The organism is Neisseria bergeri (genome assembly GCA_003044455.1).
In the GTDB taxonomy this organism is placed as follows: Bacteria; Pseudomonadota; Gammaproteobacteria; order Burkholderiales; family Neisseriaceae; genus Neisseria; species Neisseria bergeri.
Map to the genome: position 1 here is coordinate 448132 of POWY01000001.1, position 54487 is coordinate 502618.

The 54487-nt window shown below is 51.1% G+C and carries 62 protein-coding genes, 9 tRNA genes and 1 pseudogene (2 of these 72 running past the window's edge); 46 read left to right on the forward strand and 26 right to left on the reverse strand.

Going from position 1 to position 54487, the window contains the following annotated elements:
• From DBY86_RS02650 to DBY86_RS02715, 15 genes are all read left to right on the forward strand, one after another.
• Positions 1-1711, forward strand: partial view of a phage tail tape measure protein gene (locus DBY86_RS02650; protein WP_107818797.1) — the 3' portion only. The gene continues 941 nt to the left of window position 1, outside the view; only the last 1711 of its 2652 coding nucleotides appear in the window; the start codon falls outside the window, past its left edge; the stop codon is at positions 1709-1711.
• Positions 1711-2607, forward strand: a complete 897-nt coding sequence (locus DBY86_RS02655) for a phage tail protein (protein ID WP_107818798.1) — start codon at positions 1711-1713, stop codon at positions 2605-2607. Before DBY86_RS02650 ends, DBY86_RS02655 begins: the two co-directional genes overlap by 1 nt.
• Entirely contained in the window at positions 2604-2825 is a 222-nt protein-coding gene (locus tag DBY86_RS02660; RefSeq protein ID WP_107818799.1) for a tail protein X, read from the forward strand. Before DBY86_RS02655 ends, DBY86_RS02660 begins: the two co-directional genes overlap by 4 nt.
• Positions 2813-3907 carry a contractile injection system protein, VgrG/Pvc8 family gene (locus tag DBY86_RS02665; protein WP_107818800.1) on the forward strand — a complete coding sequence of 365 codons (1095 nt, stop codon included), beginning with the start codon at positions 2813-2815 and terminating at the stop codon, positions 3905-3907. Before DBY86_RS02660 ends, DBY86_RS02665 begins: the two co-directional genes overlap by 13 nt.
• A complete protein-coding gene (locus DBY86_RS02670) occupies positions 3870-4505 on the forward strand; it encodes a phage baseplate assembly protein V (RefSeq protein ID WP_107818801.1) in 636 nt (211 codons plus the stop codon). The genes DBY86_RS02665 and DBY86_RS02670 overlap by 38 nt, the downstream gene beginning before the upstream one ends.
• Positions 4506-4577: 72 nt before the next feature.
• On the forward strand, positions 4578-4955 hold the full coding sequence (locus tag DBY86_RS02675) for a GPW/gp25 family protein (RefSeq protein ID WP_003753441.1): 378 nt from the start codon (positions 4578-4580) through the stop codon (positions 4953-4955).
• The gene (locus DBY86_RS02680) at positions 4946-6079 is read left to right on the forward strand and encodes a baseplate J/gp47 family protein (RefSeq protein ID WP_107818802.1); all 1134 of its coding nucleotides are present in this window, start codon (positions 4946-4948) and stop codon (positions 6077-6079) included. The genes DBY86_RS02675 and DBY86_RS02680 overlap by 10 nt, the downstream gene beginning before the upstream one ends.
• A gap of 2 nt (positions 6080-6081) precedes the next feature.
• Positions 6082-6660 carry a phage tail protein gene (locus DBY86_RS02685; protein WP_107818803.1) on the forward strand — a complete coding sequence of 193 codons (579 nt, stop codon included), beginning with the start codon at positions 6082-6084 and terminating at the stop codon, positions 6658-6660.
• On the forward strand, positions 6660-7568 hold the full coding sequence (locus DBY86_RS02690) for a phage tail protein (RefSeq protein WP_107818804.1): 909 nt from the start codon (positions 6660-6662) through the stop codon (positions 7566-7568). Before DBY86_RS02685 ends, DBY86_RS02690 begins: the two co-directional genes overlap by 1 nt.
• A 40-nt stretch (positions 7569-7608) precedes the next feature.
• Positions 7609-8334, forward strand: coding sequence for a tail fiber assembly protein (locus tag DBY86_RS13540; protein ID WP_234403359.1), 726 nt, complete (start codon positions 7609-7611; stop codon positions 8332-8334).
• Positions 8334-8786 (forward strand): hypothetical protein, encoded by a 453-nt coding sequence (locus DBY86_RS02700; RefSeq protein ID WP_042508299.1) that lies wholly within the window; start codon positions 8334-8336, stop codon positions 8784-8786. Before DBY86_RS13540 ends, DBY86_RS02700 begins: the two co-directional genes overlap by 1 nt.
• A complete protein-coding gene (locus DBY86_RS13265) occupies positions 8783-8923 on the forward strand; it encodes a hypothetical protein (RefSeq protein WP_199901030.1) in 141 nt (46 codons plus the stop codon). The genes DBY86_RS02700 and DBY86_RS13265 overlap by 4 nt, the downstream gene beginning before the upstream one ends.
• Positions 8923-9342, forward strand: coding sequence for a hypothetical protein (locus DBY86_RS14060; RefSeq protein WP_465119536.1), 420 nt, complete (start codon positions 8923-8925; stop codon positions 9340-9342). Before DBY86_RS13265 ends, DBY86_RS14060 begins: the two co-directional genes overlap by 1 nt.
• Positions 9296-10069 (forward strand): DNA adenine methylase, encoded by a 774-nt coding sequence (locus DBY86_RS02710; RefSeq protein WP_199901019.1) that lies wholly within the window; start codon positions 9296-9298, stop codon positions 10067-10069. The genes DBY86_RS14060 and DBY86_RS02710 overlap by 47 nt, the downstream gene beginning before the upstream one ends.
• A 256-nt stretch (positions 10070-10325) precedes the next feature.
• Entirely contained in the window at positions 10326-11030 is a 705-nt protein-coding gene (locus tag DBY86_RS02715; protein ID WP_107818805.1) for an SIMPL domain-containing protein, read from the forward strand.
• A 63-nt stretch (positions 11031-11093) separates the two neighbouring features.
• Here the strand turns inward: DBY86_RS02715 and dcd are convergent, their stop codons facing one another.
• From dcd to DBY86_RS02790, 12 genes are all read right to left on the reverse strand, one after another.
• Positions 11094-11660 (reverse strand): dCTP deaminase, encoded by a 567-nt coding sequence (gene dcd, locus DBY86_RS02720; RefSeq protein ID WP_002222688.1) that lies wholly within the window; start codon positions 11658-11660, stop codon positions 11094-11096.
• Positions 11661-11725: 65 nt separating this feature from the next.
• Positions 11726-12142, reverse strand: a complete 417-nt coding sequence (locus tag DBY86_RS02725) for an MORN repeat-containing protein (protein ID WP_021438563.1) — start codon at positions 12140-12142, stop codon at positions 11726-11728.
• Positions 12143-12193: 51 nt separating this feature from the next.
• A complete protein-coding gene (locus DBY86_RS02730; protein ID WP_107818806.1) occupies positions 12194-13093 on the reverse strand; it encodes a recombination-associated protein RdgC in 900 nt (299 codons plus the stop codon).
• Between the two features lie 30 nt (positions 13094-13123).
• Positions 13124-14581: a ribosome biogenesis GTPase Der gene (der, locus tag DBY86_RS02735; protein WP_107818807.1), complete on the reverse strand. Its 1458-nt coding sequence runs from the start codon at positions 14579-14581 to the stop codon at positions 13124-13126.
• A gap of 162 nt (positions 14582-14743) precedes the next feature.
• Positions 14744-15373, reverse strand: a complete 630-nt coding sequence (locus tag DBY86_RS02740; RefSeq protein ID WP_101143969.1) for a YfgM family protein — start codon at positions 15371-15373, stop codon at positions 14744-14746.
• Positions 15374-16669: a histidine--tRNA ligase gene (gene hisS, locus DBY86_RS02745; RefSeq protein WP_101143970.1), complete on the reverse strand. Its 1296-nt coding sequence runs from the start codon at positions 16667-16669 to the stop codon at positions 15374-15376.
• A gap of 126 nt (positions 16670-16795) precedes the next feature.
• The gene (locus DBY86_RS02750) at positions 16796-17452 is read right to left on the reverse strand and encodes a C39 family peptidase (protein WP_101132026.1); all 657 of its coding nucleotides are present in this window, start codon (positions 17450-17452) and stop codon (positions 16796-16798) included.
• Between the two features lie 55 nt (positions 17453-17507).
• Positions 17508-17732 (reverse strand): hypothetical protein, encoded by a 225-nt coding sequence (locus DBY86_RS02755; protein WP_086430036.1) that lies wholly within the window; start codon positions 17730-17732, stop codon positions 17508-17510.
• Positions 17733-18001: 269 nt separating this feature from the next.
• Positions 18002-18289: a hypothetical protein gene (locus DBY86_RS02765; protein WP_086430037.1), complete on the reverse strand. Its 288-nt coding sequence runs from the start codon at positions 18287-18289 to the stop codon at positions 18002-18004.
• Between the two features lie 236 nt (positions 18290-18525).
• The gene (locus DBY86_RS02775) at positions 18526-18798 is read right to left on the reverse strand and encodes a hypothetical protein (protein WP_086430046.1); all 273 of its coding nucleotides are present in this window, start codon (positions 18796-18798) and stop codon (positions 18526-18528) included.
• A 561-nt stretch (positions 18799-19359) separates the two neighbouring features.
• The gene (locus DBY86_RS02785; protein WP_086430039.1) at positions 19360-19833 is read right to left on the reverse strand and encodes a hypothetical protein; all 474 of its coding nucleotides are present in this window, start codon (positions 19831-19833) and stop codon (positions 19360-19362) included.
• Between the two features lie 42 nt (positions 19834-19875).
• Positions 19876-20745, reverse strand: a complete 870-nt coding sequence (locus DBY86_RS02790; RefSeq protein ID WP_101132025.1) for a meta-pathway of phenol degradation family protein — start codon at positions 20743-20745, stop codon at positions 19876-19878.
• A 163-nt stretch (positions 20746-20908) separates the two neighbouring features.
• On the opposite strand from DBY86_RS02790, the gene DBY86_RS02795 reads away from it, so the two are divergent.
• On the forward strand, positions 20909-21832 hold the full coding sequence (locus DBY86_RS02795; protein ID WP_107818808.1) for an RluA family pseudouridine synthase: 924 nt from the start codon (positions 20909-20911) through the stop codon (positions 21830-21832).
• 77 nt (positions 21833-21909) lie between these two features.
• Here the strand turns inward: DBY86_RS02795 and DBY86_RS02800 are convergent, their stop codons facing one another.
• Both DBY86_RS02800 and DBY86_RS02805 read right to left on the reverse strand, forming a co-directional pair.
• A complete protein-coding gene (locus tag DBY86_RS02800; protein ID WP_107818809.1) occupies positions 21910-22551 on the reverse strand; it encodes an alpha/beta hydrolase in 642 nt (213 codons plus the stop codon).
• A gap of 54 nt (positions 22552-22605) precedes the next feature.
• Positions 22606-23397, reverse strand: coding sequence for a polyamine aminopropyltransferase (locus DBY86_RS02805; RefSeq protein ID WP_107818810.1), 792 nt, complete (start codon positions 23395-23397; stop codon positions 22606-22608).
• Positions 23398-23562: 165 nt separating this feature from the next.
• Between DBY86_RS02805 and DBY86_RS02810 the strand changes: the two genes are divergently transcribed.
• From DBY86_RS02810 to DBY86_RS02875, 14 genes are all read left to right on the forward strand, one after another.
• Positions 23563-23638: transfer RNA gene (locus tag DBY86_RS02810), tRNA-Thr, on the forward strand.
• Positions 23639-23672: 34 nt separating this feature from the next.
• Positions 23673-23748 (forward strand) — tRNA-Thr (locus DBY86_RS02815).
• Positions 23749-23889: 141 nt separating this feature from the next.
• Positions 23890-24681, forward strand: a complete 792-nt coding sequence (panB, locus tag DBY86_RS02820; protein WP_107818811.1) for a 3-methyl-2-oxobutanoate hydroxymethyltransferase — start codon at positions 23890-23892, stop codon at positions 24679-24681.
• A 122-nt stretch (positions 24682-24803) separates the two neighbouring features.
• Positions 24804-25640, forward strand: coding sequence for a pantoate--beta-alanine ligase (panC, locus tag DBY86_RS02825; protein ID WP_107818812.1), 837 nt, complete (start codon positions 24804-24806; stop codon positions 25638-25640).
• Between the two features lie 160 nt (positions 25641-25800).
• On the forward strand, positions 25801-27645 hold the full coding sequence (locus DBY86_RS02830) for a tetratricopeptide repeat protein (RefSeq protein WP_107818865.1): 1845 nt from the start codon (positions 25801-25803) through the stop codon (positions 27643-27645).
• Positions 27646-27784: 139 nt separating this feature from the next.
• A complete protein-coding gene (locus DBY86_RS02835) occupies positions 27785-28366 on the forward strand; it encodes an outer membrane lipoprotein LolB (protein WP_107818866.1) in 582 nt (193 codons plus the stop codon).
• Between the two features lie 9 nt (positions 28367-28375).
• The gene (gene ispE, locus DBY86_RS02840) at positions 28376-29221 is read left to right on the forward strand and encodes a 4-(cytidine 5'-diphospho)-2-C-methyl-D-erythritol kinase (RefSeq protein ID WP_107818813.1); all 846 of its coding nucleotides are present in this window, start codon (positions 28376-28378) and stop codon (positions 29219-29221) included.
• Between the two features lie 7 nt (positions 29222-29228).
• Positions 29229-29304, forward strand: a tRNA-Gln gene (locus DBY86_RS02845).
• 12 nt (positions 29305-29316) lie between these two features.
• Positions 29317-29392, forward strand: a tRNA-Gln gene (locus tag DBY86_RS02850).
• Positions 29393-29404: 12 nt separating this feature from the next.
• Positions 29405-29480 (forward strand) — tRNA-Gln (locus tag DBY86_RS02855).
• 12 nt (positions 29481-29492) lie between these two features.
• A tRNA-Gln gene (locus DBY86_RS02860) sits at positions 29493-29568 on the forward strand.
• Positions 29569-29580: 12 nt separating this feature from the next.
• Positions 29581-29656, forward strand: a tRNA-Gln gene (locus DBY86_RS02865).
• 167 nt (positions 29657-29823) lie between these two features.
• Positions 29824-30807, forward strand: a complete 984-nt coding sequence (locus tag DBY86_RS02870) for a ribose-phosphate pyrophosphokinase (protein ID WP_107818814.1) — start codon at positions 29824-29826, stop codon at positions 30805-30807.
• Positions 30808-30873: 66 nt separating this feature from the next.
• On the forward strand, positions 30874-31446 hold the full coding sequence (locus tag DBY86_RS02875) for a 50S ribosomal protein L25/general stress protein Ctc (protein ID WP_002241400.1): 573 nt from the start codon (positions 30874-30876) through the stop codon (positions 31444-31446).
• Between the two features lie 124 nt (positions 31447-31570).
• Here the strand turns inward: DBY86_RS02875 and DBY86_RS02880 are convergent, their stop codons facing one another.
• Positions 31571-32740, reverse strand: a complete 1170-nt coding sequence (locus DBY86_RS02880) for a D-alanyl-D-alanine carboxypeptidase family protein (protein ID WP_107818815.1) — start codon at positions 32738-32740, stop codon at positions 31571-31573.
• A 148-nt stretch (positions 32741-32888) separates the two neighbouring features.
• Between DBY86_RS02880 and ilvA the strand changes: the two genes are divergently transcribed.
• Complete coding sequence (ilvA, locus tag DBY86_RS02890) at positions 32889-34415, forward strand: threonine ammonia-lyase, biosynthetic (protein ID WP_107818816.1); 1527 nt, start codon at positions 32889-32891, stop codon at positions 34413-34415.
• Positions 34416-34470: 55 nt separating this feature from the next.
• Here ilvA and DBY86_RS02895 read toward each other — a convergent pair whose 3' ends face one another.
• The 3 genes from DBY86_RS02895 to cysT all read right to left on the reverse strand — a co-directional run bounded on the left by DBY86_RS02895 (position 34471) and on the right by cysT (position 37370).
• Entirely contained in the window at positions 34471-35544 is a 1074-nt protein-coding gene (locus tag DBY86_RS02895) for a sulfate/molybdate ABC transporter ATP-binding protein (protein ID WP_107818817.1), read from the reverse strand.
• Positions 35541-36401, reverse strand: a complete 861-nt coding sequence (cysW, locus tag DBY86_RS02900; protein ID WP_107818818.1) for a sulfate ABC transporter permease subunit CysW — start codon at positions 36399-36401, stop codon at positions 35541-35543. The genes DBY86_RS02895 and cysW overlap by 4 nt, the downstream gene beginning before the upstream one ends.
• A gap of 132 nt (positions 36402-36533) precedes the next feature.
• Positions 36534-37370, reverse strand: a complete 837-nt coding sequence (gene cysT, locus DBY86_RS02905; protein ID WP_107818819.1) for a sulfate ABC transporter permease subunit CysT — start codon at positions 37368-37370, stop codon at positions 36534-36536.
• 333 nt (positions 37371-37703) lie between these two features.
• Here cysT and DBY86_RS02910 point away from each other — a divergent pair, with 333 nt between their 5' ends.
• Positions 37704-38036 (forward strand): general secretion pathway protein GspG, encoded by a 333-nt coding sequence (locus DBY86_RS02910; protein ID WP_107818820.1) that lies wholly within the window; start codon positions 37704-37706, stop codon positions 38034-38036.
• A gap of 64 nt (positions 38037-38100) precedes the next feature.
• Here DBY86_RS02910 and DBY86_RS02915 read toward each other — a convergent pair whose 3' ends face one another.
• Positions 38101-38682: a superoxide dismutase gene (locus DBY86_RS02915; RefSeq protein ID WP_025457173.1), complete on the reverse strand. Its 582-nt coding sequence runs from the start codon at positions 38680-38682 to the stop codon at positions 38101-38103.
• A 161-nt stretch (positions 38683-38843) separates the two neighbouring features.
• Between DBY86_RS02915 and dnaB the strand changes: the two genes are divergently transcribed.
• From dnaB to DBY86_RS02950, 6 genes are all read left to right on the forward strand, one after another.
• A complete protein-coding gene (gene dnaB / locus DBY86_RS02925; protein ID WP_107818821.1) occupies positions 38844-40250 on the forward strand; it encodes a replicative DNA helicase in 1407 nt (468 codons plus the stop codon).
• 154 nt (positions 40251-40404) lie between these two features.
• Positions 40405-41070, forward strand: a complete 666-nt coding sequence (locus DBY86_RS02930; protein ID WP_107818867.1) for a pilus assembly FimT family protein — start codon at positions 40405-40407, stop codon at positions 41068-41070.
• 28 nt (positions 41071-41098) lie between these two features.
• On the forward strand, positions 41099-41710 hold the full coding sequence (gene pilV / locus DBY86_RS02935) for a type IV pilus modification protein PilV (protein WP_107818822.1): 612 nt from the start codon (positions 41099-41101) through the stop codon (positions 41708-41710).
• Positions 41707-42693, forward strand: coding sequence for a PilW family protein (locus DBY86_RS02940; RefSeq protein WP_107818823.1), 987 nt, complete (start codon positions 41707-41709; stop codon positions 42691-42693). The genes pilV and DBY86_RS02940 overlap by 4 nt, the downstream gene beginning before the upstream one ends.
• Positions 42672-43271 (forward strand): pilus assembly PilX family protein, encoded by a 600-nt coding sequence (locus DBY86_RS02945; protein WP_107818824.1) that lies wholly within the window; start codon positions 42672-42674, stop codon positions 43269-43271. The genes DBY86_RS02940 and DBY86_RS02945 overlap by 22 nt, the downstream gene beginning before the upstream one ends.
• 1 nt (position 43272) lies before the next feature.
• Entirely contained in the window at positions 43273-43746 is a 474-nt protein-coding gene (locus DBY86_RS02950) for a PilX family type IV pilin (RefSeq protein ID WP_199901026.1), read from the forward strand.
• 70 nt (positions 43747-43816) lie between these two features.
• On the opposite strand, the gene DBY86_RS02955 is transcribed toward DBY86_RS02950, so the two are convergent.
• Both DBY86_RS02955 and DBY86_RS02960 read right to left on the reverse strand, forming a co-directional pair.
• A complete protein-coding gene (locus tag DBY86_RS02955; RefSeq protein ID WP_107818826.1) occupies positions 43817-44125 on the reverse strand; it encodes an AzlD family protein in 309 nt (102 codons plus the stop codon).
• Positions 44122-44832: an AzlC family ABC transporter permease gene (locus tag DBY86_RS02960; RefSeq protein WP_159068536.1), complete on the reverse strand. Its 711-nt coding sequence runs from the start codon at positions 44830-44832 to the stop codon at positions 44122-44124. Before DBY86_RS02960 ends, DBY86_RS02955 begins: the two co-directional genes overlap by 4 nt.
• A gap of 144 nt (positions 44833-44976) precedes the next feature.
• Between DBY86_RS02960 and dut the strand changes: the two genes are divergently transcribed.
• From dut to DBY86_RS02985, 6 genes and pseudogenes are all read left to right on the forward strand, one after another.
• Positions 44977-45429 (forward strand): dUTP diphosphatase, encoded by a 453-nt coding sequence (dut, locus tag DBY86_RS02965; protein ID WP_107818827.1) that lies wholly within the window; start codon positions 44977-44979, stop codon positions 45427-45429.
• Between the two features lie 75 nt (positions 45430-45504).
• The gene (gene dapC / locus DBY86_RS02970; protein ID WP_107818828.1) at positions 45505-46692 is read left to right on the forward strand and encodes a succinyldiaminopimelate transaminase; all 1188 of its coding nucleotides are present in this window, start codon (positions 45505-45507) and stop codon (positions 46690-46692) included.
• A 79-nt stretch (positions 46693-46771) separates the two neighbouring features.
• Positions 46772-46906, forward strand: a pseudogene (locus tag DBY86_RS12860) (IS5/IS1182 family transposase); the annotation flags it as partial.
• Between the two features lie 48 nt (positions 46907-46954).
• A complete protein-coding gene (gene yaaA, locus DBY86_RS02975; RefSeq protein WP_107818829.1) occupies positions 46955-47734 on the forward strand; it encodes a peroxide stress protein YaaA in 780 nt (259 codons plus the stop codon).
• Between the two features lie 82 nt (positions 47735-47816).
• A tRNA-Ser gene (locus DBY86_RS02980) sits at positions 47817-47907 on the forward strand.
• A 75-nt stretch (positions 47908-47982) separates the two neighbouring features.
• A tRNA-Ser gene (locus DBY86_RS02985) sits at positions 47983-48072 on the forward strand.
• Positions 48073-48401: 329 nt separating this feature from the next.
• Here DBY86_RS02985 and DBY86_RS02990 read toward each other — a convergent pair.
• Together DBY86_RS02990 and DBY86_RS02995 are read right to left on the reverse strand one after the other, a co-directional pair.
• Complete coding sequence (locus DBY86_RS02990) at positions 48402-48707, reverse strand: hypothetical protein (RefSeq protein WP_107818830.1); 306 nt, start codon at positions 48705-48707, stop codon at positions 48402-48404.
• Between the two features lie 142 nt (positions 48708-48849).
• Positions 48850-51075: an NADP-dependent isocitrate dehydrogenase gene (locus DBY86_RS02995; RefSeq protein WP_107818831.1), complete on the reverse strand. Its 2226-nt coding sequence runs from the start codon at positions 51073-51075 to the stop codon at positions 48850-48852.
• Positions 51076-51405: 330 nt separating this feature from the next.
• Here DBY86_RS02995 and lst point away from each other — a divergent pair, with 330 nt between their 5' ends.
• Entirely contained in the window at positions 51406-52521 is a 1116-nt protein-coding gene (gene lst / locus DBY86_RS03005) for an N-acetyllactosaminide alpha-2,3-sialyltransferase (RefSeq protein ID WP_107818832.1), read from the forward strand.
• On the opposite strand, the gene DBY86_RS13270 is transcribed toward lst, so the two are convergent.
• A complete protein-coding gene (locus tag DBY86_RS13270) occupies positions 52518-52670 on the reverse strand; it encodes a hypothetical protein (protein ID WP_199901020.1) in 153 nt (50 codons plus the stop codon). The genes lst and DBY86_RS13270 overlap by 4 nt on opposite strands.
• 5 nt (positions 52671-52675) lie before the next feature.
• Positions 52676-53134 carry a cytochrome c gene (locus DBY86_RS03010; protein WP_107818833.1) on the reverse strand — a complete coding sequence of 153 codons (459 nt, stop codon included), beginning with the start codon at positions 53132-53134 and terminating at the stop codon, positions 52676-52678.
• A gap of 114 nt (positions 53135-53248) precedes the next feature.
• On the opposite strand from DBY86_RS03010, the gene DBY86_RS03015 reads away from it, so the two are divergent.
• The gene (locus tag DBY86_RS03015; RefSeq protein ID WP_107818834.1) at positions 53249-54070 is read left to right on the forward strand and encodes an SDR family oxidoreductase; all 822 of its coding nucleotides are present in this window, start codon (positions 53249-53251) and stop codon (positions 54068-54070) included.
• Positions 54071-54120: 50 nt separating this feature from the next.
• Here the strand turns inward: DBY86_RS03015 and yciA are convergent, their stop codons facing one another.
• Positions 54121-54487, reverse strand: partial view of an acyl-CoA thioester hydrolase YciA gene (gene yciA, locus DBY86_RS03020; RefSeq protein WP_002230436.1) — the 3' portion only. 80 nt of this gene lie beyond the right edge of the window; 367 of the gene's 447 nt are visible here — the last part of the coding sequence; its start codon lies beyond the right edge, outside the window — the gene reads right to left on this strand; the stop codon is at positions 54121-54123.

Sequence of the window (54487 nt, forward strand, 5' to 3'; positions counted from 1 at the left end):
ATTTGCCGCCGCTATGGACAAAGATGCCAACGGTGCGATGCTCAACCTGTTGGCTCGGGTCAAGCAGTTGCCGAAGGCGGAGCAGTTCCCCATGCTGCTGGAGATGTTCGGCAGGAACTATGCCGACGATGCCATGATGCTCGCCAACAATGTCGGTGAGTACAACCGCCAACTGGCATTGCTGGAAGAACGCGATGCTTCAGGCAATTTGAAATATCTCGGGTCGATGCAGCGCGAGTTTGCCAACCGTTCGGCAACAACGGCGAACCAAATCCAAATTTTCAAAAACGGGATTTCGGAACTCGGCATACGCATGGGCTCGATAGTCCTGCCTGCCTTGAATGATTTTTTGGCTAAGGGCAACAAACTTGCCAACATCGTCTCGGACTGGTCGGAAAAACATCCCGTATTGACGAAAGGGATTGTCGGTACGGCCGCTTCGCTGCTGGCTTTTAAAGTCGGGATGTTTGGTGCGATGGTCGTTGCCAACCGGTCGCGTGCTGCTTATTTGGGAATGAAGGGAGCGGTTTTATCGCTACGGTCTGCCATTGTACTGACCCATACTGTGATGCAAGGCGGAATGGGACTGCATGATGTACCGGGTAGGCTAGGAAAGCTCATGCGGGCTTTGGCGGCAGCAAGAACCGCCATGCTAGGTTTTAACCTGTCTTCGCTGGTAGCAATGTGGCCGCTGGTTTTGGCCGTCGGCGCACTTGCCCTGGTTGGATGGACAATTTACAAGGCTTGGAACCCGATTAAGGCTTTTTTTGCCGGACTGTGGGACGGGCTGTTGAAAGGCTTGGAACCGTTAAAACCTGCTTTTGATGCTCTGGTTTCTGCACTGTCGGATGCTTGGGACGGCATTTATAACGCTATTTCTCCGGTTGTAGATACCGTTTTTTCTGTCTTAGGTGGTTTGTGGGATACGGTTCGACCTTTTGTCCGGCCGCTATTGGATTTCTTTAGGGATTTCTTCAGCACGACACAAGTTGCTGCAGGCGGGGCGCGCAGCTTCGGCGAATCGGCAGGCTTGTGGATAGGTGAAAAAATCACAGCGGTCGCCAGTTGGGTCGGCGGCAAAATCGCCGAAATGAAAACTGCCTTTGACGGCGGACTGCTCGGCATCCTCGGCCTGATTCTCAACTGGTCGCCCATTGGCGCGTTCTATTCGACCTTTGCCGCCGTACTGTCTTGGTTCGGCATTGACTTGCCGTCCAGCTTCACGCAGTTTGGCGCAAACATCATCCAAGGGCTGTGGAACGGGTTGCAGTCCAAATTCGAGTCGGTCAAGGCATGGTTTGCCGAAAAGGCGGCATCGCTCAAACAGGCTTTTGCCGGCGTGATGGGCATCCATTCGCCCAGCCGCGTGTTCCGCCGCTTTGGCGGATGGATGATGGATGGCCTGCAAATCGGTTTGGACGGGAGTGCGGATCGTCCGATTGCCTCTATAGCCAATACGGCAGGCCGTCTGAAAAGCGGTTTTACCGACCATATGGGCGCGCTGGCGGCACGGTTGTCTGCGGGCGGCGAGGCATTTGCGTCTGCACGCAATACTCAGGCGGCGGGCGGGATGACCATCAATTACAACCCGACCATCAACGCGCCGGGCGGTAATCCTCAGCAGATTGAGGCTGCGCTGCAGATGGGCTTGCGTGAATTCGAAGCAATGTTCCGCCGCATGATGGACGACAAAGCACGGAGGGCTTATTGATGTATGCGATGTTGGGTGATGTGCGATTTGAGCTTTTAAACAGCTTCACATCGCTTGAGGCGGAACATTCGGCGAACTTTGCCAAGCATGAGGTCTTAAAAGGCCGTCCGCGCCTGCAGGCCTTACAAAACGAACTGACGACGTTGCGTTTCTCTCTCAAGTTGCATTGGCGGCTGGGTAATCCCGACACGGCTTATAAGGGTCTGCTGTCGGCTTTGGAGGCGCAGCAGGCAGTGTCTTTGGTTTACGGCAGCGGCCGTTTTGTCGGATGGTTTGTGCTTGAGCGGCTGACGGAGCGCACGTTGATTCAGGACGCGCAAGGTCGGACGGCGGCGCGGGAATTGGATGTAGAGCTGACCCAGTTTGTCGGCGACCCGAATAATCCCCTGCCTACACCCGCAGTCAAGTCGGGCAGGCAAAATCCGCTCCTGTCCTTATTACCGGAGAGCGTTCGGGCTCAGGCATCGGATGTAGTGAGGGCGGTCGAAAAAGGTATCAAGGTTTACCGCGCTGCGGAATCGGGCATAGCCGATATGCAGAACCTGATACGCGCGGCCAAAGATTTGAAAAACGACCCGTCAGGGACATTAAACCTGTTGGGGGACGCACTCAATGTCGGCGGCGGCATTTTAGGACGGCTCAATGCTTTGCCGGAAGTAACGGCGGTTTTCGGCGACCTGAAAGGCGCGGCAGAATTTGCGGCACAGGCAGGACGAGCGGCCAACCGGCTGGGCGGTGCCGTCGGCGCATTGCGGGTAGGTTATGAGGGCGGTTCGGTAGGAAGTTGGTTGGATGCGGTGGAAAACGGCGTAGCCGAAGCATCGGATGCGCTGGCAAACGGCTCTGCCGCCGCCCAGGCTTTGACCGGCTATCTTGCGGCAAGAAAGGATAAATGATGAGTGCGGTCATACGCTACACCACCCAAGACGGCGACCGATGGGATTTGATTGCGCACAAGCATTACGGCAATGCGCTGTTGATTGACGGTCTGATTGCCGCCAATCCGCATCTGCCATTGGCGGAAGAGTTCGTGAGCGGGCTGACGGTATTTGTCCCCGTTTTGGAAAGCAAACCGAAAAATAACCAAGAGGAGCTGCCGCCGTGGATGCGTTAAGTGCGTTTTTGAAGCTGAAGGGCTTGGATGGCGGCAATACCCATCCGGTTACCATGCCCGATTTTGTCCTGTCTTACGAAGACAAAGATATAACGGCAGATGTTGCGCCTTATCTGATTTCGTTCAGCTATACCGATTATCTTGAGGGTCAGTCGGACGAATTGCAGGTCAATTTTGAGGATACGGACGACCGCTGGCTGAGTAATTGGTATCCCGAACAGGGCGATGCTTTGTCTTTGAGCCTGGGCGACCAATTTACCGGGCCGGTGTCTTTCGGCAAATTTGAAATTGCTGAAATCGAATACAACCGCCCGCCGTCGACGGTCAGCCTGAAGGCTTTATCGACGGGCATTACCAAGTCGAACCGCACCCTGCGCGGCAAGGCGTACGAAAATACGACTTTGGCCGCCATCGTCCGTCAGGTGGCAGGCCGTCTGAAGCTGGAGGTAACGGGTACGGTCAAAAACATCCCCATCAAACGCGTTACCCAGTATCAGGAGCGCGATGTCGAGTTTTTGGCGCGGCTGGCGAAGGAGTACGGACACAGCTTTAAAATCGTCGGCAAGAAACTGGTATTTACCGACAACGACGAGCTCAAACAGCGTCCTGCCGTTGTCGTATTGCTGCCCGAGGACATCATCCGTGTCCGCCTGCGCGATTTGATTAAGGGCGTGCCGTCCAAAGTAGATGTCAAAGGCTACGACCCGAAAAACAAGAAAACGGTCTCGGCAAGCCGAAAAAGCAAGCCCAAGCGAAGCAAAGCCAAACACGGCAGCACGGGCGATACATTGCGTATCGTGCCGAATAAGGGTGAGAGTACCGCCCAATTAAATGCCAGGGCAGATGCCAAATTGGCAGATGCGCAGGACGACCAATGCGCGGGGACGGTTATACTGGTCGGCAATGCGCTGTTGGCGGCAGGTCAAATGGTACGGCTGAAAGGATTCGGCAAGTTTTCGGGCAAATATCTGGTCAAACAGTCGCGGCATGACTTTTCGCGCAGCGGCGGCTATACGACGGAAATCGAAATCAAGATGACGGAATATGTTTCTGAAGAGGAGCCGGGCAGTGCAAACCCATGATTTTACGGCAACGATGCAATTTGGTACGGTATCGGCAGTCGATGCGGCGGCACACAGTTTGCGGGTAAAAATCCCCGTACTCGACGACATGGAAACCGATTGGCTGCCGATGGCGACACCCGCGGCGGGCGGCAACCGTTTTTACAGCCTGCCCGATGTGGGCGAACTGGTGGTCTGCCTGCTGGACGCGCGCGGCGAAAACGGCTGCGTCATCGGCGCGATTTACAATGCCGCCGACAAGCCGCCGGTATCCGACCAAAACAAATGGGTCAAACGGTTTGCCAACGGCACGGTCATCTCGCACGACCGGCGCAGCGGCGAAGTCGTTGTGGAAACGCCGGGCAAGGTCGAAATCAAAGCGGCGCAGAAAGTGGACATCCAATCGCCGGAAACAGAAATTACGGGCAATGCGACGGTAAACGGGCTGTTGACCTATACCGCGGGTTTGGCAGCAGGCAATGCCGGCGGCGGCGAGGCGGCGAAGATTACGGGTAACGTCATCATTGACGGCGAACTTATCGTCAACGGCATCAATATCGGCAAGCACATCCATGACGGCGATTCCGGAGGGCAAACCGGCGAACCGAAAAATCATTAAACCGCATTAAAAGGCGTTTCAGACGGCCTTCTCTACAATCCCTGTATCTATCAGCGATACAGGGATTTTTTGATGTTCTACGCCGCACCTATCTCGAAACACTGGCAGCTCGCGCCCGAAGGCTCGGGCGTGGTTCAGGGCGAGGACGACATCGACCAATGTATCCGCAATATCCTGTCCACCCGCAAAGGCGCGGACGTTACCCGTCCTGATTTCGGCTCCGACCATTACAAATGGCTGGACACGCCGGAAGACGTGTTTATCCCCAATATCGTGCGCGAAACCGTGCTGGCCATACAGACGTGGGAGAAGCGGGCAGTGGTTGAGGACATTATTTTCGACGGTGCCGCACCGCATCTGACGATGACGGTTTATTGGCGTATCGCCGATAAGGCGGCAGGCGAGGTTTATACGACAGACATCAGATTGGAGCAGGCGACATGGATTTGAGCAAACTCAAGCGTGAAGAAGTCAAGGCGGTTTCAGACGACCTTGCCGAGATTTTGGCGCAGACCATTGCCGACTATGAGGCAAAAAGCGGCAAAACCCTGCAACCCGCCCACATCGAGCGTCTGATTATCAACACCTATGCCTACCGCGAAATGCTGGTCCGCAAAGCCTTGAACGAAGCCTACCGCCAGCAGCACCCGCGTTTTGCAACGGGGTTGATGTTGGATTTGTGCGGCGACGATGTGAACACGCCGCGCCTTGAGGCATCGGCCGCCCGCTGCACCGTCCGCTTTACCCTTGCAGCTTCCCACAGCGAACCCGTCGTCATCCCGCAAAGTACGCAGATTGCCGCAGGTGCGACCGTGTTTCAGACGGCATCGGAAGGCACGCTCTTACCGGCCGGCCGAACTTTGGATTTGGAGGCTGTCTGCACGCAGACAGGTGTGTCCGGCAATGGTTTTGCCGCAGGACAAATCAATACCTTGGTCAGTCCTATTGACGGCGTATCTGCCGCCAATATCGAAGTATCGGCAGGCGGTGCGGACGAAGAGTCGGACGATGCTTATCGGCAACGCATCCTGCTCGCCCCGGAAAGTTTCAGCGTGGCGGGGCCTGTCGGCGCATACGAATACTTCGCACGACGTGTCAATCCTGTCATTTGCGACGTTCATGTCGGCAACCTGAAAACGGCAGGCGGCGAGCCGGTCGGCGGCCGGGTACGGGTAACGGTGCTAACTAAAAACGGACTGCCGTCTCCCGAACTCATCGGCGAAGTGCAGAGGGCTTTGTCTGACGAGCGTGTCCGCCCGCTTTGCGACACGGTAAGCGTTGCCGCCCCTTCTGTTATCGATTACACGCTGGATGCGGAACTCACGCTGTTTACAGGCGCGGATGCCGCCGAAGTTTTGGCGGCGGCAAAACAGGCTTGGGCAGATTACGAAGCATCACGCCGCGAAAAACTGGGCGCGGACATCGTGCCGCTGGACATTCAGACGGCATTGAAGGCGGCAGGCGTATACAACGTCGTTTTAAAGTCGCCCGCGCTGACCGTCGTCCAACCCGACCAATGGGCAAGATGCACTTCCGTCAATATCCGCATCTCGCCTGAAACGGCGGAGGGTTAGCAATGGCAAAACTCTCCTACGCATCCGTTATCGAACACGACCGGCGTTACAAAATGTTGGCGGATTTAGGCTTGAGGATGGATGAGGCCGATGCGGTCAGACTACTGCCGAGGCTGGTAGATTTGGTTGCTCCAGAACACTTGGCGCTGCTGGCGGAGGGCCGCAGCATTTTAGGTGCGGACGGCTACTGGTTGGCTGAAAGCGACCAGACGCGCCGCAAGCTGATTAAAAGCGCGTATCGGCTGCACCGTATGAAAGGCACGCCGTGGGCGATACGCGAAATCGTGCGGCGGCTCGGCTTCGGAGAAGTCGAAATCACCGAAGGCTTGGGCAATAAGGAACACAACGGCGAAATCAGGCGGGACGGAACCTACGCGCACGGACGGTCCGACCACTGGGCGCATTACCGTATCACCATGAACGGCGCGCTAACCAACGATCAGGCGGCTTTGCTGCGGCATACCCTGCAAGCCTTCGCGCCTGCCCGATGCGTATTGGCGGCATTGGATTACCGACACGCCGCCGTCCGGCATAACGGACGGGTATCGAGAGACGGAACATTTAACCGAGGAACTGCATAATGGCAAATTTGAACGAAACAGCACAATGGGAAACAGGCATTTACCAATTAGAAACCTCCGACCCCGTGATGGGCGGGCCGGACGGCATCGACAACCGTCAGGCAAAACAATTGGCCAACCGCACCCTTTGGCTCAAAAACCAAACCGAAGCCGCCAACCGCACCATTGAAGAGCTAGGCAACAACGCCGTCGCCCGCACCGACGACCAGACCATCACTGGCGCGAAAACCTTCCAAGCCGACATCAAAGCCAGTGCAAGCACCGCCCACGCCGCCGCCGACCGCTACATCAGGCTGGGCGCGGACGCCACCGGCGCATATGTCGTGAATACAAAGAGCGGAAGGATTTTATATTTGAAACACGACGGCAACCTCACCTATGACCGCAACCGCGTCCTGACTGAAGCCGATGCCCCAAGCCTCATCACCAGCGGCGCGGTGATGTACTTCGCCCGCACAACCGCACCTGATGGCTGGCTCAAAGCCAACGGCGCGGCCGTATCGCGCACCCTCTACGCCGCCCTTTTCCAATCCATCGGTACCACCTACGGCACAGGTGACGGCCGCACCACCTTCAATCTGCCCGACCTTCGCGGCGAATTCGTGCGCGGCTGGGACGACGCCCGCGGCATCGACAGCGGGCGTGCACTGGGCAGTGCGCAAGGCGATGCCATTCGTAATATCACGGGCAAATTAGACAGCGGCCAAAATCAAGCGGAGCAACTCTTCGACAACGTCATCACGTCGGGCGCGTTCGAAAAAGAGCAAGCAACCAAACAATGGACCTTTGACTCAAACGCAAGGGGGGCCGCCGTTACGGCTGTTACTTTCGACGCATCTCGCGTCGTCCCCACGGCCAACGAAAACCGCCCGCGCAACATCGCATTGTTGGCCTGCATCAAAATTTGATGCGCGTTGAAACAAAATGCCGTCTGAAAGGACAAACCCCATGACCCAGAAAACCGTTTACCAACTCGACACCCAAAACCTCTATATCGGCAGCACCGGCGCCGACCCTGATCCATTAAATCCTGAAAACTGGCTCATCCCGGCAGGTTGCATTGAGACCGCGCCGCCAGAAATCCCCGAACACCACGCCGCGCGTTGGACGGGCGAAGAGTGGGAAATCCTAGAAGACCGACGCGGCCAAACCGCCTACCGGACGAGCGACGGCGGCAAAACCGACATCGAAGAAGCCGGCGCGTTACCTAAAGGCCTGACCCTGATTCCGCGCCCGTCGGAATACCACAAATGGGACGGAAGCGACTGGGTGCTGACACCTGCCGCCAAAAAGAAAATACTGCAACAGGCGAAGTCTGAAAAACTGGCTGAAGTCAACCGCACCGCGCAATCCTATATAAACCGTGCGGCGGGCTTGGATAAAGTGCCCGAATTTGAGGTGGCAACTTGGACAACGCAGGCATTTGAGGCGAAGGCATGGCATGCCGACCCTAATGCTGCAACGCCGACGCTTGACGCCATTGCCGCTTCTCGAGGCGTGCCGCCCGCTGCTTTAAGGCAAAAAGCTTATGAAAAAACGCTTAAATTCGAGCGGTTGACCGCTTATGTGGCAGGCTTGAGGCAGGCGGCGGAAGACAAAATCAACGCCGCGGCAAATCTTGATGAATTGACTGATATATCGCTCGTCATCGACCTGAAAGCCGAGGCTGAATGATGGCGGAAGTTTATCTGGCACTTTACAAAGGAAAGGCGGACGGAATACGTGCGAGGTTTGAGGATTGGCTGATACGTACTGTAACTCGCAGTCAGTACAGTCACTGCGAAATCGCCGTGCGGCTCCCTACATACTGCGCCTCTTCTTATGCCTGTTATTCCGCCAGTGGGCGCGACGGCGGTGTACGTATGAAAGTGATGCCGCTGCCGTCTGAAAAGTGGGATTTGATTCCGCTGCCGCCATCCGCGCACAGTTCGGTCGTCTGCCTATATGCTCAGACACGCGGTTGCCGTTACGACTGGATGGGAGCAGTTGGGACGGTATTCCGTCTGACTCAGAGTAAAAACCGTTGGTTCTGTAGCGAGTTTTGTGCGACGGTAATGGGAATAACCGAAGGTTGGCGGTTCTCGCCCGGGGATTTGGCAGCAATATTCCGGAGGGAGGCTGTATGACACCCTCTCAATTTTGTCAGACCCAAATCGACGAATGGATGAGGGTCAGCAGATACGCATCGGAAACCGGCGATATTGCCCTGTTCGAGCGAGCGGAAAAAGAAATTGCCAATTATCAAATAATACAGAGCAACTGATGGAAATAACATCAATAAAGGAGGATAAAAATATTAAAGTGGGACGGCGACGTACCGGTGCGGGAACACTGGTACGCCAGCCAAGCAGGGCAAGCCGCATTGACTTCAAGGCCGCCTTAGTCTCTAGAGACTTGGGCATTCTATCCAAAATTGGAGTGAGTGCAAATGCAAAACTACCGCGAACTGCGCTGCAAATATTGCGGCAGGCTGCTTGCAAAAGGCAGCGGCAGCGTGCAAATAAAATGTATGCGCTGCAAAAATATCAATACCTTCAACTAATTAAAAATCATCAGAATGCCACCGAGCATCAAAACATTATGATTCATTATATTGATAAGAGTACCGCGAGTACCCGCTATATAGGAGTAACTCATGGACTATACCAAACCACAACCCATCGTCCCATGGATGGGCGGTAAACGCCGCCTAGCAAAACACCTGTTCCCCATGTTCCCCGAACATTCCTGTTACGTCGAACTGTTTGCAGGTGGAGCGGCACTCTTTTTCCTTCGCCCGAAACCTGCCAAAGTAGAGGTACTTAACGACATCGACGGACAGCTTGTTAACCTCTACCGCGTCGTTCAGCATCATTTTGATGAGTTTGTCAGACAGTTCGAGTGGACGCTGACCAGCCGTGAAGTCTTCTCCCGACTGCAAAGCACACCACCGGATTGCATGACCGACATCCAACGTGCCGCACGGTTCTTCTACCTCCAGCACAATGCCTTCGGCGGCAAAACCGTCCAACAGCATTTCGGTACAGCAACTACATCTAAAGCATGGGACGCCTCTCAAATCAAAGCAAAACTGACCGCTGCCAAAACCAGACTGAACGGTGTATTCGTTGAAAACGAACCGTGGGAACGGTGTTTTAAACGCTACGACCGCGAACATACCTTCTTCTATGCCGACCCACCGTATTGGCAAACAGCAGGCTATGACCGTTCTTTTGATTGGACGCAATATGAACTATTGGCGAAATCGATGGCTGAGAGCAAAGGCAAAGTCATGCTGTCCATCAACGACCATCCCGATATTAGAGAGTTGTTCAAAGATTTCCGAACTACCCGCCTTGAGCTTACCTATTCCGTTGGTCGGGACAAAACGCAAAAAACCAGCGGCGAACTGGTTATCTGCAACTGGTAAAACAAAAGCGACGGTTATCGTCGCTTTTATAAAAGTGCAAGGGAGTTGCAAATAATGCAATAAACTGCCAAAGTTTTTTCTCAGAAAATGCCGAAATTTTTCTCGGTGCGCTTCAGGTTCGGACATAATATGATTCCGTATCGGAAAGACGGTTATTATAAGGCAGGCCGATCGAATATTAAATTGTTGCCTTACGCTAACGCAATTTAGCGTACCTATATGCTAGATTGGCGGTTTTATAAGTAAGGATACGGATATGCTGCGTTCTATTTTGGCGGCTTCCCTATTGGCGGTATCTTTTCCGGCAGCGGCTGAAGCATTGAATTACAATATTGTCGAATTTTCCGAATCGGCGGGTATCGAGGTGGCTCAGGATACAATGTCCGCGCGTTTCCAGGTGGCGGCAGAAGGACGGGACAAAAATGCCGTCAATGCCGAGTTTGTTAAAAAATTCAACAGTTTTAACAGAAAATCAAAAAATGGTAGCTTTAAAACCGAATTGGTATCGCGCAGTGCGATGCCGCGCTATCAATATACCAACGGCAGACGCATTCAAACAGGCTGGGAGGAGCGTGCGGAATTTAAGGTCGAAGGTAGGGATTTTGATGAGTTAAACCGTTTTATTGCCGATATTCAGGCAGATGCCGCATTGGAATATACGGATTTCCATGTGTCGCGTGAACGCCGAAACGAGGTCATCGATCAGGTCAGTAAAGATGCTATTTTGCGTTTCAAGGCGCGTGCCGACAAGTTGTCGGGCATATTGGGTACGTCCGGTTATAAAATCGTCAAATTAAATTTGGGACACATCGGCAGCCATATCGCGGGTGGAGGAGCTGCTCAGGCAAAAATGCTTCGTGCCATGCCGATGGCAGCAAGCTACGGCGTGGAGGGTACGGATTCCGTTGCACCTGGTGTGGAGGAAATCAGCATCAGTGTCAATGGAACGGTTCAGTTCTAACCACGGATAAACAGGTAAATGCCGTCTGAAACCGGATGATACGGTTCAGACGGCATTTATATTTTAGGCTTTAGGCAGGGTAACGCCGGTTTGCCCCATATATTTGCCGTTGCGGTCTTTGTATGAAGTTTCGCACACTTCGTCGCTCTCGAAAAACAGGACTTGCGCCACGCCTTCGCCTGCGTAGATTTTGGCGGGCAGCGGGGTGGTGTTGGAAAACTCGAGGGTAACGTAGCCTTCCCATTCCGGTTCGAACGGGGTAACGTTGACGATGATGCCGCAGCGGGCGTAGGTGGATTTGCCCAAGCAGACGGTCAGGACGTTGCGCGGGATGCGGAAATATTCGACCGTGCGTGCCAGTGCGAAGGAATTGGGCGGGATGATGCAGCAGTCGTCTTCGACGGTAACGAAGTTTTTGGGATCGAAGTTTTTGGGATCGACGATGGTGCTGTTGATGTTGGTAAAAATTTTAAATTCATTGGCGCAGCGGATGTCGTAGCCGTAGCTGGACGTGCCGTAGGAGATGATGCGTTTGCCGTCGGCTTCTTTGATTTGGTTCGGCTCGAAGGGGTCGATCATGCCGAATTCTTCGCTCATGCGGCGTATCCATTTGTCGGACTTGATGCTCATAATGTTTTCCTTGTTTCTTTCGATGTTCGGACAAAGCATTCGGGGATGCCGTCTGAAAACGGGGCTTATTTGTTTTTAGGCAGTTTCACTTCTTTAATCATGCCGTTTTCGCATTTCATAATGAAGAGGGTTTCGCCGTTTTGCGAGACGGTAAATTTGCCGTGTGCCAAACCTTTTTTAAATATGCCCGAGAGTACCATGTTGCGGAATTTGGTACTGTCGGAATTGAACGGTTCAATAAATATTTCGCGGTTGGCGGCAACGGTATAAACGCCTTGTCCGTCGAACTTGCCGTTTTTAAACGAACCGGTATAGTTGCGCCCGTCTTGGCAGTGCCATGTGCCTTTGCCGTCGGGTTTACCGTCTTTGCCGACATTGCCGTCGTAGGTGCAGCCGGGTTCTTGATAGGAAGTCAGAACGGCGGCCGAAGTGGGGAGGGCGAACATCATGGCGGGCAGTAGGAATGCGAGATGTTTAAGCATAAGGGTTATTCCATTGGATTTTGGTTGACGGTATAAAAGCCGTCTGAAAAATCAATCTTGCCAGCCGCCCAAATAGGAAACCAGCTCTTCCAACATGGTGCTGACGGATTCCGCCATCAGGATTTGCGAGGCGAAGGCAAGGCCGGCGGCATCGTCGCCGTTGCTTTCGGCTTCTTCCTGCAATACGTCGAGGTATTGGATGCGCTTGAGTGTGAAGTCTTGAGTGAGGATAAAGGCGATTTGTTCGCGCCAAACCAAACCGAGCTGGGTTACGGTTTTACCGTTTTTGACGTGTTGAACCACTTCGTCGGCGGTCAAATCTTGTTTGGATACTTTGACGACGGGAACAATATCGCCCGTACCTTTGAGTTCGCAATCGCTGTCTAATTCAAAACCGCCTTCGCAATGCCCTTGCAACAGCCAGCCGGTCATCAGGGAAGAGGGCGATTGTTTGGTATTCGGCAGCGAGGCTTCCAAACCGCCCAAGGCTTCGCGCAGCTTGGTCAGGATGTTTTCCGCTTTGGTGGAAGCCGCATTGTTGACAAGCAGATAGCCGTGGCGGGTGTTAAACACCGCTTCTGTACGGCTGCTGCGGGTAAACGCTCGGGGCAGCAGGTCGTCTGTAATTTGCTCTTTAAGCTCTTGTTTTTCTTTGCGACCGACATTGCGGGCTTCATTGTTTTGGATTTCCGCTACCTTCTCTTCCAAAATATCGCGGATGACGCCGGCAGGCAGGACTTTTTCCTCTTTTTTCAGGGCGACGCGCAAGGTGAAGTCGGCAGGGAAAACGAGTTCAGGGGAGAATGAAACCGGTGCGGTAAAGCCTTCGCTGAACCAGTCTAAGCCTTGGCAATGGGTAAATTCAGCTTCAGCAAGTTTGTCGGCAAGTACGTCCGCCTCAGGCAGCTTTTCTTTGTTGAGCGGATAAAAACTAATCTGCTTGAACCACATAATGTTTCCTGTTGTTTGAAATGTCGGGAATTATTTGCTGAATTGTTTTTTCACACTGACTTTGGTTTTCTTCTTGAAGCGGTTTTTCTCTTCCTTGCGGCCTTCGCGTTTCTCGATGCGGTTGCTCAGGCTGACGCGGCGCAGCGGTTTTTTCTTCGGTTTGTCTTCCGCATTTTCATACGGATTTTCCGAAACATTGTATTGAATTCTGAGCGGCGTACCTTGCAGATTGAAGGCTTTGCGGAAGGTCTGGGTCAGATAGCGCGTATAGCTGTCGGAAATCGCGTGCAGCGAATTGCCGTGTACCACAATCACCGGCGGATTCATGCCGCCTTGGTGGGCATAACGCATTTTCGGACGCACCAAGCCGGCGCGCGGCGGCTGCTGACGTTCGATCGCGCTTTGCAATACGCGCGTGATTTTCGGTGTCGGCATCTTAATCATCGCCGCGTTGTAGGCAGCCTGAATGCTGTCGAACAATCCGTCTATGCCGCGTTCTTTCAACGCAGAAATAAAGTGGAACTTGGCAAAATCAAGGAAATACAGTTTGCGGTTGATATCGCGTTTCACTTGCTCGCGCCGCTCTTCGCTGATGCCGTCCCATTTGTTGACGGCAACCACCAAGGCACGGCCTGCTTCCAAAGCGAAACCTGCAATCGTCGCATCTTGGTCGGCAATGTCTTGTTGCGCGTCCAACACCAAAACAGCGACGTTTGCCGCTTCAACCGCCTGCATCGCTTTGATAACGGAGAACTTTTCCACCGCTTCATCCACTTTGCCGCGACGGCGCACGCCTGCGGTATCGATGATGGTAAACGGTTTGCCTTCACGTTCAAAATCAATGTGGATGCTGTCGCGCGTCGTGCCTGCCATATCGAAGGCAATCACACGCTCTTCGCCGAGAATGGCGTTTACCAAGGTCGATTTGCCGACATTCGGACGACCGATAACGGCAAAAACAGGATGTTTTGCATCGGCTTCTTCGGCTTCCGGCTCTGGGAAGGTTTCCAAAATATCTTCAATCAGATAATACACGCCGTCGCCGTGCGCACCTGAAATAACATAAGGTTCGCCCAATGCCAGCTCGTAGAACTCGGCGGCAAGCACGGCTCTGTTGCCGCCTTCGCCTTTGTTTACCGCCAGATAAACAGGGCGCGGGCTTTGGCGCAAACGGTCGGCAATAATCTTGTCTTGCGGGGTCAGGCCGGTACGGCCGTCCACCAAAAACACAACTGCATCGGCTTCATCGACAGCCTGCAAGGTTTGTTTTGCCATTTCGTGCAAAATGCCGCTGTCCACAACCGGCTCGAAACCGCCGGTATCGATGACCAAATAAGGTTTGCTGCCGACTTTGCCGTGACCATAATGGCGGTCACGGGTCAGACCGGGCAGGTCATGCACGAGCGCGTCTTTGGTGCGCGTCAAACGGTTGAATAAAGTAGATTTGCCGACGTTGGGGCGGCCGACAAGTGCGATGGTTGGTTTCATGATTGAGTCTTTCTGTGTCAAGTGCCGTTCGGGAGAACTGAACACGAGCAGGTGTCCGTTGGGACACGGCGGATGGGTTTTACGGGAATTGCCGTAGGATAGTGTTGTCTGAAATGCCGTCTGAAGAGAGGGCGGCATTTCAGACGGCATTTCAGACGGCATTTATTTCAGCGAATCGAGTTTCATTTGAACCAATTCGCGACCGACAGAATCTTGAGGCATTTTTTCCAAAGCCTGTCCGTAGTTTTTTAAGGCTTCCTGGCTTTTTCCCTGTGCGGCATAAACATCGCCTTTGGTTTCCATCAGCAGGGGGGCGAAGTCCGCCTCAACCGGCGTGTCGAGTGCGGCAAGCGCGGCATCGTATTTTTTTTGTTGCAACAACACAACGCCCAGACGCTGCGCCGCCAACGCCTGAATCAGGCTGTCTTGCTGATTGGACAATACCCATTTCAAATGGCCTTCGGCAACATCGTAACGCTGCGCGTCAAATTCGGTTGCCGCCGCCATCAGCGTGGCTTGGGCAGCGGAAATGGAATGCGGGTAGCTTTGTTGGAGTTTGGCCAATTCGGCATTGATTTCGTTTTGCGGGGCTTTGTTTTGCGCCTTTTCCACGATTTCAGCCAATATGGCAGCGGCTTCCTGATTTTGGGTAACTTTACGGTTTTGGTAAACCGTGTATCCCAAGTAGCCGAGCGCTGCCAAAATCAGCACGGCAAACAGCCATTTGCCCGTGGTTTTCCAAAAATATTTGAAGTTGTCTAACTCTTGTTGTTCTTCCAAATGGGCTGCCATTTATGCGTTCTTCCATTGTTGTAAAGTATGGGTTAAATCCTCGGCGGCGACGGTTTGTTGACCGTGTGCGCCGTTCATGTCTTTGAGCGTAACCGTACCGTTTGCCAGCTCATCCTGAGCCACAATCAGGGCAAAGCGTGCGCCACTGTTGTCTGCTTTTTTCATTTGCGCTTTCAGGCTTTGATAGCCGGAATGCTGCATCACATTGAAACCTTGAGCGCGCAAGGCTTGCGCGTATTTCATCACCTGCAAGTCCGCACCTTCGCCTTGGTGCATTGCATAGACATCAGGCGCAGCGTTCACTTCCAGCGAGCCGTATTCGCTCACCAAAAGCAGCAGGCGCTCAATACCCATTGCAAAGCCGATAGACGGCGCAGGCTTACCGCCAAGTTCTTCAATCAAACCATCGTAACGGCCGCCGCCGCACACAGTCGCCTGCGCGCCGAGTTTGTCGGTCGTCCACTCAAAAACCGTCTGATTGTAATAATCCAAACCGCGTACCAAGCGCGGATTTTCAACATATTGAATCCCCAAACCGTCCAACATCGCCTTGAAGCGTGCATAGTGGTTTTGCGAAGCCTCGCCCAAATAATCCACCAAACGCGGAGCCGCATTGCAGATTTCCTGCAAATCAGGGTTTTTCGTATCCAAAACGCGCAAAGGATTGGTTTTCAGACGGCGTTTGCTGTCTTCGTCCAATTTGTCTTCATAACGGGTCAGATATTCAACCAACGCCGCACGGTGTGCTGCGCGTTCCTCACGGTTGCCCAAGCTGTTGATTTCCAAAGTCAGGTATTCACGAATACCCAATTTTTCCCACAAATCGGCAGACATCGCGATGATTTCCGCATCAATATCCGGCCCTTCAAAACCCAAAGCCTCGATGCCGACCTGATGGAACTGACGATAACGGCCTTTTTGCGGACGCTCGCGGCGGAACATCGGCCCCATATACCACAGCTTTTGCGGGCTGTTGTACAGAAGGTTGTGTTCGACCACAGCACGCAGACAAGAAGCCGTACCTTCAGGACGCAGACTCAAGCTCAAAGAATCGTTTGAATCGGAGAAGGTGTACATTTCCTTGCCGACCACATCGGTTTCCTCGCCGATGGAGCGGACAAACAAACCGGTTTGCTCGACAATCGGCGTACGGATTTGCTGATAGCCGTAAGCGCGTGTCCAACGGCTAACCGTATCTTCAAACGCCTGCCAAAACGCAGCCGTCAGTTTGAAATCTTTTTGTTCGACAGGTAAAAGGTCGTTCATGCCTTTTACAGATTGAATTTTTTGTGCCATTTCAAGTAAGAATGCTTAAATCAAATTGCGGGCGATTATAGCGGATTTTTAAGGGCTTGTGAGGATAGGGATGGTTTGCGGACGGGTAAAAATGCCGTCTGAAACAGTTTTCAGACGGCATTTGACTTACTCTGCACGCCCTTGCCTGATTTGTTCGACTGCAAACTCCGTCTGCCGCTTGGGATGATGTGTGAAAAACAATTTATTTGAAATTGTCTCGGCTTTTTTCGGTACGACAGCCAAAATCTTACCTGCCAAATTACCCTCACGGGTTTGCCAAGCATCCAAAAACTGCGCCCTGCTCATCGAAACATGACCCAGCGACGGGTCGGCAAGCAAAACCGTATTGCCATCTATACCGCGCAATACCGAGAAATGATCATCCTTGCGGTATTTCAGATACACGATGACGGGGATTTTCAACTGCGCAAGCTGCTCGAAAGACAGGGCATAGCCTTTCGCTTCAAAACCCAAATCAGGCATAATGCGCCGCATATCCTCAAACGACGCGCGCATCTGCTCCTTATCCAGCTTTTCCAACACTTCTTCTTCCGTCAGCGTTTGCCCGTAAAAATTGTTCAAAAGCGTCGCCACCGAAGCCGCCCCGCAGGAAAAATCCAAATCCTGCTTTACAATATTGAAATCCCGCCGCGCTTTCCAGCTTTGTATTTTGACTTTGCCGTAGGCTATGGGGTTTTCTTCCGCAAAGGGAAAAGAATGTGCACAAAGCGGCAGGGCGGCGGCGAGGAGCAGGGAAGCGGCAAACCGCCTTTTTTGTTCCATCAAAATCCTCCTGAAAGGCTGCCTGAAATTTCCAAGCAGCCTTTTTGTTTGCTTATTAATCGGATAGTGAGACAAATATAAAGTGGGCGGCAATCATTGCCGTAACGGCAGCCGTAACTGTTTTATTTTCTTCAAACCAAAGCAAGTTGAGAAACATGAACATCAAGAAATATGATGGTTCTTCAGTTTTGCCGCTGCTTTCTTGAGTCAGAAGATAAAATATAGATATGGCGGTTATGCCGATTGCTGTTTTTATTAAAATATATTTGTTTTTCATCATCTTGTATGGTTTTTAATGCAAGTTTCAACAATAAAATTCGGAATAAGATAGAGAGATGTTGATATATCAGATAAATATACAAAACAATCAAGAAACGATTGGCGGTATGCATAATCTTGAATTTTGTTTTTTGATGAAATTAAAATAATGAAATATATGGTAAACGTTACAACGGAAGCCTTAGCCTCCCGATTGCAGTATTTCAATTACAAGATAAATGCCGCATAGAAGATAAAATACTCAAATGGTTTTTTAGCGGCTTAAATATCTTATTTAATCTTATTGATTGTTTTTCCAATGGTTTCCGCAATAAATAATAAGAAGTGGAATAATAAACAAACAAAACATGAAAATAAAAATAAATCTTTCATTATCCCAGTAATAAAATCCCAAAGATTTTCCTTATTTCCATCAACAATAAAAATTATCAGTTCATGAATAAAGAATACTGCAAAGAAAATGCTTCCTGCCGTTAGGGATATTTCTAATCTACTTATTTTCCCTTCGCTATATTTACCTGATAAATAGCCTAAAAAAGCTGCAATCAAATCATCCATTTTAAAAATTTCTGTAAAAACAGGTAATGTCTTTAATTCATTACCTGTTTTGCCATTATTTATCTATGATATAAGCGTTTCTTACCCTTCAGCCTCTTTGGGAAATCAAAGCCCTGCTTAGAACGTATGTTGCACACCCAATTTCAATAGGTAAATCAGATTGCAAATCCAGCAATTTGAATATTGTCATTGTTCCGTGCAAAAGGGATTTTTATTGATGAGTTGTGTACTGGGTTTCAGCTTGGCTTTTTAGATAATCTTTTCACAAGAACATACATCAATACTGTCCAAAAAAAAAGATTTGATAAATATATTGCAACATATTTTATTCCACCTCCATCCGAAACAGAAATCAATATATTTTTAATTAATACATAGCTGATTATTACATTTATTATTCCTATAATATATAAGGATCTTGCCAAAATTTTTTTTGATTTTATTTTAGGAATATCTCTTATCCATGCTAAAATACAGCCCAATGTCGAAAAGAAAATAACAGCAAACACTACCTTACCTCCTCTCACTTCCAACCAAACCGATAGCAGGTTTGGTTGGAAGTTGGTTTATTTATTATTTAACGGCGAATGTCAGTGTTCTTACCCGTAGAACCTGCATAACCATTTATGCCACCAGCAACAGTCCCCACTACTGCACCTCGCATACCATTAATCAGTATTCTTCCTATTTTTTCGAATCCACTATTTCTTCCAAAGATGCAGCAAACGCAGGTTGGGCCTAGACCCAATCTACGTTTGCTGCCGCATCTGATCCCTATTGTTTCTTATCCTTACATCTTCCTGCCTTGTCAACCAAATAAAGACAGAAGACTATACAAAAACTGACCGACATACTGAAAATACCTATCCCCTTCCATGCAATCTCCGCACCATTGACACAATAGACCAGACTGAGAAACAACAAAGCCACAGTGTAAATCAATGTAAAAAATATTGCGTAAAGCGCAATAAAGGGAACTTTTATCTCACGGTTGTTTTTTATAATATATTCAGCAACTTGATTTCCGAATATACCTGATAAAAAATATAGTATTAGATCATCCATTTCGTTTATCTTCTATGTTTTCCCATTGCGGCACTGGAAGACTGATTTAATGCTGCACCATTTGCACGAATAACTGCATTAGGAATAGCATTTCCCCCTTTCCAAGCAGAACGAGCAAAAGCACTAGTAGTAATCCCTGCGCCGCGCAACATCGCACTGCTATATCCGCCTCCTATCATACCGCCAGCGGTTGCAGCTAAGGTACTTCTTGTTGAAGCAAATTGCCCTGTTTTAATTTTAGAAATGCCGTGATTAGCCCAGGCACTAATTGCCCCTCCCATCAAAGCACCTGCCACAATAGGAAGAAACGCCCCCTCAGTCTCCTTCATCTCCTTTTGAGAAAGCTCCGCCAACTGCATCGGCGCATCTGCCTGCGTGTGGAACACTTGGTTTTCAAATGTCTGATTGTCCAAGCCGTTTGCCATTGCGGGGGCAATCATAGACAGCATCATTACGGCTGCGGTGATTTGTTTTTTCATAATAACTCCTTTGGATTACAAGGTTGGAAAATCAAAACCTGCTTAAAATGTATGCTGTACGCCAAATTTCAGTTCGGAACTGCTTTGCCCTGAAACGTTGAAACGTGCGGATGCGTTTAAAGCCGTGGTTTTGGTGAAACCGAAACCTGCGCCGAAATGGGCGTAGGTGGATGTGTTTCTTGCGGATTCTTTTTTGCCGTCCGTCCGGTCGGGCTGCCTGCCCAGCCATTGGATGCCGCCGGTCAGGCTGATTCTGTCGTTGGCGGCAAATGAGATGTTGGGGTTGAGCAGCAGGTAGTTGCCCGATTTGTAGCGGATGCCGTCTGAAAGGGTTTTGCTGCCGTTGATACGGTAGGCGGCAGTCAATGAGAGGACGACGGGGTCGATAGCTTTGTAGGTGGTCGCGCCAATCAGCCATGATTTTCCCGACGAGGCTTTGCCGCGTGATTTTTCGTAAAGCGTGCCTTCGAGAAAGCCAATAAGGGCGGGATTTTTGTCGTCTTTAAGGAAGGTATGGCTGATGCCGAGGGATATGTCAGACATCCGTTTGTTGCGGGTTTTGCCGTTGCCGTCGAGTTTGCGTTCTTCGTGCCACAGATAGCTGCCGCTGCCGTAAATGTCGGTATTGCCGGTCAGTCCGTAGCGCAAACCGAGCGTACCGACGAGCATATCGGTATTGCTGCCGTTTTCTTGGATTTCGGTCGGAATGGGAATAAATGAGGTTGCGCCGGTTTGGATGTAAACCGGTGCAGCAAGTTCGGCGCGGTTGTTTTCGCTGTTCAGGTAGGTAAGGGAAGTTTCCAGTTTCCATTTGCCCTTGTCGGTCATTATGTCTTCAATCGTCAAGGGCAGGTCGGCATAAGCGGATAAAGGCAGGATGGCGGGCAAGGCGGACAAAAAGATGCGCTTCATATTTCTCCTATTGATATTAATTCTTATTTACTGATAATAATGAATATCCGATCATTTTGTCTAAACAAATTTTTAAATCAAAAAAAACGATATATTTGTTTTTATCAATTATGTTCTGATATGCCGTCTGAAAAGTTTGTGAAAAACGGTTACAATCCGCCGCATGAAAAAACGCAATAATCCTCTTCCGCTGTTGAACGGTGTCAAACCCAGTTATTTGGTGCTGCCGCATGAAAAGCAGTTTTACGGGCTGCCGCTGCTGCATTTTCTGTGCATCCGCTTTCCTTTTGTGGGCGCGGACGATTGGCGCAGGCGGTTGAACAGCGGTTTTGTGGTCGGTTCGGATGGTGCGGCGTTGGATGAACATACTTTGTTCGAGCCGGGTAAGACGATGTTTTATTATCGTGAAACCAGCAGTGAGGATGAGCCGCGTATTCCGTTTGAAGAAAAGATTTTGCATATTGATGAACATTTGATTGTCGTGGACAAGCCGCATTTTCTGCCCGTCATCCCCAGCGGGCGTTTTTTGAGGGAAACGCTGCTCACACGTCTGCGCCTGCGCCCTGAATTGCAGCATTTGAATGTTGAAGACATTACGCCGCTGCACCGCTTGGACAAGGATACGGCAGGGGTGATGCTGCTGTCACACAATCCTGCTACGCGCGGAGCCTATCAGACGATGTTTCAAAACAAAACGGTATGGAAAACGTATGAGGCGCTTGCGCCGACAAGGACGGATTTGCCGTATCCGATCGATGTGGTTTCGCGTTTGGTGAGGGGTGAAAAATTTTTTACGACGCAAGAGGCGGAAGGCGAACCAAACGCACATACGACGGTCGAACTGATTGAAAACAGAGGGGAATTCAGCCTTTACCGCCTTACGCCGCATACCGGCAAGAAGCACCAGTTGCGCGTGCATATGATGGGTTTGGGTATGCCGCTGTTGAATGACGCGCTCTATCCCGTGCCGTCTGAAGCGGGAAGCGAGGATTATCGGAAACCTTTGAAGCTATTGGCAAAAAAGATTGCGTTTGCAGATCCTTTGTCGGGTCGGGAAAGGGTGTTTTGCAGTAGGTTTTGCCTATAATGAGAGGAAATGCAAACCCGTATCGGCAGATGCCGCCGATACGGGTTTTATATTATCGATGCCGTCTGAAAGGGGCTTTATCCGTTCAGGCATACGGGCGCGAAGCGGAGGATGGTGTCGCGCAGAACGATGAGTTTGCCATGAAAGAAATGCGTGGAACCGGCGATGGTAATGACGGGCAAATCTTGCGGTTCCGCCCATTTCAGTGCTTTCCCGATTTCGACGACTTCGTCTTCCGCGCCGTGTATCATCAGTGTTTTTGCAACGTTGGGAACAGCTGACGGTTCCGGACGGTCGGTATAGTGGCAGACTGCTGCGCCCATGAGCAGTAACAGGTCGGGTATGCGCTCTTGTGCGGCAAATGTGGCGACATAACCGCCGAAGGAGAAGCCGGATAAGGCAAATTCGGGGGCTTCGGGATGTTGGGCACGGGCATAATCGATGACGGCGAGGCAGTCTTGAGTTTCGCCGCGTCCGTAATCGTGTGTGCCTTCGCTGTTGCCTACGCCGCGAAGGTTGGGAAGGTAGCAGTGGAATCCGAGTTTGCTCAATGCTTTGGCGGCGGTTTGGATAACTTTGTTGGTGTTTGTTCCGCCCTGGAGGGGGTTGGGATGATTGATGACGGCAACACCGCGTGCCGGTGTTTGTTCGGACGGGATATGGATGGTTTCTAAAATGCCGGCAGGGCCGGGTATGTGTATGGTTTCGGGTTTTTGCATAATGGTTTCCTCTTGATTTTCCGCATATTCCGATGCAGCCGAGAAGATGGCGGCCTAAAGGTGGAAATGCTTGCCGTTGTTGGGGTTGGAGGCTTTCAGGTCGGCGAGCATGCGGTGGAAGTCCAATTCGTATGCGTCGCTCAGTTTGTCGGCACGTTTTTTGAGTTTGTCTATGTTTTGCTCTTTGGGGCTGCTTTGGAATGCCATTACCGCGACATTGCCGTGGCTTTCGGCAGGAAGTTCCAATACGCGCCCTTCAAAAACGCTCAACAACCGTTCGATGAAGCGTTGATAGCGTTTGTCGCCGCCCCACCAGTTGGTAACGAATATGCCGTCTGAAGAAAGTGCGTTGCGGCAGTCTCGGAAAAACGGTTCTTCAACCAGCGTATCGATGATTTGTTCGCCGTCGAACCCGTCCACCAAAATCACATCGGTGTTGCGGCGGAAGACTTTGATGTATTCCGCACCATCTGCTTCAATAATTTCAAATTTCTCGCCCTCGAAAGGCAGCTCAAACAGGTTGCGGGCAATGGCGATAACCTGCGGGTTGATGTCCACGGCGGTTTGACGCGTATCGGGCAGGTAGGTATCTATCCAGCGTGCAAACGAGCCGCCGCCCAAGCCGATTTGGGTGATATGCTGCGGCAGGCGTTCCGCAAACAGCAGCCAGCCCATCATCGCGCGGCTGTAAGAGAGCACCAGCTCGGACGGGTGGTCGAGGTTCATCGAGCTTTGAACGGTGTCGCTGCCCAAGTGAAGCGAACGGATATTGCCTTCTTCGGAAATGCCGACTTCGGGAAAGCCGGATTTTGCAGGACGCAGGCGGCGGTAGGGATGTCTTGCCATCGGTGTAAACGGTCGGTTTGAAAGGCGGATATTTTATCAGAATGCCGATGCTTGTCCTGTTTCAAATTAATTTTGTTTTAAATAAGATACTTAGTGTATTTTTATGAGGGGGTCAAACAAATTCCTTGCCAAAGTGTGAAGTTGCCTGCATAATTCGCCTTCTTTGCCGGTATAGCTCAGTTGGTAGAGCACCTGACTTGTAATCAGGGGGTCCCGAGTTCGACTCTTGGTGCCGGCACCATTTCTGCTGATGGTGTTGCAAAACATTTCAGTAAGCCGGTATAGCTCAGTTGGTAGAGCACCTGACTTGTAATCAGGGGGTCCCGAGTTCGACTCTTGGTGCCGGCACCAGATTTGACAGCCCGATTGTGCAAAACAGTCGGGCTGTTTTGCATTTGCGGCACGGTCGGTGGCAGGGCTGCGGGCATTTCACTATAATAGCCCGTTTCAAACTGAAAAGGCCGTCTGAAAAGGGCGGGGTAACAATATCTGATGATTACTGTGAACACACTGCAAAAAATGAAGGCGGCGGGCGAGAAAATCGCGATGCTGACCGCTTACGAATCCAGTTTTGCCGCGCTGATGGACGATGCCGGCGTGGATGTGCTGTTGGTTGGGGATTCTTTGGGAATGGCGGTTCAGGGGCGGAAATCGACGTTGCCCGTCAGCCTGCGCGATATGTGCTATCACACTGAATGTGTGGCAAACGGTACGAAAAATGTCATGATTGTCAGTGATTTGCCTTTTGGTTCGTATCAGCAGGGTAAAGAGCAGGCATTTGCTGCTGCCGCCGAACTGATGGCTGCCGGCGCGCATATGGTTAAACTTGAAGGCGGTGTGTGGATGGCGGAAACTACCGAATTCCTGCAAATGCGCGGTATTCCGGTTTGTGCGCATATCGGTCTGACGCCGCAATCCGTGTTTGCCTTTGGCGGATACAAGGTTCAGGGTCGCGGAAGTAAGGCGCAGGCGTTGCTTAACGATGCCAAGGCGCATGACGATGCGGGCGCGGCGGTCGTGTTGATGGAGTGTGTTCCTGCGGAACTGGCAAAAAAGGTAACTGAATCCGTTTCTTGTCCGACCATCGGTATCGGTGCGGGTGTGGATTGCGACGGGCAGGTTTTGGTGATGCACGATATGCTCGGTATTTTTCCGGGTAAGACGGCGAAATTCGTCAAAAACTTCATGCAGGGTCATAATAGCGTTCAAGCGGCGGTTCGTGCGTATGTCAAAGAAGTTAAAGCAAAAACCTTTCCTGCTGCAGAACATATCTTTACAGACTGAACGGTTTACATGCAGCATGCCGTCTGAAAGCCGATTCAGACGGCATTTTGTTTTGCCATGTACGGCGCGTATAATCGGCATCTGTCATCGGGTAGGAGCCCCGTAAAATAAGGATTACCGTAATGCAAATCATACATACCATTCGAGAACTGCGCGCGTGGCGTAAAAATGCGGGAAAGGTGGCATTTGTGCCGACCATGGGCAATCTGCATGAAGGGCATCTTGCCCTCGTTCGCGAAGCCAAAAAACGCGCCGACAACGTTGTTGTCAGCATATTCGTCAACCGCTTGCAATTTGGTCAGGGCGAGGATTTCGACAAATATCCGCGTACTTTGCAACAGGATGCGGACAAACTTGCCGCCGAAGGCATTGCCGTTGTTTTCGCGCCCGATGAGAAAGAACTCTATCCGAACGTGGAACAACGGTATAACGTCGAACCGCCCCATCTGCAAAACGAATTGTGCGGCAAATTCCGCCCGGGACATTTCCGCGGGGTGGCAACGGTAGTGTCTAAGCTGTTCAATATTGTCGCGCCGGATGTTGCCTGTTTCGGCAAAAAAGATTACCAGCAGCTTGCCGTGATTAAAGGTTTGACCGAGGATTTGAATTTCGACATCGAAATTGTCCCCGTCGATACGGGGCGGGCGGCGGACGGTTTGGCACTCTCCAGCCGCAACCAGTACTTGAGCGTTGAGGAACGCGCCGAAGCACCGCGCTTGTACCGCGAGCTGCAGGCGGTTGCCGAATCGCTGAAGCAGGGCAGTTTGGATTATGCAGGTTTGGAAAAACGCGCCGTCCAATCTCTGACGGAACACGGCTGGACGGTCGATTATGTCGAAATCCGCCACGCCGATACGCTCGAAGTGGCACGGACGGGAGATAGGAAGCTGGTGGTCTTGGCCGCCGCCCGTCTGGGGACGACGCGCCTGATTGACAATGTGGAAATAAAACTCCCTTGAATCGCAAGCGTCGGTAATGCCGTCTGAAGCAGTATTTCAGACGGCATTTATTTTTTTGAACGGGGTTTCGCAAATCTACAAACGATTCTGCTTGTGATAAAGTTACGCCTGATTATATGCCGTCTGAAAGTTCGGACGAATGTCGGATATAAGGATGATTATGCTACCTAACCGTTTCAAAATGTTAACTGTGTTGACGGCAGCCTTGATTGCCGGACAGGTGTCTGCCGCCGGAGGCGGTGCGGGGGATATGAAACAGCCGAAGGAAGTCGGAAAGGTTTTAAGGAAACATCAGCGTTACAGCGAGGAAGAAATCAAAAACGAACGCGCACGGCTTGCGGCAGTGGGCGAACGGGTTAATCAGATATTTACGTTGCTGGGAGGGGAAACCGCCTTGCAAAAAGGGCAGGCTGGAACGGCTCTGGCAAGCTATATGCTGATGTTGGAACGCACAAAATCCCCCGAAGTCGCCGAACGCGCCTTGGAAATGGCCGTGTCGCTGAACGCGTTTGAACAGGCGGAAATGATTTATCAGAAATGGCGTGAAATCGAGCCTGTGCCGGGTGAGGCGCAAAAACGGGCGGGGTGGCTGCGGAACGTGCTGAGGGAAGGGGGAAATCAGCATCTGGACGGATTGGAAGAGGTGCTGGCGCAATCGGACGATGTGCAAAAACGCAGGATATTTTTGCTGCTGGCACAAGCCGCCGTGCAGCAGGATGGGTTGGCGCAAAAAGTATCGAAAGCGGTTCGCCGCGCGGCGTTGAAATATGAACATCTGCCCGAAGCGGCGGTTGCCGATGTGGTGTTTAGCGTACAGGGACGCGAAAAGGAAAAGGCAATCGGAGCTTTACAGCGTTTGGCGAAGCTCGATACGGAAATACTGCCCCCCACTTTAATGACGTTGCGTCTGACTGCACGCAAATATCCCGAAATACTCGACGGTTTTTTCGAGCAGACAGACACCCGAAACCTTTCGGCCGTCTGGCAGGAAATGGAAATTATGAATCTGGTTTCCCTGCGCAGGCCGGATGATGCCTATGCGCGTTTGAACGTGCTGTTGGAACACAACCCGAATGCAGACCTGTATATTCAGGCGGCAATATTGGCGGCAAACCGGAAAGAAGGTGCTTCCGTTATCGACGGCTACGCCGAAAAGGCATACGGTAGGGGGACGGGGGAGCAGCGGGGCAGGGCGGCAATGACGGCGGCGATGATATATGCCGACCGCAGGGATTACGCCAAAGTCAGGCAGTGGCTGAAAAAGGTGTCCGCGCCGGAATACCTGTTCGACAAAGGCGTGCTGGCGGCTGCGGCGGCTGCCGAATTGGACGGAGGCAGGGCGGCTTTGCGGCAGATCGGGAAGGTCAGGAAGCTGCCCGAACAGCAGGGGCGGTATTTTACGGCAGACAATTTGTCCAAAATACAGATGCTCGCCCTGTCGAAACTGCCCGACAAATGGGAAGCCCTGATCGGGCTGAACAAGATCGTCGCCAAACTTTCGGCGGCGGGAAGTGCGGAACCTTTGGCGGAAGCATTGGCACAGCGTTCCATTTTTTACGAGCAGTCAGGCAAACGGGAAAAAATGATTGCCGACCTTGAAACCGCGCTCAAACTTACGCCCGACAATGCACAAATTATGAATAATCTGGGCTATAGCCTGCTGACCGATCCCAAGCGTTTGGACGAAGGTTTCGCCCTGCTTCAGACGGCATACCAAATCAACCCGGACGATACCGCCGTCAACGACAGCATAGGCTGGGCGTATTACCTGAAAGGCGACGCGGAAAGCGCGCTGCCGTATCTGCGGTATTCGTTTGAAAACGACCCCGGGCCCGAAGTTGCCGCCCATCTAGGCGAGGTGTTGTGGGCATTGGGCGAACGCGATCAGGCGGTTGACGTGTGGACTCAGGCGGCACACCTTACGGGAGACAAGAAAATATGGCGGGAAACGCTCAAACGCTACGGAATCGCATTGCCCCAATCTTCCCGAAAACCCCGGAAATAATGCAGGTCTATCCTTTCAGACGGCATAAGGTTTGCCGGGAAGCTGCGGCATTCGGGCAAACGGCATGCAGTTCGCACGCGTTTTGCACGGCACGCCGAACCCGCCGGCCGACAGGATGGCACCCGTTAAGGAAATTCTGATGAAACACACCGTATCCGCATCGGTCATCCTGCTTTTGACCGCTTGCGCGCAATTACCTCAAAATAACGAAAACCTGTGGCAGCCGTCCGAACACACCCGCAGTTTCACGGCGGAAGGGCGGTTGGCAGTCAAAGCGGAAGGGAAAGGTTCGTATGCAAATTTTGACTGGACATACCAACCGCCCGTGGAAACCATCAATATCAACACCCCTTTGGGCAGTACACTCGGGCAGTTGTGTCAAGACAAAGACGGTGCGTTGGCAGTGGACGGCAAAGGAAATGTCTATCAGGCAGAGAGTGCGGAAGACTTGAGCAGGCAGCTGGTCGGTTTCAAATTACCAATCCAATATCTGCATATCTGGGCAGACGGCAGACGGGTTGCACGCGCACCTTACCGCATCCTTTCAGACGGCATATTGGAACAATACGGTTGGGCTGTCGGTAGAACCGCCGACAGTGGGGGGCAAGTCCGAACGTTGCAACTGAATAACGGAAATTTGAACATCAGGCTGGTTTTCACCGAGATTGGAATGCCGTCTGAAACCGAAACCCCGGAACGCTGTGCGGCGCGCACGAGATAAGGCGGACAGATGAATATTACGGACGGACGGCAGGCGTTTCCCGCCCCTGCCAAACTGAATCTCGATTTGAGGATTACCGGCAGGAGGGAAGACGGCTATCACAATATCGAAAGCATATTCTGCCTGATAGATTTGCAGGATACCGTATATTTGAAACCGAGGGACGACGGCAAAATCATCCTGCACAATCCTGTCGGCGGAATGCCGCAGGAAGCCGATTTGAGCTACCGTGCCGCATCGCTGCTGCAAAAATATGCGTGCAACCCCGACGGCGTGGAAATATGGCTGGACAAAAAAATCCCGACAGGGGCGGGTTTGGGCGGAGGAAGCTCGGATGCGGCAACCGTTTTGCTGGTGTTGAACCGTTGGTGGCAGTGCGGGCTCACAACGCCGCAGCTGATTGAACTGGGTACAACGCTGGGTGCGGACGTGCCGTTTTTTATTTTCGGCAAAAATGCGTTTGCGCGGGGTATAGGCGACAGGCTGGACGAAATGGATATTCCGAAACAGTGGTATGTTATCGTCAAACCGCTCGCCCACGTTTCCACCGCAAAAATTTTCACACACGAAGACTTGACACGGGATTCCGCCTCAAGCATAATGCCGACTTTCCAAAACCTGCAACCGTTTAGAAATGATATGCAGGCAGTTGTATTTAAAGAATACCCTGAAGTTTGGAAAGCCTATTCCGAGTTGTCCCGATATGGATTTGCCTTAATGACAGGTTCTGGTGCGTGTGTATTCACGGCGTGTCAAGATAGGAATAGCGCATACAATATATACCGACAAGTTTCAGGTTTGTACGAGGCATATTTGGCAGAGGGTCTTTCAAAACATCCTTTGTTGTCCGTATAAACATTGTTGGGGAGTCGTCAAGCGGTTAAGACACTGGATTTTGATTCCAGCATGCGAAGGTTCGAATCCTTCCTCCCCAGCCAAGCCAAACAAGTTGGGGAGTCGTCAAGCGGTTAAGACACTGGATTTTGATTCCAGCATGCGAAGGTTCGAATCCTTCCTCCCCAGCCAAGCCAAACAAGTTGGGGAGTCGTCAAGCGGTTAAGACACTGGATTTTGATTCCAGCATGCGAAGGTTCGAATCCTTCCTCCCCAGCCAAGCCAAACAAGTTGGGGAGTCGTCAAGCGGTTAAGACACTGGATTTTGATTCCAGCATGCGAAGGTTCGAATCCTTCCTCCCCAGCCAAGCCAAACAAGTTGGGGAGTCGTCAAGCGGTTAAGACACTGGATTTTGATTCCAGCATGCGAAGGTTCGAATCCTTCCTCCCCAGCCAGATAAAAGCGTGTAAGCCTGCTTACACGCTTTTTATTTCATAGAAATAAAAATATTGAAATGCCTTTGTTTGTGTCGGATGTTGCAGGTATAATGTCGGGCTTGGTACAAGCGGAGGGAAGCATTGTGTTTTCTGAGCGGAAGTTAAACATAAAATCAGGTGAGAATATGGCTGCGTACGACAGTTTGATGGTATTTACAGGCAATGCCAATCCCGAATTGGCACAACGTGTTGTCAAGCATTTGGACATTTCTTTGGGCAATGCTTCCGTTTCCAAGTTTTCAGACGGTGAAGTTGCCGTCGAACTGTTGGAAAACGTACGCGGCCGCGATGTCTTTATCCTTCAGCCTACTTGCGCGCCGACCAATGACAACCTGATGGAAATCCTGACAATGGCGGATGCGCTCAAACGCGCTTCGGCAGGCCGTATTACCGCAGCCATTCCGTATTTCGGCTATGCGCGCCAAGACCGCCGTCCGCGTTCCGTCCGTGTTCCGATTTCTGCCAAGCTGGTGGCAAATATGCTCTATTCGGCGGGCATTGACCGTGTTTTGACCGTTGATTTGCACGCAGACCAGATTCAGGGTTTTTTTGATATTCCTGTGGATAATATTTATGCTACCCCGATTCTGTTGAACGACATCAAGCAGCAGCGGATTGAAAATCTGACCGTCGTCAGCCCGGACATCGGCGGTGTCGTCCGCGCCCGTGCCGTGGCAAAATCATTAAATGCCGATTTGGCGATTATCGACAAACGCCGCCCGAAAGCCAATGTGGCGGAAGTCATGAACATCATCGGCGACATTCAAGGCAGAACCTGTCTGATTGTGGACGATATGATTGACACTGCAAATACGCTGTGCAAAGCCGCCGTCGCCCTAAAAGAGCGCGGTGCAGAACGTGTCTTGGCATATGCCAGCCACGCCGTGTTCTCCGGAGAGGCGGTCAGCCGTATCGCCTCATCCGAAATCGACCAGGTGGTCGTAACCGATACCATTCCTTTGTCTGAAGCGGCTAAAAACTGCGACCGTATCCGTCAGGTAACGATTGCCGGTCTGTTGGCCGAAACCGTCCGCCGCATCAGCAATGAAGAATCCGTCTCATATCTTTTCAATGAAGAAGTGATGACAGGCAGCATGCTGCTGCCGTAACCCCGATGCCGTCTTAAGCTGGTCGCGGCCGATGACGGCGATTTTACCTAACTTGGAGTATTTGACATGACTTATGAAATTCAAGCCTCTGTTCGTGAAGCACAAGGCACTGGTGCGAGCCGCCGCCTGCGTCGCGAAGGCCAAATCCCCGGCATTCTGTACGGTGAGGGTCAAGAGCCCGTTGCGATTGCCGTGGATCACAAAACCGTATTCTACGCATTGGAAAAGGAATCTTTCCATACCGCGTTGATTAAATTGTCTCTGAACGGCGAAACCAAAGACGTTATCGTCCGCGATTTCCAAATGCATCCGTTCCGCCGCGAAGTTCAACATATCGATTTCCAAGCCGTTAAAGCAGACCAACCCGTACGCATCCGCGTTCCCCTGCACATCGTTAACGCAGAAAACTCCCAAGCGGTCAAACTGCAAGGTGGTCGCGTATCTCTGCTGAACACGACTGTTGAAGTGGTTGCGTTGCCTGCCAATATCCCTGCTTTCTTGGATTTGGATTGTGCCGAAGTGGTTGCCGGCGACATTCTGCATCTGTCCGACATCAAACTGCCTGAAGGTGTAGAAAGCGTTTCCCTGAAACGTAACGAAAATCTGGCTGTTGCTACCGTTACCGGTAAAAAACGCTAATTGATTTCAGCAGTAGGGCGGCGCGTATGCAATACGTACCGCCCTGTTGTTTTATGCCGTCTGAACTGTGTTTCAGACGGCATTTCTTTATTTGTTGGAAAAGCGGGATATTTGAAACGGCAGATTACTGCCCTGTCAGACGCGTCCAAAGCCTTTGCCACCGGCTTCTTTTTTCTACATTTTCCAGTGCGGCGATTTCTTTTTCGGCAACGGTGTATCCGTTTTGCCTGATTTTGATTTTTCCTAAAATCTGCCCTTTTTTTACCGGGGCGGGAATCGGCTGTATGGTTTCCAAAATCTGTTCGGCCGCTTTTACCCCGGTGTGAGGGACGGTGATATAGGTTGCTTTCGGAAAGCCTGCGCGGACGGTTTTTTTGCTGCCTCCGGAAATTTGGATTTGGGCAACGGTTTTGCCTTTCGGATATATTTTGGGCGTATCGAAAGCCTGCAATGCCCAGTTCAGCAGCTTGCTGTTGTCCGATGCGCGGGTTTCCGCCGATTCCGAACCTAGAGTGATGACAAGGATGTGCCTGCCGTTGCCGGAGTATGACACGGCAAGGTTGTAGCCGCCGCTTTCCGTATGTCCGGCTTTCAGACCGTTTACACTGTTGTCCCTATATAAAAGGATATTGCGGTTGTTTTGTTCTATGTTTTCAAACTTGAACGATTTGATGGAAAACAGCGGGTAATATTCCGGAAAGTCGCGCATCAATGCTTCAGACAGCAGGGCGAGATCGCGGGCGGTGGAAACCTGTCCTTCTCTACTCAAGCCTGTCGGGTTTTTGAATACAGTGTTCTTCATGCCCAAGCGTCGGGCTTCTTTGTTCATTTGTTGCACAAAATTTTCAATCGAGCCGTTGCCCAGCCGGCCGGCAAGGGTTAGGGCGGCATCGTTTGCGGATAGGGCAATCATGCCTTTTAAGAGTTTGTCGGTGCTGACCGTATCGCCGGGACGGGCAAACATTCTGCTGCCTTCCGATTTCCATGCCGATTCGGGTATTTTTAAGTTTTCTTCAGGGCGGATATTTCCCGATTTCATGTTTTTGAAAACCAGATATGCGGTCATCAGTTGGGTTAGTGCCGCCGGTTCGACAGGGGTATTGATGTTTTTGGCGGATAAAGTCTGTCTGCTTTGAAGGTCGATAACGATGTGTGCCGCTGTGAGGGTTTCGGGTGTTTGGAGCGTGGGGGCGGCGTGTACCGTCGGTCTGTTGGGCGCGGGCGATGCAGCCGTTGCGTGAGAAACGCCTAAGATGATGGAAAGCAGGACGGGCAGGATTTTATGTGCTGTCATGAAATATTCTAATTGTGTGCGTGTTTCAGTCTGCCGATTATACGCTTAGGGTGTCTGATCGGGCGGATTTTTTCTTGCTTTCGCGCCGTCTTGGGCGTATGGTTTTGGGTTTTGCGATTTTAATAAACCGATTATCCCATATTGAATTATGAACACGCCCCTTCCTTATTCCGATTACCTCATCCGCATCCTGACGGCATCTGTCTATGATGTCGCGGTCGAAACGCCTTTGGAACCGGCACGCAGCCTTTCTGTACGTTTGAAAAACAACATCCTTTTGAAACGCGAAGATTTGCAGCCGGTTTTTTCGTTCAAAATACGCGGTGCGTACAACAAAATGTCCAAGTTGCCGAAAGATGCGCTCGCTTGCGGCGTGATTGCGGCAAGCGCGGGCAATCATGCTCAAGGCGTGGCATTGTCCGCACAGCGTTTGGGCTGCCGTGCCGTTATCGTTATGCCGGAGACTACGCCGAAAATCAAAGTGGATGCGGTCAAAAGCCGTGGCGGCGAGGTGGTTTTGCGCGGTGTTTCATACAACGATGCCTACGATTATGCGATGGAGCTGGCGGAAAAAGAAGGGCTGACCTATATCGCACCGTTTGACGATCCCGATGTGATTGCGGGGCAGGGGACGGTGGGGATGGAAATTGTCAGCCAGCATCCGGATGATATTCACGCCGTATTCGTCCCGATAGGCGGCGGCGGTTTGGCAGCGGGCGTGGCGGCATTTATCAAACAGGTCCGTCCCGAAATCAAAGTCATCGGCGTTCAGACACATGATTCCTGTTGTATGAAGCAGTCGGTCGAAGCGGGCGAAATCGTCCATTTGAAAGATGTCGGGCTGTTTTCAGACGGCACTGCGGTCAAAGTCGTCGGAAACGAAACCTTCCGCCTCTGCAAAGAACTTTTGGATGAAATCATTACGGTCGATACCGATGCGGTTTGCGGCGCGGTCAAGGATATTTTCGATGATACGCGCAGCATTACCGAGCCGGCCGGCGCGTTGGCATTGGCAGGACTGAAGGCTTATATCGCACGCGGCGGCATCAAGGGGCAGACCTTGATTGCCGTTACCAGCGGTGCGAATATGAATTTTCACCGTTTGCGCCACGTTTCGGAACGGAGCGAATTGGGCGAGGGCAACGAAGGCATTTTTGCCGTAACCATTCCCGAAGAACGCGGCAGTTTCCTTAAGTTTGTCAATATATTGGGAAATAGGAATATTACCGAGTTCAACTACCGTTACGGAGATGATGAAAAAGCGCATATCTTTGTCGGACTTCAAGCGGCAGGCCCGCAGGATTTGGCGGTTATCGGCAGCCGGTTGGATGAGGCGGGATTGCCCAATGTTGACCTGACCGATGATGAGATTGCCAAAATCCATATCCGTTATATGGTTGGAGGACGGACGGACAAAGTAGAAAACGAGCGTCTGGTCAGTTTTGAGTTTCCGGAGCGTCCCGGGGCGTTGGCGCGCTTTTTGAACCATATGCAGGGTGGTTGGAACATTACGCTCTTCCATTACCGCAACCACGGTGCGGATTACGGGCGGATTTTGGTCGGTATCGACGTGCCTCCTCACGATTCCGCCGCATTTGACGGTTTCTTGGAAAGTCTGGGATACAGCTATCACGAGGAAACGCAAAATGCCGCGTACAAGCTGTTTCTTGCCTGACGCTTGACACGCAATGCCGTCTGAAAGCCTTTCAGACGGCATTGTGCTTTCAGGGTTAAATCGAATATTCAATCAGCTCGTTTTGAGAGAAGACATAAACCTGTTTCGGAATTAAGTTTAATTCTTTGCCTTCGGCGATTGGGTAACGCGCGGCATCGCTGCCAGCCAGCGTGATATGCACGTCCTGTTTGCCGTGTTTCACCAAAACGTGCGTCAATGCGCCGACGGCGTGGATTTTTTCGATTTTGGTACAAATCATCGGGGTTTCGTTTTCGGCGGCAAGCTGCCATTCGTGCGGGCGGATATAGCCGGTGGCGGTTTGTTCCTGCCATTTGTATTGCGCGTCCAATTTCCACGCGAAGCCGTTGTAATGCCAGAAGCCTTTTTCGATGCGTCCTTCAAATGCGTCGGTTTCGCCTAAAAACTCGGTAACGAAGGCGTTTTCAGGTTTGCGGTAAATGGCTTCGGCACTGCCGGTTTGTTCGATTTTGCCGTGGTTCATCACGACGATTTCGTCGGAAACTTCGAGGGCTTCTTCTTGGTCGTGCGTCACCAGAATGCTGGTTACACCCAAGTTGTGATGAATGTCGCGCAACCAGGTGCGTAATTCTTTGCGTACTTTGGCATCCAACGCGCCGAAGGGTTCGTCCAAAAGCAGGAGTTTCGGTTCGACCGCAAGCGCGCGGGCAAGGGCGATGCGCTGGCGTTGGCCGCCGGAGAGCTGGTGCGGATAGGATTTTGCCAAATGCGAGAGTTGTACGAGTTTCAGCAATTCTTCGACTTTGGCGCGGATTTGTCCTTTGGACGGGCGTTCGGACTTGGGTAATACGGTCAAACCGAAAGCGACGTTGTCAAACACGTTCATATGGCGGAAGAGGGCGTAGTGTTGGAACACGAAGCCGACTTTGCGGTCGCGGACGTGCTTGGCGGTTACGTCTTGCCCGTCAAACAGAATCTTGCCGCCGTCGGCGTTTTCCAGTCCGGCGATAATGCGTAAAAGTGTGGTTTTGCCGCAGCCGGACGGGCCGAGCAGGGAAACGAGTTTTCCGGTGGGGACGTTGAGGTTGATGTTTTTCAACGCGTGGAACGCTCCGAAGTGTTTGTTTAAGTTTTGAATAGTGATGCTCATGCTGCGTTCCTTTCGGCGGCGGCGAGTTTTTTATCTTGTAATTTGGTAATGATGTTCTGCACCGCCAGCGTCGCCAGTGCTAAAAGTGCCAATACGCCGGAGAGGGCGAATGCGCCGGTGAAGTTGTATTCGTTGTAGAAGATTTCGACCAAAAGCGGGACGGTGTTGGTTTCGCCGCGTATGTGTCCCGATACCACGCTGACCGCGCCGAACTCGCCCATCGCGCGGGCGTTGGTGAGGATGATGCCGTAGAGTAACGCCCATTTGATGTTGGGCAGGGTAACGCGCCAAAACATCTGCCAGCCGCTTGCGCCGAGTATCAATGCCGCCTGTTCTTCGCTGTCGCCCTGCGCCTGCATTAAAGGGATGATTTCGCGTGCGACAAAGGGGAAGGTAACGAACAGCGTTGCCAAAACAATGCCGGGGATGGCGAAGATAATCTGTATGCCTTGCGCTTCCAGCCGGCCGCCCAATGCCGTGTGCGCGCCGAACAATAAGACGAACATCAAACCGGCCACCACGGGCGATACGGAAAACGGCAAATCGAGCAGGGTGGTCAGCAACTGCTTGCCGCGAAAATTAAAACGGGTCAGCAGCCACGCCATCGCCACGCCCAAGACGGCATTGACGGGGACGACAATCAGCGCGGTAATCAGTGTTAATTTGATGGCGGACCATGCTTCGGGATCGGTCAGAGATTGCAGGTACAAATCCCAACCTCCTTTCAGTGCCTCGTAAAACACGGCGACAAGCGGCACGACCAGCATCAGCAGCAGAAAGCCCAAGGCAGTAGCAGTCAGCAACACGCGCAGCCAACGCGGTTCGGTCAGGTTGGGATTGGCGGAATAGGGTTTCATAGCGGTGGTGTTCCCCGGTTTGTTGTTTAAGGTGTTCGGATGCCGTCTGAAAAACCGTTTTCGTGGAGCGGATTCGTTTTCAGACGACCTTTTATTGATTAAGGGAATGACGGTCAGGTATTTCAGACGGCCTCAACCCTTCGCGCCCGAACGCCTGCCCAACGCCCACTGCATCATGTTCAGCGCAAACAGAATCACAAACGAAACCAGCAGCATAAACAACGCCACCGCCGACGCGCCCTGTACGTCGAACTGTTCCAGCTTGCCCGTAATAATCAGCGGCAGGATTTCGGAAACCATCGGAATGTTGCCCGCGATAAAAATCACCGAGCCGTATTCCCCCGTTGCCCGCGCGAACATCATGCCCGCGCCAGTTAAGAGTGCCGGCGTGATTTCCGGCAGCAGCACGCGGCGGAACGTCGTAAAGCAGTTTGCGCCCAAAGTCGCCGCCGCTTCCTCATATTCGCCCGACAATTCCTCCAATACCGGCTGCACGGCGCGGACGATAAAGGGCAGGCTGACGACGACCAGCGCAATCCAAATACCGACGGGCGTAAACGCGATTTTGATACCCAAAGGCTCGAAAAAACGGCCTATCCAGCCGTTGGGCGCATACAGGGTTGCCAACGCGATACCCGTAACCGCCGTCGGCAGCGCAAACGGCAAATCGACCAAAGCGTTTACCAACCCTTTGCCCGGAAATTCATAGCGCACCAACATCCACGCCACCAGCGTGCCGAACACGACATTGGTCAGCATCGCATAAAACGACATCCGCAAACTCAGCCACACCGCCGCCAACACGTTCGGCTCGGCAATCGTGTTCCAAAAGCCGCCCCAGCCGATTTCCGCCGCCTTCGCCGCCATCATCGCAAACGGCAAAACCACCAGAAGCGACAGGCACAATACGGTCAGACCGAGGCTGAGTTTGAAGCCGGGCAGTACGCCGGGTGTTTTGAGCAGTAACATGGTCGGTAAGGGTGGAAAATAAAGGCATTACTTGAACGATGCCGTCTGAAAAACGGAAAGAATGGAAAGTTTGGTACAAAGACGAATTTGTTATAAAGCGGTTGGCAGTTTCTCAAGCGGGCGTGATGTTTTAAAATATAGTGGATTAACAAAAATCAGGACAAGGCGACGAAGCCGCAGACAGTACAAATAGTACGGAACCGATTCACTTGGTGCTTCAGCACCTTAGAGAATCGTTCTCTTTGAGCTAAGGCGAGGCAACGACGTACTGGTTTTTGTTAATCCACTATAACGCCTTGTTTTGACGGAAAACCATCATATAAAGGAACACTTATGCAGATTTTATCTTTTCAGGCGGACATTGCGGAACGTATGCTGGAAGGTACAGAAGGCGAGTCGGTCAACGAAAACGCACAATTCGTCCGCACAGACAACGGTTATTGGATTGCGTGGCATGACGGCGTGGCGGCACTGCTTGCGCCCGATACGCCGCCGGGCATTCCCTGTTTTTGGGTGGAAGGCGCGGAAAGCCTTGAAGAGTTGTGCGCGATGGTGGAACGCGGCGAGTTTGACGAAGTGGAAGAGTTTGACGGCGATGACGACGCGTGGCTAGAAGCGGCTAAAGATTGCGGACACCACGGCGATGCTTGCGCCTGCGGACATTGATTCGGATTTCCCGTAAAAAATGCCGTCTGAAATGTGTTCAGACGGCATTTCGCCGGTTTGCAGCTTATGCGGCAAAACGTTTGGCAACCTCGTCCCAGTTGACGATTTCCCAAAAACCTTTCAGGTAGTTGGGGCGGCTGTTGCGGTAGTCGATGTAGTAGGCGTGTTCCCACACGTCGCAGGTCAGCAGCGGCGTGTTTTCAGTGGTCAGCGGCGTAGCGGCGTTGGAAGTGGAAACCAAATCCAATCCGCCGGCAGGGGTTTTTACCAGCCACGCCCAACCGGAGCCGAAAGTACCGGCCGCGCAGGCATTGAACGCTTCTTGGAATTTCTCGAAGCTGCCCCATTTCGCGTCGATGGCGGCGGCCAGTTCGCCGGCAGGTTTGCCTTGACCTTTGGACGTGAAACCCAGCCAGTAGAAGGTGTGGTTCCAAGTTTGTGCCGCGTTGTTGAACACGCCGCCCGAAGATTTTTTCACAATCTCTTCCAAAGGCAGGTTTTCAAATTCGGTGCCTTTGATTTGATTGTTCAGGTTGGTGATGTAGGTTTGATGGTGTTTGCCGTAGTGGAATTCCAAAGTCTCTTTGCTCAGATGCGGGGACAATGCGTCCAGTTCATAAGGCAGTTGCGGCAGCTTATGTTCCATTTTGTGCTCCTAATATTGTTTTAAATGTTGTATTTTGGCAGTGTGCTGCAAATAGCTCAGCAGCGCACATATTTTACCTGTTTTGAGGGATGGAAACCAATTAAACCTGCTTTACGCTATAATAGAAGATTGCAATTTCGGCACGACAGATAGGATGTACCATGAACGATTACACAGCCATGCCGTCTGAAGACCGTGAGATCGGCGCATTGTCGCTGCCTCCACATTCGATGGAGGCGGAACAATCCGTTTTGGGCGGGTTGATGCTGGAAAATCCGGCATGGGACAGGATTGCCGATGTGGTTTCGGGAGAGGATTTCTACCGGCATGAACACCGCCTGATTTTCCGTTCCATTGCCAAATTAATCAATGAGAGCCGTCCCGCAGATGTGATTACGGTTCAGGAAGATTTGCAGCGGAACGAAGAATTGGAAGCGGCAGGCGGATTTGAATATCTGATTACGCTGGCGCAAAACACCCCGTCTGCCGCCAACATCCGCCGCTATGCCGAAATCGTGCGCGAGCGTTCCATCATGCGCCAGCTCGCCGAAGTGGGGACGGAAATCGCACGCAGCGCATACAATCCGCAAGGCAGGGACGCGGGTCAGCTTTTGGACGAGGCGGAAAACAAAGTATTCCAAATCGCCGAAAGCACCGCCAAATCCAAACAGGGCTTTTTGGAGATGCCCGATTTGCTGAAAGAAGTCGTACAGCGCATCGATATGCTCTACTCGCGCGACAATCCCGATGAAGTAACCGGCGTGCCGACGGGGTTCATCGACCTCGACAAAAAAACCTCGGGCCTTCAGCCCGGAGACCTGATTATCGTCGCCGGCCGCCCGTCTATGGGTAAAACCGCCTTTTCCATCAATATTGCCGAACACGTTGCCGTAGAAGGCAAGCTGCCCGTTGCCGTTTTCTCGATGGAAATGGGCGGTGCGCAGTTGGTTATGCGTATGCTCGGCTCTGTCGGACGCTTAGACCAAAGCGTCCTGAAAACAGGCAGGTTGGAAGACGAACATTGGGGGCGGTTGAACGAGGCAGTCGTCAAACTTTCCGACGCGCCCATGTACATCGACGAAACCCCGGGCCTGACTGCTCTCGAACTGCGCGCCCGTGCCCGCCGTCTTGCACGTCAGTTCAACGGAAAATTGGGATTGATCGTCATCGACTACCTGCAACTGATGTCTGGTTCGGGACGTTCGGACAACCGTGCTTCGGAGCTGGGAGAGATTTCGCGATCGCTCAAAGCGTTGGCGAAAGAATTGCAGGTTCCTATCATCGCTTTGTCTCAGTTGAGCAGGACGGTCGAATCGCGTACCGACAAACGCCCGATGATGTCCGACCTTCGCGAATCCGGCGCAATCGAGCAGGATGCCGACCTGATTATGTTCATGTACCGCGACGAATACTACAACCAAGACTCACCCATGAAAGGCCTTGCCGAATGTATTATCGGCAAACACCGCAACGGTCCGGTCGGAAAAGTTTTCCTGACATGGATGGGGCAGTTTACCAAATTCGACAATGCTGCCTATGTTCCCGAGGAGGCAAAGATAGAAGATTAAATGGTTATATAAAAATTTATTAGGCGAAATCAGGCAAAATCGTTTAAAATCATGCTTAGAGATTGCCCTAAAAAATAAAATGCGGTCTTGAGGCATTTTTGCATTCAGACGGCATATAATTGAAAATACATTACTAGTTAACGTCCTATTGCTTATGTGTACACGAAAACAACAAGGTTTCACGCTAATAGAGCTGCTTATCGTGATGGTCATCGCAGCCATTATGGCGATGATAGCCCTCCCCAGTATGAGCCGGTGGATTGCATCCCGCCGCATTGCCAGTCACGCGGAGCAGGTTGCCAACCTTTTGCGTTTCTCCAGGGGCGAAGCCGTCCGGCTCAATATCCCTGTCTATATCTGTCCTGTTCAAGTTAAAAAAGACGGTACGGTCAACAACCAGTGCGACTTCGGCAAGAAGGGGCAGGGAGTGTTGGCTTTCGGCGACAAAAACGGCAATAAGGCATATGACGGCGATGCGGCGGATGTTTTCCTCCGCAGCGTGGTGTTGAATGATGCCGACGACAGCCGGATTAATTATACCTTCAACCATATCGCTTTCGGTTCGTCTCAGCCGACCGCCGACCGTGTTGTTTGGACTTTCAAGCAAAACGGGGCATTCGGCTATTCTCCCGATCAGAATCTCGCGCGTACTTCCAGATTTGTTTACTCCGACGGTTATATCCAAATCGTGCTGACAGATGCGAAGGCGGTTTCCGCCGATGAAAAGAAATTCCGTTCGGCGGTGGTTTTGATTGACAGCAGCGGCAGGGTTGAGGTTTGCCCTAGAAACGATACGCGTGCCGTATGCCAACATCAATGACTGTTTTAGTCGGTTTGGGAAATAAAAAATGAAGAATAATGATTGCTTCCGCCTGAAAAATCCCCAGTCCGGTATGGCGCTGATAGAAGTCTTGGTCGCTATGCTCGTTCTGACCATCGGTATTTTGGCACTATTGTCCGTGCAGTTGCGGACAGTCGCTTCCGTCAGGGAGGCAGAGACGCAAACCATCGTCAGCCAAATCACGCAAAACCTGATGGAGGGAATGTTGATGAATCCGACCATTGATTCGGACAGCAACAAGAAAGACTATAATCTTTACACAGGGTCGTACACCCCTTCTTCCTCCGACGGCGATTTCACGCTTAATAATTTGAAAACCAAGAAGGATTTGGCAAAAGCCCAGTTGGACAGGTTCGGTTATGAATTGAAAAATGCCTTGCCGGATGCGGCCGGTATCTATTACGCCGTCTGCAAGGATTCGTCGGGTAACGCGCCGACATTGTCCGACAGCGGTACTTTTTCTTCAAATTGCGACAATAAGGCAAATGGGGACACTTTGATTAAAGTATTGTGGGTAAATGATTCGGCAGGGGATTCAGATATCGCCCGTACGAATCTTGAAGCGAACGGCGACAATATCGTATATACCTATCAGGCAAGGGTCGGAGGTCGGGAATGAGACGTAAAATGCTAAACGTACCCAAAGGCAGTCATGATGGTATGAAGGGTTTTACCATTGTTGAATTCTTGGTTGCGGGTCTGCTCAGTATGATTGTCCTGATGGCGGTCGGTTCGAGTTACTTTACATCTCGGAAATTAAACGATGCGGCAAACGAGCGTCTTTCCGCGCAACAGGATTTGCGGAATGCGGCAACATTGATTGTCCGCGACGCAAGAATGGCGGGGAGCTTCGGTTGTTTCAATATGTCCGAGCATCCTGCAACTGATGTTGTTTCCGATACGACGCAACAAAATTCTCCTTTTTCCTTAAAAAGCAAAGGCATAGATAGACTTATCCCCGTAGCGGAATCTGCAAATATCGGCTATCCGGGTTTTACCCAGTCCGGTAAGGCATTGATTTTCCAATACGGTATCGATGATGGTTCAAGTAATGGTAAAACAGTCGTGGTCAGCAATTGTTCAAAAATTGCCAAGCCTACAGGTACTTCTGTTACAGATGTATCCCAAGCAATGAAAAAATTAGGCAATGACGAGCAGAGACAAAAAGGTAATATTTCCATATTAAGACATCAGGTCAATGCGTATGCGGTGGGTAAAATAGGTGATGAACAGGGTTTGTTCCGCTTCCAATTGAATAATGGCGGCGGGTGGGGTAATCCCCAGTTGCTCGTGAAAAAGATTACCCGTATGGATGTACGCTATATCTATCTTCTCGTGGAAAAGCCCAGTATACCGACTACCAATCCTCCCAAGTATATTTACGGCTGCCCTGAAGATGAAGACGCCGGTAAAGAGGAAAAATTCAAATATACGGATAAATTCGACAGCTCCAAAGATGCTGTTACGCCTGCTGGGGTGGAGGTTTTATTGGATAGCGGTACTAATACCAAGATTGCCGTTTCTTCAGACAATAATATTTATGCTTACCGTATCGATGCGACAATACGCGGGGGAAATGTATGCGCAAACAGAACGCTTTAATGGGAATCCCGACTTCTGACGGACAGGGGGGGTTCGCACTGTTTATCGTGCTGATGGTTATGATAGTAGTGGCCTTTTTGGTTGTGACTGCCGCTCAGTCTTACAATACCGAACAGCGGATCAGTGCCAACGAATCAGACAGGAAATTGGCTTTGTCTTTAGCCGAGGCGGCTTTGCGGGACGGCGAATTTCAGGTTTTGGATTTGGAATATACTACGGACAGTAAGGTTACATTTAGCGAAAACTGTGAAAACGGCCTGTGTACCGCAGTTAATGTGCGGACAAATAATGATAATGAAGAGGCTTTTGACAATATTGTGGTGCAAGGCAAGCCTACCGTTGAAGCGGTGAAGCGTTTTTGCCCTGTAAATTCTACCAACCTGTGCATTGACAATAAAGGGATGGTATATGGGAAAGGCACAGGAAGTGTCAGCAAAATGCCGCGCTATATTATCGAATATTTGGGTTTAGATGGAAACGGACAAAATGTTTATCGGGTTACTGCCAAGGCTTGGGGTAAGAATGCCAATACCGTGGTTGTCCTTCAATCTTATGTAAGCAATAATGATGAGCAATAAAATGGAACAAAAAGGGTTTACATTGGTTGAGGTAATGATAGTTGTCGCGATACTCGGCATCATCAGCGTCATTGCCATACCTTCTTATCAAAGTTATATTGAAAAAGGCTATCAGTCCCAGCTTTATACAGAGATGGTCGGTATCAACAATGCTTTCAGGCAGATTATTGTGAAGAATCCGGGAAAAAGTAATCAGCAGCTTGAAGCGGAACTGGTACAGTTCGTATCCGGTTACAAGATGAATCCGAAGATTTCCGACAAGTATGCAGTTTCTGGAAAATTCGTTGATGCGAGCAAGTCAAGGGCATACAGGTTGATCGGTGTTCCGAAGGCAGGTACGGGTTATACCTTGTCGATATGGGTGAACAGCGTGGGCGATGGATACAAATGCCGTGATGCCGCTTCGGCAAAGGCCTATAAAGAGCAGTTGTCTGGAGACAGTGGTTGTGAAGCCTTATCCAACCGTAAGAAATAGAATGGGTTTGAAGATGCCGTCTGAAAATCGGTTTTCAGACGGCATCTTTTTTGGAATACAGTGCAACGGTTTATGTCATCAAATAGCCCAAGATGCCTGACGAGCCGACCCCTATCAATACGGTAGGCAACATAGAAAAGCGGCAGGCTGCCAAGGCGGTTAACGCGATGGCGATAAGTTCGTGCGGCTTGTCGGATACGAAATAGGGGGCAATGACGGAAATCAGGACGCAGCCCGGCGCGGCTTCCATAATGGTTTGGGCACGGCGGCTTAAGGTTCGGTTACGCAGTGCGAAAAAGCCGATCAACCGGGTAGAGTAGGTAACGGCAAGCATAGAGGCAAACAACAGGAATGATTGGAGCGACAATAAACCTTTCATTTTTGTTCTCCCCAGAGATAAGCCGATAACAGACCGGACAGTGCGCCGGCAGGAACATACCACGCGCCGTCAACGGTCAGGTAAACGGCGGATGCAACAATCAGGCTGACAAACCATGGTCTTGATGCGGAAAAACCTTTCCACATCCCTCTCAATAAAACCAGAAATACGGTAGGAAACGCCATACCGAATCCCCAAGCGGCCACATTGCCGAACACAGGCCCTACTGCCGCGCCGAGGGCGGCAAACCCTATCCAGGTAATGTAGAGGATAAAGCATACGCCCATATAAAAAGGCATATTGAATACGGGCAAACCGGCTGCTTTCCGTTTTTGGATTTCGGAGAATGCCATCGCCCAGCTTTCATCACACATAAAAAACAGTGCGGGCACGGCTTTTTTCAGCGGTATTCCTTTCAGGTGCGGGGCAAGTGCCGCCCCCATCAGGATATGCCGCGAATTAATCATAAAGGTTACGGTGGCGATAAGCAGTATCGGCAGAGGTTCCGCCCACAGGTTGACCGTTGCAAATTCGGAGCCTCCGGCAAAATTCATACCGGTCATCAGCAACATCTCCAGCCAACTCATGCCTTTTTGCCCACCCTGCATACCGAGTATTAATGCCCAGGGCAAAAGCCCAATCAGCATGGGCGAACTTTCTTTGATGCCGCGTATAAATTCGTTATGCGGGGAAGGTGTGTGCATAATGTTCGTCTTCATAACCGGAAGGGCGGGAATTATACACTGGCAACGGATTTCAAAACAAAACCGATTTGCCGTGTTTCAGTGTAAACACGGCTTGTGTATAATTCTCCATCTTTAGACAGACCGACCGTATGTGGGAGTAAGGCAATGAATATTGAAGTAGAAATGAAAGTATTGGACGAGAGGATGGCGGATTTTATCCCTGCCTATGCAACGGAGGGTTCTGCAGGTTTGGATTTGCGCGCCTGTTTGGATGAGGAAGTCGTTTTGCAGCCGGGCGAAACGTTGCTTGTACCGACAGGTTTGGCAGTTTATTTGGCGAATCCCGCATACGCCGCCGTTTTGCTTCCCCGTTCCGGATTGGGGCATAAACACGGTATTGTTTTGGGCAATTTGGTCGGCTTGATCGACTCCGATTATCAGGGGGAATTGAAGGTGTCGTTATGGAACAGAAGCAGCGAGCCATTTGCCGTCAAGCCGTTCGAGCGTATCGCGCAGATGGTTGTCGTGCCAATCGTGCAGGCGCGTTTCAAACGTGTCGAAGAATTTGTCGGAAGCAGCCGGGGAGAAGGCGGTTTCGGCAGTACGGGTTTGCATTGAATATAAAATGCCGTCTGAAGAGCACGTCAGGTTCAGACGGCATATCTTCCGATATACCGACAACCGGAGAAAATCATGAATACCTTACTCAAGCAGCTCAAACCCTATCCCTTTGCCCGACTGCGTGAAGCGATGCAGGGCATTTCCGCGCCCGAAGGTCTGGAAGCCGTCCCACTGCATATCGGCGAACCGAAACACCCGACACCGAAAGTCATTACGGATGCGCTGACCGCCTCATTGCACGAGTTGGAAAAATATCCGCTGACGGCCGGTTTGCCTGAACTGCGTCAGGCGTGTGCAAACTGGTTAAAACGCCGTTACGATGGTTTGACAGTGGATGCGGATAATGAAATTCTGCCGGTTTTAGGCAGCAGGGAAGCGTTGTTTTCTTTTGTTCAAACCGTGTTGGATCCTGTTTCAGACGGCATCAAACCCGCAATCGTCAGCCCGAATCCCTTTTATCAGATTTACGAAGGTGCGACACTTTTGGGCGGCGGTGAAATCCATTTTGCCAATTGCCCCGCGCCGTCTTTCAACCCTGATTGGCGCAGTATTTCCGAAGAGGTTTGGAAACGCACCAAACTGGTGTTCGTCTGCTCGCCCAACAACCCCAGCGGCAGCGTGCTGGATTTGGACGGATGGAAAGAAGTTTTTGATTTGCAAGACAAATATGGTTTCATTATTGCCTCGGATGAATGCTATTCCGAAATCTATTTCGACGGCAACAAACCTTTGGGCTGCCTGCAAGCCGCTGCACAGTCGGGTCGAAGCAGGCAAAAACTGCTTATGTTCACCAGTTTGTCCAAGCGGTCCAATGTTCCGGGCCTGCGTTCCGGTTTTGTCGCCGGTGATGCCGAACTGCTTAAAAACTTTCTGCTTTACAGAACCTATCACGGCAGTGCAATGAGCATTCCCGTGCAGCGCGCAAGCATTGCCGCTTGGGATGACGAACAGCACGTTATCGACAACCGCCGTATGTATCAGGAAAAATTTGAGCGCGTTATTCCCATTTTGCGACAGGTATTTGACGTTAAATTACCGGATGCCTCGTTTTACATCTGGTTGAAAGTCCCCGATGGCGACGATTTGGCATTTGCACGCAATTTATGGAAAAAAGCCGCTATCCAAGTATTGCCCGGACGCTTTTTGGCACGGGATACCGAACAGGGTAATCCCGGGGAAGGTTATGTCCGTATTGCCTTGGTTGCAGATGTTGCAAGTTGTGTTAAAGCTGCGGAAACCATTGTTTCCCTATATCGGTAAAGAATAAAAAATGCCGTCTGAACTTTTGTTCAGACGGCATTTTTCAATATTTTACGGTTGAATTTGCTGTAACGGTATTTATAGTGGATTAAATTTAAATCAGGACAAGGCGACGAAGCCGAAGACAGTACAGATAGTACGGCAAGGCGAGGCAACGCCGTACTGGTTTAAATTTAATCCACTATACTTCACTTTTAATCGGCTTGCCCGCAAACACGTTTAAACTTAAAATCCCCGTGTTTTACACAATACCGAGCAGATTATGTTTTTTGTCCTTTCCCCTGCGAAAAACCTTAACGAAAAAGACCCTGCCCCTGTCAGCGAGTTTACCCAACCCGACCTGCTGGCAGAGTCCGAAATTCTAATGCAGCAGCTGCGCGAGCTTGCTCCGCAACAGATTGCCGAACTGATGCACGTTTCCGACAAAATTGCCCTCTTAAACGCGCAGCGCAATGCAGAATGGCACACGCCGTTTACGCCGGAAAACGCCAAACAGGCGGTCTTTATGTTCAACGGCGATGTTTACGAAGGTATGGATGCAAACACATTGGATATTGGACAGATACGCTATCTACAAAACCATATCCGTCTGCTTTCTGGTTTGTACGGTCTTCTGCGCCCATTAGACCTAATGCAGCCCTACCGCCTGGAAATGGGAACGCCCTTCGCCAATTTGCGCGGCAAGAATTTGTATGAGTTTTGGGGCGACATCATTACCAACCTTTTAAATGACACGCTTGCCCAAGCAGGCAGCAATACGCTTGTCAACCTTGCCTCACAGGAATATTTCAAGTCCGTCAACACGAAAAAACTTCGGGCGCGGCTGATTACCCCGATATTTAAAGACGAAAAAAACGGCAAATATAAAATTATCAGTTTCTATGCTAAGCGCGCGCGCGGATTAATGGTGCGCTATGCGGCAGAACATCATATTACCGACCCTGAAATGCTGAAAAATTTTAATTACGAAGGCTACGCATTCAATGACGCGGCTTCCAATGAAAGCGAATGGGTGTTTATGCGTTCGGAACAAATAAAGTGAAAACAATAAATTAAGTATTTTCCGAAAAAAGTGCTTGGCAAAATGTATAAACTTCATTATTATTCCTACTCTTCAAGAAGACGGAAGCGTGGCAGAGCGGTTTAATGCAACGGTCTTGAAAACCGTCGAGGGTTGATAGCCCTCCGTGAGTTCGAATCTCACCGCTTCCGCCATTTCTTGAGAGTAGAACCAAATAAGAATGCAATAGTAGCAAATATTGTATTTTTATTTGGTTTTACTGCATTATCGGAAACGTGGCAGAGAGGCTGAATGCAGCGGACTCGAAATCCGCTGAGGGTGCAAATCCTCCGTGGGTTCGAATCCCACCGTTTCCGCCAGAAAACATAACCGCCCTGATTCAGGGCGGTTCTTTTTTGTTCAAGTTGTGTCAATTACCATATAAAAATCATCGGATTATGTCGACTTATCGCAACTATCCGCAACAAACCGCAATCGGCAGACGCTTTTTATCAATGTTTTATGGTATTAATTTATATGGTTATTTTTTAAAGTGGGAACTTGCCATAATGGTCGAAACCGTTACTCCGTTTAATCCTGTTCGGGTTAGGGATGCGGGGAAGGCGGGTTTTATTAAGCCGGTGCGTTTTGATGTGAGAATGCCGTCTGAACCTTAGTTTCAGACGGCATTGCTATTGCTGATGCGGCTTTATTCGCAATTCAGATTGCGGGTTTTTTCTGCAAACGAATCCATAGCGATTTGGCACATTTGCTTACGTTGTCCCAAATCGGCGGCAGGCAGGGCTTGGAATAGGAATTTGGTGTTGTTGCGTGCGAAATCTGCCTTGTTTCCGGCTTTGTTGTAACAGGTTTCGGCGCGTTTGAAATATTGTTGGCAAATCGGCGGCAGCTCGTCCATAGTCAGGGGTTTACTCTTATGCATGCCGTGTGCAGATGCAGGAAGGATGGTTGCTAAAAGAGCACTGCCGATCAGGATAGTTGGAATAGCTTTCATATTATTGTCTTTTCCTAGGGTAAAAACTAAAGATTATATTATTTATAATCAATGAGTGTTGCGTTTAATCATAATCAGGCAGATAGGAATAACTAATGCCGTCTGAACGATAAATGTTCAGACGGCATTTTTACTTTTGTGCTTATAAGGTGCTTAGTGCCTGATTAAAGGTTGCGCTTGGACGCATCGCTTGTGTCGCTTTTTCAGGATTGGCTGCGTAGTAGCCACCGATGTCGACCGCTTTGCCTTGTACGGCAGAGAGTTCTTCAACGATTTTGGCTTCGTTGGCAGTCAAAGCGGCTGCCAATGGAGCAAATACGGCTTTCAGTTCGGCATCTTTGTCTTGCGCCGCCAATTCTTGCGCCCAGTAGAGGGTGAGGTAGAAATGGCTGCCGCGGTTGTCGAGTTCGCCAGCTTTGCGTTTAGGCGATTTGTCGTTCAACAACAGTTTTTCGGTAGCAGCATCCAGCGTGTCGGCGAGGACTTGGGCTTTGGTGTTGCCGGTTTTTTGCGCCAGATGTTCAAACGATACGGCGAGTGCGAGGAATTCGCCCAATGAGTCCCAGCGCAAGTGGTTTTCTTCGAGGAATTGTTGGACGTGTTTCGGTGCAGAACCGCCCGCGCCGGTTTCAAACATACCGCCGCCATTCATCAATGGAACGATAGACAGCATTTTCGCGCTGGTACCCAGTTCCAAAATTGGGAACAAGTCGGTCAGGTAGTCGCGCAAGACATTACCGGTTACAGAGATGGTGTCTTCGCCGTTTTTCAGACGGCCCAAGCTGAATTTAGCGGCTTCTTCAGGAGCGAGGACACGGATGTCGAGACCGTTGGTATCCAGTTCGGCAAGGTAGGTTTTAACCTTGGCGAGCAGGCTCTTGTCGTGCGGACGGTTTTCGTCGAGCCAGAATACGGCTGGCGTGTTGCTCAGACGGGCGCGGTTGACGGCAAGTTGTACCCAGTCTTTAACCGGAGCGTCTTTGGTTTGGCACATACGCCAGATGTCGCCGGCTTCAACGTCGTGCTGCATTAGGACTTTTCCCGCCGCATCAATGACTTGAACCTGACCGTCGGCTTCGATTTCGAAAGTTTTATTGTGCGAACCGTATTCTTCGGCTGCCTGCGCCATCAGACCGACGTTGGGCACAGTACCCATGGTTGTCGGGTCGAATGCGCCGTGTTCGCGGCAGAAATCGATGGTTGCTTGGTAAACACCAGCATAGCTGCTGTCCGGAATGACGGCTTTGGTGTCTTGCGCTTTACCGTCTTTATCCCACATACGGCCGGAGTTACGAATCATCGCAGGCATAGAAGCATCAACGATGACATCGCTGGGAACGTGCAGGTTGGTAATGCCTTTATCGGAATCAACCATCGCCAAATCAGGGTTGGCGGCGTAAACGGCAGCGATTTCAGCTTCAACGGTGGCACGGGTGTCCGCATCCAGTTTGTCCAGATTGGCAAGCAGGTTGCCGAAGCCGTTGTTGACGTTGACGCCTGCGGCAGCCAGTTTGTCGCCGAATTTTTCAAATACAGGCGCAAAGAATACTTTGACGGCATGTCCGAAGATAATCGGGTCGGACACTTTCATCATCGTGGCTTTCATGTGCAGCGAGAACAATACACCTTTTGCTTTCGCGTCTTTCACTTGTTCGGCAAGGAAGGCGAGCAGGGCTTTTTTGCTCATTACGGTCGCGTCGATGATTTCGCCGGCTTTCAGGGCAACAGGCTCGCGCAGCTCTTTTTTGTTACCTTGTTTGTCGGTGAACACGATGGATACGGAAGTCGCATCGGGTACGGTAACGGATTGTTCGTTATGGAAAAAGTCGCCGTTTTGCATGGTGGCAACGTGGGTTTTGGAGTCTTTGGTCCATGCACCCATGCTGTGCGGATTTTTTTTGGCAAAGTTTTTCACTGCTTTAGGGGCGCGACGGTCGGAGTTGCCTTCGCGCAGGACAGGGTTTACCGCGCTGCCTTTGATGCGATCGTAGCGTTCGCGCACGGCTTTTTCTTCATCGGTTTGAGGGTCGGCAGGATAATCGGGGACGGCAAAGCCTTTAGACTGCAATTCTTTAATCGCGGCGGTCAGTTGCGGTACGGACGCGCTGATGTTCGGCAGTTTGATTACGTTTGCATCGGGCTGTTTCACCAGTTCGCCCAATTCGGCAAGCGCGTCGGGTACGCGCTGCGCTTCGGTCAGATATTCGGGGAATGCCGCCAAAATACGGCCGGACAGGGAAATGTCGGCAGTTTTGACATCAATATCGGCGTGGCGGGCAAACGCCTGCACAATCGGCAGCAGCGATTGGGTCGCCAGCGCGGGGGCTTCGTCGGTATGGGTATAAACAATGGTGGATTTTTGAGTCATAGGATTATTCTCTTGTAGGTTGGTTTTTTCTTTTGGAACACATTGCGCGGGGAATGTGCGCGGCTATTATGGCATATTTTGGCGGCTTTGTTCGCGCTTTGTTCGATCTTGGCGTGTTTGAACGCGGCGGCGTGAAAGGAAGGGGGAAATGGTTTTCCCGCGTTTGGCGGCGGTGTCGGAGGTGCTGTGCCTGATATGAGGCGGCACATTTTCGGTGAAATTGATTTTTAATATTCGGTAACTGTCGGAATATCTGCTAAAATTCCGCATTTTTCCGCCCCGGGACACTCGGGGCGTATGTTTAATTTGTCGGAATGGAGTTTTAGGGATATGGGCTTGAAAAAGGCTTGTTTGACCGTGTTGTGCCTGATTGTTTTTTGCTTCGGGATATTTTATACATTTGACCGGGTAAATCAGGGGGAAAGGAATGCGGTTTCCCTGCTGAAGGACAAACTCTTCAATGAAGAGGGGGAACCGGTCAATCTGATTTTCTGCTATACCATATTGCAGATGAAGGTGGCAGAAAGGATTATGGCGCAGCATCCGGGGGAGCGGTTTTATGTGGTGCTGATGTCTGAAAACAGGAATGAAAAATACGATTATTATTTCAATCAGATAAAGGATAAGGCGGAGCGGGCGTATTTTTTCTACCTGCCCTACGGTTTGAACAAATCGTTTGATTTCATTCCGACGATGGCGGAGCTGAAGGTAAAGTCGATGCTGCTGCCGAAGGTCAAGCGGATTTATTTGGCAAGTTTGGAAAAAGTCAGCATTGCCGCCTTTTTGAGCACTTACCCGGATGCGGAAATCAAAACCTTTGACGACGGGACAGGCAATTTAATTCAAAGCAGCAGCTATTTGGGTGATGAGTTTTCTGTAAACGGGACGATCAAGCGGAATTTTGCCCGGATGATGATCGGAGATTGGAGCATCGCCAAAACCCGTAATGCTTCCGACGAGCATTACACGATATTCAAGGGTTTGAAAAACATTATGGACGACGGCCGCCGCAAGATGACTTACCTGCCGCTGTTCGATGCGTCCGAACTGAAGGCGGGGGATGAAACGGGCGGCACGGTGCGGATACTTTTGGGTTCGCCCGACAAAGAAATGAAGGAAATTTCGGAAAAGGCGGCAAAAGATTTCAACATACAATATGTCGCGCCGCATCCCCGCCAAACCTACGGGCTTTCCGGCGTAACCGCATTAAATTCGCCCTATGTCATCGAAGACTATATTTTGCGCGAAATTAAGAAAAACCCGCATACGAGGTATGAAATTTATACCTTTTTCAGCGGCGCGGCGTTGACGATGAAGGATTTTCCCAATGTGCACGTTTACGCATTGAAACCGGCTTCCCTTCCGGAAGATTATTGGCTCAAGCCCGTTTATGCCCTGTTTACCCAATCCGGCATCCCAATTTTGACATTTGACGATAAAGATTAATCGCATAGCAAATCAAAATAGAAGATGGCGGAGTAAGTAAGGCAAAAATCAGGATATCGCGTATTTTTTGAATTGACGATCATTTCCGATTGCTTTGCGCGTGCTGAAATGACAAAGAAAATGCCGTCTGAAGGAGGTGCAGACGGCATGGTTTTTATTCCGGCGCGCGGAAACTGTCGTGGCAGGATTTGCAGCTTGCGCCGGTTTCGCCGTAGGCGGCTTTGATTTCGTCCAGTTTGCCGGTTTGGGCGGCGGCGTTGAGTTTTTCGACGGCGGCGGCGAATTTTGTTTTTTCGGCTTCAAATTTTGCACCATCCGACCAAACGGCGGGCAGGGCGCGCCCGTTGCCATTGGGATCGGACTCAAAAAGCGTGAACGGTTTTTTGCTGCTTTCGGTAAACGCCGCCGCCGCCTGTTTGAATTTTTCGACATCGTAAGGTTCTTCGTCTTTGACCATTTTGCCCATGCGTGTGAATTCGGGCATCATGGATTTGAACGCGGCGGTGCGGTTTTCGGAAATTTCGCCTTTGGGCTGTGCGGGCGCGCCGCCGTTTCCGCAGGCGGAAAGGAGCAGTGTGATGGCGGCGGCAGCAAGGCTGATTTGGGTTTTCATGTTGAATGTGTCCTGTTGTGGTGGTATGGTTGTTTTGAATCAGGCGGTCATGCCGTCTGAAGGGCGCTATGATACCTGAAACAGGTTTGGGAAACGAGAAAGAAAGGAAAAACAATGGCTGTTTTAATTACCGGTGCTTCGGCAGGATTCGGCGAAGCGATGTGCCGCGCGTTTGTCGGGGCGGGATACCGCGTTATCGGTGCGGCGCGTCGTGCGGACAGGCTTCAGGCCTTGGCGGATGAATTGGGTGCTTTGTTTTACCCTTTGGAAATGGACGTGTCGCGCCGCGAGTCGGTGGAAAACGCCTTAAACGGCATCCCCGATGAATTTTCCGACATCGACTGCCTCATCAACAATGCCGGGCTGGCTTTGGGTTTGGACACGGCGGACAAGGCGGATTTTGAAGATTGGGAAACAATGATTCAAACCAATGTTTTGGGTTTGACGTTTCTAACGCGCAAGATTTTGCCGCAAATGGTTGAACGCGGCGGCGGTTATGTGATGAATTTGGGTTCGATTGCGGGCAATTATGCTTACGCCGGCAGCAACGTTTACGGGGCAACCAAGGCGTTTGTGCGGCAGTTCAGCCTGAATTTGCGCGCGGAGCTGGCGGATAAGAACATCCGCGTTACCAATATCGAGCCGGGTTTGTGCGGCAATACGGAGTTTTCCAATGTGCGCTTCAAAGGCGATGACGAGAAGGCGGTGGGCGTGTATGAGGGTGTGGAATTTATCCGCCCCGAAGATATTGCGGAAACCGCATTGTGGCTGTACCGTCGGCCGGCGCATATGAATGTGAACACGATTGAAATCATGCCCGTGGTGCAGACTTTTGCAGGAATGAAGGTGATAAAAAAAGCCGTGCCGGAAGTGCGGGAAGACTTTGAAAAACAGAGTATGTCGCTGTTTTCCCGCATCAGGTCTTGGTTCAAATGATACGGAATGCCGTCTGAAGACAGTTTCAGACGGCATTTTTACGGGTATTTTTACGGAGTAGGCAATAAGCCCGACAATTTGGGGTTGCCTTCTTTCGGAATCGGGCGCGGATTGCCTTCCGCATCGATGGCGACATAAGTGAACACCGCCTCGGTTACGAGGTGGCGGTCTTCGGTAACGCAATCGTTCATCAAAGTTTTCACCCAGACTTCCACTTTAAGCTGGAGGGAAGTATTGCCCACGCGGACGCAATGCCCGTAGCAGCAGACGACGTTGCCGACCTTGACCGGGCGGATGAAGTTCATTTCCTGAACGGCGACGGTAACGATGCGCCCCCGCGCGATTTCCGCCGCCAATATGCCGCCGCCCAAATCCATCTGCGACATAATCCAGCCGCCGAAAATGTCTTGGTTGGGA

Bases quoted from the DNA above. Each gene is read 5' to 3' on its own strand.
- DBY86_RS02655 (WP_107818798.1), top strand. From the start codon at position 1,711: ATGTATGCGATGTTGGGTGATGTGCGATTTGAGCTTTTAAACAGCTTC.
- DBY86_RS02660 (WP_107818799.1), top strand. From the start codon at position 2,604: ATGATGAGTGCGGTCATACGCTACACCACCCAAGACGGCGACCGATGG.
- DBY86_RS02670 (WP_107818801.1), top strand. From the start codon at position 3,870: ATGTTTCTGAAGAGGAGCCGGGCAGTGCAAACCCATGATTTTACGGCA.
- DBY86_RS02675 (WP_003753441.1), top strand. From the start codon at position 4,578: ATGTTCTACGCCGCACCTATCTCGAAACACTGGCAGCTCGCGCCCGAA.
- DBY86_RS02680 (WP_107818802.1), top strand. From the start codon at position 4,946: ATGGATTTGAGCAAACTCAAGCGTGAAGAAGTCAAGGCGGTTTCAGAC.
- DBY86_RS02685 (WP_107818803.1), top strand. From the start codon at position 6,082: ATGGCAAAACTCTCCTACGCATCCGTTATCGAACACGACCGGCGTTAC.
- DBY86_RS02690 (WP_107818804.1), top strand. From the start codon at position 6,660: ATGGCAAATTTGAACGAAACAGCACAATGGGAAACAGGCATTTACCAA.
- DBY86_RS13540 (WP_234403359.1), top strand. From the start codon at position 7,609: ATGACCCAGAAAACCGTTTACCAACTCGACACCCAAAACCTCTATATC.
- DBY86_RS02700 (WP_042508299.1), top strand. From the start codon at position 8,334: ATGGCGGAAGTTTATCTGGCACTTTACAAAGGAAAGGCGGACGGAATA.
- DBY86_RS13265 (WP_199901030.1), top strand. From the start codon at position 8,783: ATGACACCCTCTCAATTTTGTCAGACCCAAATCGACGAATGGATGAGG.
- DBY86_RS14060 (WP_465119536.1), top strand. From the start codon at position 8,923: ATGGAAATAACATCAATAAAGGAGGATAAAAATATTAAAGTGGGACGG.
- DBY86_RS02710 (WP_199901019.1), top strand. From the start codon at position 9,296: ATGGACTATACCAAACCACAACCCATCGTCCCATGGATGGGCGGTAAA.
- DBY86_RS02715 (WP_107818805.1), top strand. From the start codon at position 10,326: ATGCTGCGTTCTATTTTGGCGGCTTCCCTATTGGCGGTATCTTTTCCG.
- dcd (WP_002222688.1), bottom strand. From the start codon at position 11,660: ATGAGCATCAAGTCCGACAAATGGATACGCCGCATGAGCGAAGAATTC.
- DBY86_RS02725 (WP_021438563.1), bottom strand. From the start codon at position 12,142: ATGCTTAAACATCTCGCATTCCTACTGCCCGCCATGATGTTCGCCCTC.
- DBY86_RS02730 (WP_107818806.1), bottom strand. From the start codon at position 13,093: ATGTGGTTCAAGCAGATTAGTTTTTATCCGCTCAACAAAGAAAAGCTG.
- der (WP_107818807.1), bottom strand. From the start codon at position 14,581: ATGAAACCAACCATCGCACTTGTCGGCCGCCCCAACGTCGGCAAATCT.
- DBY86_RS02740 (WP_101143969.1), bottom strand. From the start codon at position 15,373: ATGGCAGCCCATTTGGAAGAACAACAAGAGTTAGACAACTTCAAATAT.
- hisS (WP_101143970.1), bottom strand. From the start codon at position 16,669: ATGGCACAAAAAATTCAATCTGTAAAAGGCATGAACGACCTTTTACCT.
- DBY86_RS02750 (WP_101132026.1), bottom strand. From the start codon at position 17,452: ATGGAACAAAAAAGGCGGTTTGCCGCTTCCCTGCTCCTCGCCGCCGCC.
- DBY86_RS02755 (WP_086430036.1), bottom strand. From the start codon at position 17,732: ATGATGAAAAACAAATATATTTTAATAAAAACAGCAATCGGCATAACC.
- DBY86_RS02765 (WP_086430037.1), bottom strand. From the start codon at position 18,289: ATGGATGATTTGATTGCAGCTTTTTTAGGCTATTTATCAGGTAAATAT.
- DBY86_RS02785 (WP_086430039.1), bottom strand. From the start codon at position 19,833: ATGAAAAAACAAATCACCGCAGCCGTAATGATGCTGTCTATGATTGCC.
- DBY86_RS02790 (WP_101132025.1), bottom strand. From the start codon at position 20,745: ATGAAGCGCATCTTTTTGTCCGCCTTGCCCGCCATCCTGCCTTTATCC.
- DBY86_RS02795 (WP_107818808.1), top strand. From the start codon at position 20,909: ATGAAAAAACGCAATAATCCTCTTCCGCTGTTGAACGGTGTCAAACCC.
- DBY86_RS02800 (WP_107818809.1), bottom strand. From the start codon at position 22,551: ATGCAAAAACCCGAAACCATACACATACCCGGCCCTGCCGGCATTTTA.
- DBY86_RS02805 (WP_107818810.1), bottom strand. From the start codon at position 23,397: ATGGCAAGACATCCCTACCGCCGCCTGCGTCCTGCAAAATCCGGCTTT.
- panB (WP_107818811.1), top strand. From the start codon at position 23,890: ATGATTACTGTGAACACACTGCAAAAAATGAAGGCGGCGGGCGAGAAA.
- panC (WP_107818812.1), top strand. From the start codon at position 24,804: ATGCAAATCATACATACCATTCGAGAACTGCGCGCGTGGCGTAAAAAT.
- DBY86_RS02830 (WP_107818865.1), top strand. From the start codon at position 25,801: ATGCTACCTAACCGTTTCAAAATGTTAACTGTGTTGACGGCAGCCTTG.
- DBY86_RS02835 (WP_107818866.1), top strand. From the start codon at position 27,785: ATGAAACACACCGTATCCGCATCGGTCATCCTGCTTTTGACCGCTTGC.
- ispE (WP_107818813.1), top strand. From the start codon at position 28,376: ATGAATATTACGGACGGACGGCAGGCGTTTCCCGCCCCTGCCAAACTG.
- DBY86_RS02870 (WP_107818814.1), top strand. From the start codon at position 29,824: ATGGCTGCGTACGACAGTTTGATGGTATTTACAGGCAATGCCAATCCC.
- DBY86_RS02875 (WP_002241400.1), top strand. From the start codon at position 30,874: ATGACTTATGAAATTCAAGCCTCTGTTCGTGAAGCACAAGGCACTGGT.
- DBY86_RS02880 (WP_107818815.1), bottom strand. From the start codon at position 32,740: ATGACAGCACATAAAATCCTGCCCGTCCTGCTTTCCATCATCTTAGGC.
- ilvA (WP_107818816.1), top strand. From the start codon at position 32,889: ATGAACACGCCCCTTCCTTATTCCGATTACCTCATCCGCATCCTGACG.
- DBY86_RS02895 (WP_107818817.1), bottom strand. From the start codon at position 35,544: ATGAGCATCACTATTCAAAACTTAAACAAACACTTCGGAGCGTTCCAC.
- cysW (WP_107818818.1), bottom strand. From the start codon at position 36,401: ATGAAACCCTATTCCGCCAATCCCAACCTGACCGAACCGCGTTGGCTG.
- cysT (WP_107818819.1), bottom strand. From the start codon at position 37,370: ATGTTACTGCTCAAAACACCCGGCGTACTGCCCGGCTTCAAACTCAGC.
- DBY86_RS02910 (WP_107818820.1), top strand. From the start codon at position 37,704: ATGCAGATTTTATCTTTTCAGGCGGACATTGCGGAACGTATGCTGGAA.
- DBY86_RS02915 (WP_025457173.1), bottom strand. From the start codon at position 38,682: ATGGAACATAAGCTGCCGCAACTGCCTTATGAACTGGACGCATTGTCC.
- dnaB (WP_107818821.1), top strand. From the start codon at position 38,844: ATGAACGATTACACAGCCATGCCGTCTGAAGACCGTGAGATCGGCGCA.
- DBY86_RS02930 (WP_107818867.1), top strand. From the start codon at position 40,405: ATGTGTACACGAAAACAACAAGGTTTCACGCTAATAGAGCTGCTTATC.
- pilV (WP_107818822.1), top strand. From the start codon at position 41,099: ATGAAGAATAATGATTGCTTCCGCCTGAAAAATCCCCAGTCCGGTATG.
- DBY86_RS02940 (WP_107818823.1), top strand. From the start codon at position 41,707: ATGAGACGTAAAATGCTAAACGTACCCAAAGGCAGTCATGATGGTATG.
- DBY86_RS02945 (WP_107818824.1), top strand. From the start codon at position 42,672: ATGCGCAAACAGAACGCTTTAATGGGAATCCCGACTTCTGACGGACAG.
- DBY86_RS02950 (WP_199901026.1), top strand. From the start codon at position 43,273: ATGGAACAAAAAGGGTTTACATTGGTTGAGGTAATGATAGTTGTCGCG.
- DBY86_RS02955 (WP_107818826.1), bottom strand. From the start codon at position 44,125: ATGAAAGGTTTATTGTCGCTCCAATCATTCCTGTTGTTTGCCTCTATG.
- dut (WP_107818827.1), top strand. From the start codon at position 44,977: ATGAATATTGAAGTAGAAATGAAAGTATTGGACGAGAGGATGGCGGAT.
- dapC (WP_107818828.1), top strand. From the start codon at position 45,505: ATGAATACCTTACTCAAGCAGCTCAAACCCTATCCCTTTGCCCGACTG.
- yaaA (WP_107818829.1), top strand. From the start codon at position 46,955: ATGTTTTTTGTCCTTTCCCCTGCGAAAAACCTTAACGAAAAAGACCCT.
- DBY86_RS02990 (WP_107818830.1), bottom strand. From the start codon at position 48,707: ATGAAAGCTATTCCAACTATCCTGATCGGCAGTGCTCTTTTAGCAACC.
- DBY86_RS02995 (WP_107818831.1), bottom strand. From the start codon at position 51,075: ATGACTCAAAAATCCACCATTGTTTATACCCATACCGACGAAGCCCCC.
- lst (WP_107818832.1), top strand. From the start codon at position 51,406: ATGGGCTTGAAAAAGGCTTGTTTGACCGTGTTGTGCCTGATTGTTTTT.
- DBY86_RS13270 (WP_199901020.1), bottom strand. From the start codon at position 52,670: ATGCCGTCTGCACCTCCTTCAGACGGCATTTTCTTTGTCATTTCAGCA.
- DBY86_RS03010 (WP_107818833.1), bottom strand. From the start codon at position 53,134: ATGAAAACCCAAATCAGCCTTGCTGCCGCCGCCATCACACTGCTCCTT.
- DBY86_RS03015 (WP_107818834.1), top strand. From the start codon at position 53,249: ATGGCTGTTTTAATTACCGGTGCTTCGGCAGGATTCGGCGAAGCGATG.